Raw genomic sequence first — 49,583 nt, 5'->3', positions numbered from 1 at the left:
GCTCCTATTTTAGGCCGGTGACCGAAGCGCCTATGAATGCAGGGGTGCAAGCGATGGCTACGCTGTTCGGGAACCGGAAGCGCTATCTCAAGGCTCTCCGGATCGTTGCCGCGACAGAGCGTTCAATAGGGCGCTCCGCCACACGGATGGCGTCGTGCTACAGCTTGCTCGAGTTGTCTGAATCCCTGTTGCAGAAACCAGTACGGACGATGTTTGAAACGTCCGCCGTCCCTAAAGGTGAAAGCGGCGCGCCGGCCCTGTTGCCGCCGAAGCCAGGCAAGCGCGGGCCCTATAACAAGCGCGAGAAATCTGATATCGCTTAGCGATGAGGGAAACCCTTCTGGCGATGCTGGAGCAGCATGTGCTTTTGGGCGAGCGACATATTGCACGCCAGCGGGAGATTGTTGCCGACTTCCACCATAAGGGCTTCAGGGCAGACTTGGCCGAGGACCTTTTGACCCTGTTCGAGCAGATGCAGCTTCTGCACATCGCTCACCGGGATCGGCTTTTGAATTCAACGCAAGGCTAGGCGAAGTCTTTGAGTCCCGTTAGCATGAAGGGAATGAAGCACAGCACGATCTATGCCGTCTATCACCCGCCAGCGAGCGGCCTGCCATACCTGGCCGTAGTCATCGCTCCCGATGGAACGGCTACCGCCCGTCTATTCGATACGGCGCAAGAGGCCACTGCGTTCAACAAGCAAATGGCAGCGGCAGGACATCCCGGCAAGGCCAGCCATTGAAGCACTACCCAGCCGCAGGGGAATGGCTACAGGCCCTGTAGCGTTACCTCTGGAGGTAAAAAGCCCCAGCGTTGATGCAGGCGATTCTGGGGCGAAAGCGGGTTTAGTCAAGAGAGTGCTAATATATGCGACCGGCATAGGAACAAACGATCCCCACCCTCGTTGAAAGGGCTGGCCGGATGCCCTTGTGTCCCAATCCCCTCTTCCGGCTAGCCTTGAAGCCAAGCCCGCTGCTGTCCCTCGGCAGCGGGTTTCGCTTTAGCGCAACAGCATGTAGGCGCCCATGCCGGCCACAGGCGGCCGTGCCGACCATATCGCGCTGCCGGCGGGTTTGTCAGAGCGCGCCTTCCATCAAGAAGGCACCCAGCGCGCTCATCAGAGCTTCGGCGCTGTCCCTCTCGAGGTGAAGCTCGATCTCTTCGTCGTCTTCCGTGATCAGCAGCAACTTGCCTACCAGCGGGCTGTGTGAGATGACCACTATATCGTCATCCTGATAATCGGCTTCCCTGGCCATAGATCGATCCTTCCTCTTTGGGTTTTATGGGCGGTGGCTAGACTTCCTTCGAGAGCGCCCGCCGAAACGCTATGCTGGCTTCTGGCGCAAAGTTAATGGTGTTTGCATCCCCGATGACCGACATTCTCACCCTTACCAAGAAACCAGATGGCAAAATCGGCCTGCATGTTGACTTCGCGGCCTTCGAAGCGCCAATGCAGCAATCACTTCGTCGAGCCGCGGTCTTTCTCGGTTATGCCTTTCACACGACTGACTCAGCGCCGCTCGCCTCTGTCACGCTGAAGTCGAACATCGTTTTTGATGTTGGCGTTCCGGACCCCGTCCCAGAAGCGGAGCGAAACAGCTATCAGCTTGAGTTTCGTCATTGGGCAATTGGCCAAGGCCTTATTGAAATCGACCAAGCCTATAACCGGTTTGTCGGCTCAGCGATCGACTTGGTGAATTCGCTACGGGAGTTCGTGGCGTCTGGCGCGATCACCACGAAAAAGCCAAATCTGGCAAACACCTGGACCCTTCACGAGCAATTCTATGATGCTGTTGGAAAAAAGGCTGCTCGTCATGATGAGGAATCACGTTGTTTACGCAGTCTAGGGAACGCACGAAATTGCTTAGCCCACGATAGCGGCCGAGTGACATCGAGAAGATTCACGGAAGATGCGTCTATGCCGGTAAGGTGGCGCGGCCGGGACATGTTTCAAGCTGCAAAATCGGGAGAGCAGCGGCTGATACCCAGAGATAGGGTATTTGTCGCTCAACCAAAGGATATTGGCTCGGAGTTGTCTGTCGTCGAAGTCAGGCGCCAACGCGTGTACCGCGAAGGTGAAGTTGTTCAGTTTGCTGCTTGGGAGCTTTCTGAAATCCTTTTCTTCTATCAGGATATTGCCATCAAGGTTTACGGACAGGCCTGGGATTACTTCAAAGAAGTAGAAGCAGCACAATAAGTCCGAGCGAGTTCATCCTTTCGAACGGGCTTAAATGTTTGCGACGCCAAGGCTTGACGAGTTCAGCGTCCCCAGCCGTTCATCCGCCACTATCTATGCCGCCACCCTTCCTCAACCTCACGCCGGCGCCGCCGCCGTTCTCGGGGATGAACTCGACGCCGGCCGCAGTTAGCGTCTCCTGCAGCCGCGCCAGTGTCGTGGAGTAGGGTGCTCTCTTCCCAGCTTCGAAGTCCGCGATCGTCGCGCGGCCCACTTCAGCCTTCTCGGCAAGATCCTGTTGCGACCATCCGATTAGACCCCGCGCGGCCCTCAACTGCCCTGCTGTAACCACTATTCGCTCCAACTTCATGCAAATTGTATTGACTTAAAGCCCAAGTCATTTATTTTGCATGATGTTACAGCAACCATGCTCTAGGAGCAATATCATGCCGAAACTCACGTTTCCGGCAGCCGGCGAAGCTATGCCCGCTGTTTGGGTAATCATAATCGGCCGCTTTTCCGGCCGCATCCTGCTTATCAAGCGGAGGTCATCATGAGCGACCTCGAATTTACCGTCGACTGCCACAGCCGGCGATCGATCTCCGACTCGATAGAGCGTCTAATCGACATGCTCGACGCCATGTCGCCCGACTGCGACCTCGAGGACAGCGCCGACCTTGAGCCTTCGCTCGGCTGGTCTGCCGACGGTGTGATGGGCTCATGCGTCGACCTAGAGGGACCGCAGGACGATCTAGAGCCCGACAATGACACCGAAGCGAACGGCGACGAGCGGGACGCCTCCGCAACGTCCTCTTGGGCCAAGGGCGGCCATTGGGACGAGAACGTCGAGGACGAAAACGAGCATGGCGGGGATATCCTCGACGAACCCCATGACGACGGCATCTTCAGCGGTTGCGACAATGAGCCGTGGCTCGGCTGGGGCAACGATACGGGGCAACCGGGCACCGACGTTGAGAGCTTGGAAGACGTCCAAGACAGCCCGGATTATGGCTGTGGCGGCTTCACAGGCGAAGGCAAGGACATGGCGCGGCAGATGCTCCGAACCGGCCGTGGCAGGCGTCCTGAGCCGTCTCTGACGATCGTCGGACCTGTCGTCACTGTCCCCGGCTGGACTGGCCCGCTATCGTAATATTATAACGCCTGCGAAACGATATGGCCCGGCTGCTCAGGTGGCCGGGCTGTGCCATTGTAAGGAATCAGAAGGAGGACGCAGACGATGGATAGAGAAGACGCTCAACACGCGAAAATGCTCGAAGACCGGATGCAGGCGATACGCGAGGATTTCATCCGGGCTGGAATGCCGAAGGCCGATATAGATTGGCTTGTCAGCAATATGTGGACGCAGGCCCACACGCCTACCATCCAGACCCTTGAACAGTACCGCCTTGTCGCCAAAACCTACACCGCGCTCGATGCCTCGATCCCCAAGGGCGACACACGTCGCCGGAAGCCGTCCGGCTGGCCGCGATCGGCGGAAGCATGATCGAGTTCGAGGGACGATACAAAGAGGAACACGGCAAACTGCCCTCATAGCGTTTCGCCTGTTTCCCCTGTTTCGGCTTCTATGGGGGAGGCACAGACAACGGCCCGGAGGCTTCGGCTTTTCGGGCCTTTTCATTGTCCCGGCTACCCGCACGGCTACCCACGTCGAGTTTTGTCAGGGTAGCCAGTGGGTTTATAGAAATGGAATTTTTACAACGATTTCAACGTGGTGCGGACGACGGGAATCGAACCCGTACGATCAGAGATCGAGGGATTTTAAGTCCCTTGCGTCTACCAGTTCCGCCACGTCCGCGCGCCGCGATTACAAGCACTTAAGGCGAGACCGGTCTAGTCCTGTGGGTGGATTTGGCACCGTTTGGCACCAAATATCCCTATTGCTGTTCCGCGCCCGCTCTCATCGCAGCTTCGATCGCCGCCGCCGCGCCTTCGTCCGGCTTCCTGAAGAGGTGGCGTAGACCGAAAGCGTGACCGCGGGTGATGCATGCTCTGGCCGGCGGCTAGTTGCAACAACGTCGATGCCACCCGCGATTAGGGCGGAAGCATGGGTGTAACCCCACCCTAATGGCTGGACTGCCAGCGCATGGTCTCGATGTCGTCACGGGAAATCCCGATGTCGCTGAGAATGTCGTCCGGCGACTCGCTCAGTTCGTCCGTTGCCTTCAACTGCGCCTTCTGATCGGCTCGGCGACCGAGCCAATCGACAAGGGGACCAACTACGACAAGAGGAAGGGTTACAAGCATAGGAAGGTTGACAAGCATCGGAGTGCTCCCTTCACCGCTGCAGAAAAACTACGCCGTGCAAGCTAGGCCAATGCGTGAATGCGTCTGTGACAAAATTCACAGAGCGCCGGCCATGTTGGCCGGGCTTTTTCCATGGCGCTCTTCTGAAGTACGCTTTCCTTAGTCACCGGAACTTGGCGCTGGCAGGCGCCTCAGGCCGGTATCGGATATAGTTTCAGGTGCTGGATCAGGATGATCGTCTTGGCATCGACGATGCTACCGTCGGCGATACCGGCGAGCGCCTCGTCGAGCGTCATCTCCAGGACCTCGATGTCCTCGCCCTCTTCCGGCGCGCCGCCGCCGGCCGAGATACGGTCGGCCGGCGAGTAGCGCGCGACGAAGAACCAGAGCCGCTCGGTCACGCTGCCTGGGCTCATGTAGGGCGCGAACAGCCTCTGGACGTCCTTCAGCCGGTAGCCGAGTTCTTCCTCCGCCTCCTTGCGGATGCAGGTTTCCGGGTCGTTTTCGTCGAGCAGGCCCGCGCAGGCCTCGATCAGCGGCTCTTGGTGGCCGGTGGCATAGGCCGGATAGCGGAACTGCCGCACGAGCAGAACGGTCGAGCGCGATGGATCGAAAGGCAGGATCACCGCGCCGTCGCCGCGATCGTAGGTCTGGCGGATCTGCGTCTCCCACTGCCCGTCGCGGCGGCGATAGTCGAAGACCGTCTTCTTCAGGACCGCCCAATCGTCGGAAAGCACCTCTTCCGAGCGGATGCGAATGCGATCTTCCATTATGAACTCCTTGTGCCGGCGCCATGGCGTAGCCGCGAACCGGCGTTCATGCAATCCGGGCGACGATTGGGCCAGACCAAGGTTTCACCGCCTCGTGTCTGGTGCGTGCCGGTGCCCTCGCCTAAATAAGCATCCCCTGCCGGAGTTCTTTTCATGACCTCATCGCTTTTCCAGCCGATCACGCTTGGCGGCCTCACCTTGCCCAACCGCATCGCCGTGGCGCCGATGTGCCAGTATTCGGCTGAGGACGGATCCGCCAGCGACTGGCATCTCTATCATTGGATGAACCTTGCCATGTCCGGCGCCGGCATGGTCACCGTCGAGATGACCGACGTCGAGCGGCGCGGACGCATCTCGCATGGCTGCCTCGGTCTCTTTTCCGACGACAACGAAGCCGCTGCCCGGCGCACGCTGGACGCGGCAAGGCGCGTCGCCGCGCCTGGCACGAAATTCGGCACCCAGCTTGCCCATGCCGGCCGCAAGGCTTCGTGCCAGCGGCCGTGGGAGGGCGGCGGGCCGCTCAAGCCCGACCAGGATCCCTGGCCGATCGTGTCAGCCTCGGCCATCGCCTACGACACAGGCTGGCAGGTGCCGCACGCCCTGGAGGAAGACGAGATCCTGCGCATCATCGAGCGTTTCGCCGATGCGGCGAGGCGCGCCGAACGCGCCGGTTTCGACTTCATCGAACTGCACGCGGCGCACGGCTACCTGATCTTCCAGTTCCTGTCGCCGCTGTCCAACCGGCGCACCGATCGCTGGGGCGGTTCGCTTGAGAACCGCATGCGTTTCGTCATCGAGATCGCCAGGGCGGTGCGGAAAGCCGTCCCCAAGCTGATGCTCGGCGCGCGCCTGTCGGTCAAGGAATGGGTCGATGGCGGCTTCGATGTCGAGGACGCCATCGAGGTGACCAAGGCGCTGAAGGCCGAGGGCATCGCCTATCTCTGCTGCTCGAGCGGCGGCAATTCCCCCTTGCAGCAGCTGCCGTCTGGGCCTGGCTACCAGGTGCATCTGGCGGAAGCGGTGCGAAAAGGCGCCGGCATCCCGACGCGAGCCGTTGGGCTGATCGACGACCCGAAGCAGGCCGAGGCGATCGTTGCCGACGGCCAGGCCGATATGGTGGCGCTGGCGCGCGCCTTCCTCGCCGATCCGCGCTGGGGATGGCGCGCCGCGGCGACCTTCGGCCAGGAGATCCATCCCGCGCCGCAGCTTGCCCGCTCGGTGACGACGATGCGGCACTGGATGAAGGCGGCGAGCTGACCACCTCGCTGAGACGTTTGGGCGCAGCCCGGAAGACACGATTGCAACCAATTTGGCTGCTTTGCGTTTGCGGCCATGATGGACAGCAAACCCTTTGAAAAGCCGGTGGTGGTCGAACTCGGCCATGTCGGCAAATATCGCCAGATCCGCAGCACCAGGGAGGCAGCGGAGTGCCTGATGACGGTTTGGCCGCTCAATCGCGGCCCCCGCCATCGTGATGCAGTCGACACTTGCCTGAAAGTGCTGGAAGGATATCGTTCAACCGCGGATGCGCGCCGGGCCTTGATCGAAGCGGCCAAGGAATCGGAAGTGCTGGTGCCCGACGACCGCTTGCCCGACGATCGGCTGCATTGAGCAAAAAGGGGCCTTTTCAACCGGAGGACTTCATGGCGAAGCTGACTTACAAGATCGTCGAGCACGATGGCGGCTGGGCCTACAAGGTCGGCTCGACCTTCTCGGAGACGTTCCCCACCCACCAGGACGCGCTGCGCGCCGCCGAGATCGCTTCGGCCGAGCAGCAGATCGCCGGCACCACGGACGGCATCCAGTACGAGGACGCCGAAGGCAAGTGGCACGATGAACTGGCCGATGGCAGGGACCGGCCACAAACCGAAGTTTCCGATTAGCATCTATTCCTGGGGCGGCTCTTGCCGGAGCGGGCGCGGATGCCCGCGAGGGCATCCTAGCCAGCCACTTGGAAAGCGCGCGGTCTGCTACTTGCCGCAATAATGATCGTTGACATTCTGCCCGGCATTGGCATCGGGTCCCGGCTAGCCCGCTTCGGCGTTCAGTCGATGGCTGAGAGGCTCTTCGTGGCAAAGGCGCGCGCGGCAATGCGCTTGATGAAGGCGGTGACGCGCTCCGGATCGATGAATTGCGGCATGTGGCCCAAACCGTCGACGGCCTCGAAATCGAGCCCTTTGAGCCTGTCCCGCATCGGTTCGCCATGGATAGGCATGCCAATGACGCGGTCGGCGGTGCCGAACAGAATGCCGGCAGGCATGGCGATCTCGCCATAGCGCAGCTCGATGCGGCCGAGATCCTGTTCCACCGCAACGACGTCGGTCGAGGTCGCATGGAAATGGGCGGGCCGCAGCCCAAGCCAGCCGCCTCCTGCGGTCATATAGTCACCGGGAACGGCCTGCGGCGCGAAGATGAACCTCATTGTCGGCTCCGCGTATTTCAAACTCAAGGGTATCGCCACCGTATTCGCCATGATCCGGCGCAGCAGTCGCGAAGGAACGTAGAGCAGGTCGAATTTCTGGCGCGCCATGGTTTCCAGATGCGTCAGGGGTGCCAGCAAGGCGATGCCAGAAATTGTCCCGGGGTGCTCCACCGCCAGCGTCAGCGCGATCGCGCCGCCCAACGAATGACCAACGACCAGCGGCTTTTCCAGCCCGAGCCTGTCGATGAAGCGCCGCACGATTTCGGCCTGCTCGGGCAGTCGCCCCGTGGCGTCACTAGCCCGCACAGAATAGCCGGAGCCCGGACGGTCGAGCGCGATCAGGCGATAGCCCGGGCCGAAGCGGCCGAACAGCGTGTGGCGGAAATGGTGAAGTTGGGCGCCGAGCCCGTGCAGGAAGACGATCGGCCTGCCCTCGCCTTCCTCGACATAATGGATACGGTTGCCGTCGATCTCGACGAATTTTCCGCGCGCCGGTACCAGCCTCTCGGCCTTGGCGCTGATCCACCATGTCGCCAGCACAAGGCCGACGACTACGGCAACAGCGAGCAGGAGCAGGCCACCGAGCAGCCAGGACAAGATCGACAGCAGCATTTTTCCTCTCACTGGCAACGCAGGCAGCTTACCTGCCGCAGATGTCGCCGCAAGGCGCCGCCGTGGCATAGTGCTGGCGCATTGCCGCCGCTCCGTCGCCGCGCTATCTCAGGCGACCCTGTTTGCCGGAGCCTGTCATGCCTGAAATCGTCACCGCCGCCATGCTCGTCATCGGCGACGAGATCCTGTCGGGTCGGACCAAGGACAGGAACATCGGCCACCTCGCCGACATCATGACGGCCATCGGCATCGACCTCAAGGAAGTCCGCGTCGTTCCCGACGAGGAGGACGAGATCGTCGCCGCGGTCAATGCCGTGCGCGCCCGCTACACCTATGTCTTCACCACCGGCGGCATCGGCCCGACGCACGACGACATCACCGCAGATTCGATCGCCAAGGCATTCGGCGTGCCGTGCGAATATGACACCAAGGCCTATGCGATGCTGGAGGCGAGCTACGCCGCGCGCGGCATCGAATACACCGAGGCCAGGAAGCGCATGGCGCGCATGCCGCGCGGCGCCGACCACATCGACAATCCGGTGTCGATCGCGCCCGGCTTTCGCATCGGCAACGTCCATGTCATGGCCGGCGTGCCGGCGATCTTCCAGGCTATGCTCGACAATGTCGTGCCGACGCTGAAGGCGGGCACCAAAATGCTGTCGGCGACCGTCCATTGCCCGTTCGGCGAAGGCCTCATCGGCGGCCCGCTGGCCGACATCCAGAAGGCGCATCCCGACACCATCATCGGCTCCTATCCGAAATATGGCGACGGCAAGTTCTGGACCGAGCTCGTCGTGCGCGCCCGCGACGAGGAGGCGCTGGAGGCCGCGCGCAAGGATGTTGAAGCCATGGTTGCCGGCTTCGCCGCTGCTGCCGGCTGATCTGGCGATTTCGGTTCCCCGGTCGACCCGGAACCAAGCATGGCACTGTGACGTTTCCTTGGGCGCGCGCCGCATTGCGCCGACACGTTGAGGGACCCAGCATGCGCTTCAAGACCATCGTCGCCATTTTGCAGAACGAGCAGGACGCCGAGCGCGTGCTCGCTTGCGCCATCCCGCTTGCCGACCGCTTCCAGAGCCATCTCGTCGGCATCCATGCCGAAGCGCTGCCCGTTCCCTACACCTCGGCCACCGGCTTTCCGGACACCGAATTCCTGCAGGTGTCGGCCGAGATGAACCGCGAGCGCGCCGACAAGCTGGAGGCCCTGTTCCTGAGGCGTATCGAGGAGTCCGGCCTGTCCTTCGAGTGGCGCAGCCTCGAGAGCTTTTCCGGCGACAGCGCGCTGACCGGCATTTCCACCGTCCGCGCCGCCGACCTGATCATCGCCGCGCAGCGCGACACCGGCGGCGACCCGGGCGCCGACGTCGACACGCTCGTCTATGATGCCGGCCGGCCGGTGCTCGTGGTGCCGCATGAAGGGCCACTCCTTACAACTTTCAAGCGCGTGCTCCTGGCCTGGAACGGCAGCAAGGAAGCGGCACGCGCCGCCTTCGACGCCCTGCCCTTCATCAGCGAGGCCGAGAAGACGGACATATTGATCATCGATCCGCCTGAGTCGCTGGACGAGACCCCGGAAGCCGCCGGCGCCGAAATCGCCGCGGCGCTTTCCAGGCACGGTGCCACCGTCAGCGTGTCGGTGCAGAAGTCGAACGGCGCTTCCGTCGACGACCTCATCCAGACCCGCATCGCCGAGACCGGCGCCGATCTGCTCGTGCTCGGCGCCTACAGCCATTCCTGGCTGCGCCAGCTCTTGTTCGGCGGCGTGACGCGCACGGTGCTGCGCACCGCGCCGGTGGCAGCTTTCCTGTCGCGATAATCCCGACAAGCAAAGCGACGCGGGCTTAAGTCCACAGGCATGGCTTGTTGCGAGCTTGCCAAAGCCGGCATTTTCCCGCTAATTCCGCCTGCATTCCCTTGGATATCGTCACGCGCCTGGTCGCGTGCTGCGGAGTGCGTGAAAAATGTCCCTTCCCGAAAAAGCTTTCCCGGTCTCCTGGGACCAGTTCCACCGCGACGCCCGCGCGCTTGCCTGGCGGCTTGCCGGCGCCAGCAAGGGGCAGTGGAAGGCGATCGTCTGCATCACCCGCGGCGGCCTTGTGCCCGCCGCCATCATCTCGCGCGAGCTCGGCATCCGGGTGATCGAGACGGTCTGCGTCGCCTCCTATCACGACTACACCAGCCAGGGGCAGTTGCAGGTGCTGAAGGAGATCACGCCGGCGCTGCTCGCCGATGATGGTGCCGGCGTGCTGATCATCGACGACCTGACGGACACCGGCAAGACTGCGGGCATCGTGCGCGCCATGATGCCCAAGGCGCATTTCGCCACCGTCTACGCCAAGCCGAAGGGGCGGCCGCTGGTCGACACCTTCGTCACCGAGGTCAGCCAGGACACCTGGATCTATTTCCCCTGGGATATGGGCTTCACCTACCAGAAGCCGATCGCGGACGATCACGCCGGTTGATCGGTCATTTTTTCCACTGAAACGGTTCACGACGCATTTTTTTGCTGCGCATGAAATGCGCGCCGCAAGGCCATTTCACGCAATCGACTTTTCTTGGTGGAATTCAACAAGTTCCTGTGAAGTTTTTTACTTTTGTCGCGTATGATCAGAGGTAAGATTCGTGAGGCAACGAACGAGTTCGAGGGCTGGGGCTAGCTTCTCCGATGCTGACAAGGCCAACGACGCACAACCATCTGGCCGAAAGAGTCCGGCGACTCTTCGGCAGCGCGCCTTGCCGCCTGCAGGTTGCCGCCCTGCCCTGGCGCGAGGCCGAAAATGGTGTCGAGATCATGCTGATCACCAGCCGCGACACCGGCCGCTGGGTGCTGCCCAAGGGCTGGCCGGAGGCCAAGGAGCCGCTTAGCGAGGCGGCCGCGCGCGAGGCCGGCGAGGAAGCCGGATTGCGCGGCACCGTCTCCCATCTCGAAGCCGGCCGGTATTTCTACGCCAAGGTGCTGGCTTCCGGTGAGGAAGTGCCTTGCGAGGTGCTGGTCTACCCGTTGCGGGTCGACCACATCGCCGACCGCTGGAAGGAAAAGCGCGCGCGCACCCGCAAATGGGTGAGCTCCGCCGAAGCCGTGCGCATGGTCAACGAACCGGACCTCTGCCAGATCATCGCCTATTTCTGCGCCGACCCGCACAAATTCGCGTGAGTTGTCCACCAAAAGCCATTGCCGGCGGGCAAGGCTTTGGCGTGGGCATTGCCGTACGCAAGGATGGCCCCTAGATTCGATTCGGCTGCCTTGGCGTTTTGGTGATGACGAATACCGCACGACCCCTCGAGGACAATTCCGACGATCTTCGGCGTAAGCACCGACAGCGTGTGCTCAAGGGCGGCTCGATCATCACCGGCATCCAGAATTCCGAGATCAGCTGCACCTTGCGCAACCAGAATGACGGCGGCGCCGAGCTGAAGGTCGCGCCGGACGCCCACGTTCCCGATCGCTTCCTGCTCTACGTGCCGGTCGACGGCGTCGCCTATCGGTCTGAGGTCCGCTGGCGCCGCAACGACCGCGTCGGCGTCCAATTCTGCGGCACCGAGCCGAAGCCGAAGCTGCACTACGGCTGATCGCCGTCGCCCAGGCCAGGTCTCGCCGGACCGGGGTCGTTCCTCTCCGTATCGAAATAAAGGGCACCCCGGACCGGGAGGGTCCGGAATGCCCTTCGCCTCAGATCACCAGGCCCTTGGTCAGTTCGAGCGCCTGGCGCTCGAACAGGCGGCGGTAGATGCCGCCGTTCAACCGGATCAGCTGGTCGTGCGAGCCCTCCTCGATGATGCGGCCGCGATCGAACACCAGCAGCCTGTCGAGCGCCCTGACCGTCGACAGCCGGTGCGCGATGACCAGCGTCGTGCGGCCGACCATCAGCCGCTCCATTGCCTGCTGGATCAGCACTTCCGATTCCGAATCGAGGCTGGACGTCGCCTCGTCGAGAATCAGGATGCGTGCGTCGGCGAGGAAGGCGCGCGCTATCGCCACCCGCTGCCGCTCGCCGCCCGACAGCTTCACGCCACGCTCGCCCACCAGCGTGCCATAGCCTTTCGGCAGGTCGCAGATGAAGTCATGCGCGCTCGCCAGCCGCGCCGCATGCTCGATCTCGGCCTGCGTGGCGCTGGGCCGGGCATAGGCGATGTTCTCGGCCAGCGACCGATGGAACAGGATCGGCTCCTGCTGGACGATGGCGATCTGCGCGCGCAGCGATGCCTGGGCCACCTCGGAAATATCCTGGCCGTCGATCAGGATCCTGCCGGCGTTCACGTCGTAGAGGCGCTGGATCAGCTTGACGAAGGTCGTCTTGCCCGAACCGGAATGGCCGACCAGTCCGACGCGCTCGCCGGAGGCGATCTCGACCGAGAGATCGCGATAGAGCGGCAGCCGGTGGTTACCATAGTGGAAGGTGACCCTGTCGAACCTGATGCGCCCATCGTTGATGCGGATCGGCCCGGCCGCCGGCCGGTCCTCGATGCCGAGCGGTTCGGCCTGGAAGTCGACCAGTTCCTCCATGTCGTTAATCGAGCGCTGCAGATTGCGGATATGCGTGCCGATGTCGCGCAGATAGCCTTGCAGCACGAAGAACGAAGTCAGCACGAAGGCGACGTCGCCGGCGCTGGCCTGCCCCCACGCCCACAGCATCAGCGCCAGACCGATGACGGCGGTTCTCAGCAGCAGAAGCATCGTGCCCTGCGTGGTGCCGTTGACGGTGCCGCGCACCCAGGTGCGGCCGGTGCGGGCGCGCCATTTGGCGACGACCCTCGCAAGCCGCGCCTCCTCGCGCGTCTCGGCGCCGAAGCCCTTGACCACGGCATTGCAGCTCACCGCATCGGCCAGCGACCCGCCAAGCCGCGTGTCCCAGGTGTTGGCGAGTCGGGCGGCCGGCGCGACATAGCCAAGCGACAGCGTCGCCGTCACCGTGATGAACAGCACCGAGCCCGCGGCGACCACCGCGCCCATAAGCGGCCAGAACCAGCCGAGCAGCAGCGTCGAACCGACGAGCATGACGACCGACGGCAAGAGCGCGATCAGGATCGTGTCGTTGAGCAGGTCGAGCGCCCACATGCCGCGCGTGATCTTGCGCACGGTCGAACCGGCGAAGCTGTTGGCATGCCAGTCGGTGGAAAAGCGCTGGACGCGATGGAAGGCGTCGGCCGCGATATCGGCCATCATCTTCAGCGTCAGCTCGACGATGGCCATGAAGGCGGCGTTGCGCAGCACGACGCCGGTCAGCGCCAGGGCAACCAGCATCCAGAAGGCCGAAATCGCCGCGTTCCAGGCGACGGCATCGGCTGCACTGCCATTGGCGACGGCGTCGACCAGCCGGCCGGAATAGAGCGGCGTCAGCACGTCGGCCAGCGTCGACAGCAGGAAGGCGCCCATGATCAGCGAAAGCCGCCACGGCTGGCGCCGCCAATGGCCGAGCGTGAAGCCGAGCACGCTGCGGAAGGCGTCGGCGCGCAGGTCGATTCGAAAACGAGCCATGATGTCATCCGGGCGCAAATGTGCCCGGTCCCGATAAGATGGAATTGAGAAAAACCGCGTCGGCGCCAATCTGGCGCCCGGAATACGGAGGTTCAGCATAGTGGCGGCTCGCCCATATGCGGGCGGCGACCGGCAGCGGCAAATGCCTGTCCTCGATCGAAGCTTTGTCGCGAAGGCAAGCCTTCGCGAGGCGACGATCAGGACCTAGGCTTCGCGGCCTCGCATAACGATTTCAAATCGTGGCATTCGGTTCCTCCTGGTGGAGAATCGCGGAGACGTTCTTATAGAGACGCTCTTGCGCATCGCCAAGACAGACCGCGGGCGAATGCGCATCTGGTCCAAGCAGTGAGACGATTTTGCAACAACGGCCGGTTGTACCGTGGCTGCTCAGGCTGGGCAGGAAAAAAGCGCTTACCGCCCGTCCCTGAACCGGTTGGTGATCGGGTAGCGGCGATCGCGGCCGAAATTCTTTCGGGTGATCTTCACGCCCGGCGCGGCCTGCCGGCGCTTGTATTCGGCGATGTAGAGCAGGTGCTCGACCCGCGCCACCGTCGCCCGGTCATGGCCGCGCGCGACGATGTCGTCGACGCCCATCTCGTTCTCGACCAGGCACTCCAGAATGTCGTCGAGCACCGGATAGGGCGGCAGCGAGTCCTGGTCGGTCTGGTTTTCGCGCAGCTCCGCCGACGGCGCCTTGTCGATGATGTTCTTCGGGATCACCTCGCCGGAAGGACCGAGCGCGCCCGGCGGCACATGGCTGTTGCGCCAGCGCGACAGCGCGTAGACCTGCATCTTGTAGAGGTCCTTGATCGGGTTGAAGCCGCCATTCATGTCGCCGTAAAGCGTTGCGTAGCCGACCGACATCTCGCTCTTGTTGCCGGTGGTGACGACCATCGAACCGAACTTGTTGGAGATCGCCATCAGGATGGTGCCACGCGCGCGGCTCTGCAGGTTCTCCTCTGTGATGCCTTCCTTGGTGCCTTCGAACATCTGCGTCAGCGTGTGCAGAAAACCTTCGACCGGCTCGAAGATCGGCACGATGTCATAGCGGCAGCCGAGCGCGCGGGCGCAGTCCTCGGCATCCTTAAGCGAATCCTTCGAGGTATAGCGATACGGCATCATCACGGCGCGCAGCCGCTCCTCGCCCAACGCATCGACGGCTAGCGCGGCGCAGATCGCCGAATCGATGCCGCCGGAAAGGCCGAGCACGACGTTCTTGAAGCCGTTCTTGTTGACGTAGTCGCGCAAGCCCAGCATGCAGGCCCGGTAGTCGGCCTCCTCCCGCTCCGGGATCTTCGACATCGGCCCTTCGGAGCAGGCCCAGCCATCCTGCGTGCGCTTCCAGGTGGTGACGTCGACCGCCTCCTCGAACTGGCTCATCTGGAAGGCAAGCGTCTTGTCAGCGCCTATGGCAAAGGAAGCGCCGTCGAAGATCAGTTCGTCCTGGCCGCCGAGCTGGTTGGCGTAGATCATCGGCAGGCCGCATTCGATCACCTGGCGGATGACGACCTGGTGGCGGACGTCGATCTTGGCGCGGTAATAGGGCGAGCCGTTCGGCACCAGCAGGATCTCCGCGCCGCTTTCGGCCAGCGTCTCGCAGACGGCGACCTCGCCCCAGATGTCCTCGCAGATCGGAATGCCGATGCGCACGCCGCGGAAATTGACCGGTCCCTGCAATTCCGGCCCGGCCTGGAAGACGCGCTTCTCGTCGAATTCGCCGTAGTTCGGCAGATCGAGCTTGTAGCGCTCGGCGAGGGTCTTGCCGCCATCGGCGACGATGATCGAATTGTGCGTGCCGCTCTTGCGCTTCAGGGGCGTGCCGATGATGACGCCGGGACCACCATCGGCAGTGTCCTTGGCGAAATCTTCCGCGGCCTGCTCACAAGCCTTCAGGAAAGCCGGCTTCAGCACCAGATCCTCCGGCGGATAGCCGGCGAGGAAGAGCTCGGTGTAGAGCACGATGTCGGCGCCCTGTCGGGCGGCGTCCGCGCGCGCCTCGCGCGCCTTGGCGAGATTGCCGGCGACGTCGCCGACAGTCGGATTGAGCTGGGCGATGGCGATGCGCAGGATGTCGGGCTTCTTGGTCATGCCTGCGGGTTTAGCGCGGCAAATTTCGCCGGGCAATGGCGTTCGCTTGGGCCACTATGCCCAGCGGGCCAATGTCCCGAAATCCTATTCGCTCATATATTCTCGCAAGGCTTCCGGCGAGTGGTTCTCGCCGATCGACATCGAAAGTATTCGGGAAATGTGCCGGCGCGGCAGGCCGGTTTCAGCCGACCATTGATTGATCTGCGCCTGGATCTTGTCGAGGTCCCGCTTCGAGGTCGGGTTCTCGGCGATGTCGATACCGGCATCGCGCAGTGCCGCCGCCATGTCGGTCGAGACGATGAAGGTGTCCCACTCCAGCCAGCGCAGGAAGTACTGGCCGGTGTTGCCGCCAAGCCGGCTGCCATGCTTGCCAAGCCAGGCGGTCAGCCCGACCTGGTCGTCGGCCGGCCAGGCGGCGAGGAATTTGCCGAAGCCGCCATGCTCCTTCGACACGCGCTCGACGAAGGCGGCATTGTCGCGGACGGACCTGATCTTCTGCGGATTGCGCACGATTCGCTTGTCGGAGGCCAGTTCGTGCCAGAAATCGTCGGGCTGGAACAACAGCCGCTTCGGCTCGAAGCCGAGGAACGCCTCCTCGAAACCCGGCCACTTCTGCTCGATGACGCGCCAGACGAAACCGGCTGCGAAAATGCGCTCGGCCATGGTCGACAGGATGCGGTCATCCCCGATCTTCGCCACGGCCTGGTTGTCGGGCATCGGCCCGAGCAACGATTGAAGCGCTGCTTCCCCGCCCTTGCGCTTCGCCGCGCGGGCGCGGATTTTCTGGAAATCGGCCATGGGTATCCTCGCGGGTTCGCGTCAATGTAACACTTCCCGTTCGGGCCGGCAGCCTCTACCTCTATGCAAGCTTTCATGACGGAGGGCGACATGAACAAGACAATCGATGACCTGGCGAACCGCTGGCTCAAACGCCGGCTGGATGGCCTCGGCCAGATCGAGAGCCGGGTGCTGCAAAGCGCGCTCGATCGCACCACCATCTCGAAGGACACAAACAAGGCCGTCGCCTTTCACCAGACGTTCGGCGACCGCGTCGCCGACACCATCGCCCGCATCGGCGGTTCATGGTCGTTCATCCTGACCTTCGTCGCCTTCCTGATCCTGTGGACCTGCGGCAATGTCTGGCTGCTGTCGCGCGCCGCCTTCGACCCCTACCCCTTCATCTTCCTCAACCTCGTGCTGTCGATGATCGCAGCACTGCAGGCGCCGGTGATCATGATGTCGCAGAACCGCCAGACCGAGCGCGACCGCATCGACGCCGCCCACGACTATGAGGTCAACCTCAAGGCCGAGATCGAGATCATGGCGCTGCACGAGAAGCTGGACGAACTGCGCCACAGCGAGCTGATAGGCATGCGCGACGAGATCGTGCGGCTGGCCGAGCAGGTTAGACGCATCGACGAAAAGCTGTCGGCGCGACAAAGCCCCTGATGACCGAGGCGATCCATCATCTCATCGAGCAGTACGGGCTGGTCGCGGTCTTCCTGGGCTGCGTCGCCGAAGGCGAAAGCGCTGCCATCCTCGCCGGCTTCTTTGCCCATCAGCATGTCTTCGTGGCCTGGCAGGCTTTTCTGGCTGCGGCCATCGGCGCCTTCGCCGGTGACACCTTCTTCTTCATCCTCGGCCGCAGCTTCGCCGATCATCCCTATGTGCTCAGGCTGAAGGCACGGCCAGGCTTCAGCCATGCCTTCCGTCTCGTCTCCTCCCATCCCAACATCTTCGTGCTTTCGAACCGCTACATCTACGGCATGCGCCTGGTCGGCGGCGTCGCCGCCGGCTTCGCCAGCATCACAGTGACGCGCTTCGTCGTCCTCAATGCCATCTCGTCGCTGGTCTGGGCGGCGCTGTTTTGCACGGTCGGCTACGTCTTCGGACTGGGCGCCGAACGCATCGTCGGCCAGGCGCTGGCGCGTCACGAACGGCTGCTGACCGCGCTGGCGATCGGCCTTGCCGTCGCCTTCCTCGCCTGGTTCCTCGCCCATAGCGTCGCCAGGAAGGAGCGCGCCAACGACGCAAGGGATGGTCAGAGCGAGGCCAAATAGGCTCAGTCGATGTCGGTCTCGGCGTCGAGCGCGCCGTCGCCACGGTCGAGGATCAGCGGGATGATCAAATCCTCTTCGTCGGCCAGATGCCTTGTGAGCATGGCGATCAGCCGGCTGTTCTCATCGGCATAGGCATCGGCGGCAACGCGCTGTCTGTCCTCGCTCTCCTGCAGCGTTCGGATGAAGGCATTCGCCGCCTCGGCATTGCGCTCCAGCCCCTCGTGGATGGTGTGATGATCGGCATCGAGGATCTCGAAGCCGCGCTTCAACCGGGGCTCGGCCTTGGCGAAAGCCCGGAAAGTACTGATAGTCCTCGACGTTGTGGTGACCGTCGAGATTGCCGAGGAAATGGTTCAGCCGCGGCGCGAACCAGCGCGCGAAGTCCGGTGCTGCCAGCCTGCCCTCGCGATAATTGCCAATGCCGTCGGTGAGCATGCCGCCGAGCTCGCGGAACATGTCGTGCCGCCCAAGCCACATATTGGCGAGGCCATGAATATTGCCGTGGCCCTGCCAGGTCTCGCGCGGATATTTTTGCGTCAGCCAGCGCAGATCGTCCGGCAGGCCGGCTCGCTCGAGCAACGAAAAATCAGCGGCGTCCGACATGACAGTCTCCTTTGGTAACCGTCATGTAGGAAGCGCTATACTAGATCGGTAGTCCCGTGATGCGCTCGATAATGGCGATGCCCCAGACGCCGGCTACGATCACTACCGAGATCAGCACTGCCAGCGAACCGCAATCCTTGGCGAGCTGGATGTCGACATTGAACTCGCGGCTGAAGGCGTCGCAGGCAGCCTCGATGCCGGTGTTGAGCACTTCGACCATGATCAGCAGCAGCACCGCGCCGATCAGCAGCGCGTAGCCGCGCCACGACACCGAGATGAACCAGCCCGCCGGTAGGGCAAGGGTGAGCAGCATCAGCTCCTGCTGGAAGGCCTCTTCGTGGGCAGCCAGCTTGCGGAACGCCCGCACCGAGTTGAAGAAAGCATCGATCAGCCGCTGCATGCCCAAATCCCCTTTCCGAGTGACCGGCAGGGGATATAGCAACGGCTGGATCAATGGAATAAGGCAGTGCCGCCAAAATCACGCGCTCTGCCGCTTTGCTCGCTTGCCGGTCATTCGGCGGCCTCACCGGCGACCTTGACCGAGGGCGACGATTTCTCGAACTGCGGCAGCCCGTCGTCGATCGAATAATAGTCGCCCTTGTCGCCAACGAAGATATGGCTTTCCCCGGCAAGTCCGGACGGCCTGTCGAAGGCGCCGGCCATGATCGAAATCTGGTCCAGCTCGTTGTGCTTCCAGAACAGCAGCGAGCCGCAGATGCGGCAAAATCCGCGTCTGGCGACATCGGACGCGCCATACCAGCTGAGCACCTCGGCTCCCTCTATGTCGACATCGGCATCCTTGGCCGATGTCGCCGCGACGAAATTGCCGTTCTGCCTGCGGCATTGCGAGCAGTGGCAGTAGACGACACCGCGCAGGGCTCCCCTCGTCCTGAAGCGCACCGCTCCGCACAGGCATGCTCCGCTGTGTTTTTCCTCCATCCCGGTCTCCTTCGAATTCCTCTCGCGCTGGTGGCAGGATTCCAGTTTTGCGCCCGCCGGGCACCGGCAAATGCGACATCGGCGGGACGTGTTTCGCCCTGCACCTGCATAAGGGGCTATTACATCCTGAGGTAGAGAAAACCGTGCTGAAATCCGTCCTATTAAGGAAACTTTAGCGCGCTCGCATCTATGGTCGTTATGAGTGAAGGTCGTGAGCGGGGACGCGATACTTCTCGTGTCTGGCATTTCCGGTCGCACTCCCCTCATGGCGACACCGGCACGCGCAGGTCTGCGGTGGTTCTTGAGGAGTGAACAGAACATGCAGCCGGCTTTCGTTCCAAATGACAGGAACACCGACATTGCGAGCACCGTCGTGGCGACGATGCGCCAGCTCGGCGTGCTCGGCCTGCCGCGCAACTACGAGATCTTCTACGAGGCGCTGAGCGGCAGCAATCACGAACTCAGCCTGGCCGTCGTCTCGCTCAGCAACCGGCCGACCCAGGAGGATCTCGACCGCATCGGCCGTACCTTCTTTGCCCAGCATCATGGCCCCGGCATCGTCGAGCACGCGCGCGACGTCATCGCCAAGGAGCTCGAGGACATTGCCTCGCTCTTGCGCAGCGAGCGATCCCACATCGAAAAATACGGCCGCATCCTCGACGAGACGTCGAGCGGGCTCGGCAACCGCAGCATGCTGTCGCAGGACCTGCTGCAGAAGATCGTCACCGCCATGTCGGCGGCCACAAACTCGACGATCGACCATGGCAGGCAAGTGGCGAGCACGCTCAGCGAAAAGACCGCCGAGCTCGAGAGCGTCAAGTCGAAGCTCGAGGAGTACAAGCGGCTCGCCGACACCGATCCCTTGACGCAGGTCTGGAACCGCCGCGCCTTCGACAAGGAAATCACCAGGATCTACAATTCCAACAAGGGCATCCTGTTCAATGCTCTGATCCTCGCCGACATCGACCGCTTCAAGGACATCAACGACCGCTTCGGCCATCCGGTCGGCGACAGGATCATCCAGATCATCGCCGAGATCTTCCAGACCAGCATTCGCGGCGACATGTTCGTTGCTCGCACCGGCGGCGAGGAATTTGCGCTGATCGTCGAGGGCGCCAGCGAGGATACTACCTTCGAGATCGCCGAGCGCATCAGGACGCTTATCGAGCAGACGCCGTTCACCAGCAGCCAGACCGGCACCAATTACGGCACGGTGACCGTGTCGATGGGCATTTGCATGGCGTCCGAGGCCGAAAGCCCCGAGGACCTCTACACCAAGGCCGACCGGGCGCTCTATCGTTCGAAGGTCGGCGGCCGCAACCGCGTGACCAGGCATTCGGCGATGGCCGCCCGCGCCGGCAAGAGCTGGCTGCTCTACAAGAAGGACTGAGTTTTCGTGCCGATCATCGGCCTGCCCGCGAAAAATGTTTCGCGGCAATCCCTTTCCATGTGAATTTTTGTAGCCTATATTTTCCATGGAAAGGAGCACGCCATGCCATCCGTGCAACCTCATATCGCCAGCGGCACGGCCGAAAACGCCGTCGTCACCAAGTCCACGTTGCGCGCCGCCGAACTGCTCGACGTTACAGCAAGGGTGCTGGCGTCGGTCATCGGTGTCTCCGAAGCCACGGTTTCGCGCATGCGCAAGCAGGATTTCCTGCTCGAGCGCGGCACCAAGCCGTTCGAGCTGGCCGTCCTGTTTGTCCGGCTGTTTCGTTCTCTCGACGCCATCGTCGGCGGCGACGAGGGCATCGCCCGGGCCTGGCTGAAGAACGCCAACACGGCTTTCGACGGCGCCCCGATCGAGAAAATCCAGACGATCTCAGGACTTGTCGATGTCATCGCCTATCTGGACTCCCGACGCGCTCTCGTCTGAATCCATCCGGCTCGAAGGCAAATACTGGCGCATGGTCGAGGCGCAGCACCGCGTCTCGACACTGAAGGTCGTCGACACGCTCGACGAGCAGGCCCTGCTGGAAGAGCTGATCGAGGAGACCAAGCCGCAGATCCCGCTCGAATGCCGGCATCTCCATTATCTGCTGGCGACGCCCTTTCGCTACGGCTCGGTCTATCCGCATGGCTCGCGCTTTCGCCGCGCCGGCCGGACCAGGGGCGTCTACTATGCGGCGGAGACCATGTTCACGGCTGTCGCCGAGATGGCGTTCTACCGCTTGCTGTTCTTCGCCGAATCCCCTGACACGCCCTGGCCGCGCGACGCCGCCGACTACACCGCATTCGCCGCCGCCATCAAATGCGCCGCCGCCATCGACCTGACGAGGCCGCCGCTCGATCGTGACGCGGCCGTATGGACGCATCCGACCGACTACGCCGCTTGCCAGGCCATCGCCGATGTCGCGCGCGAGGCCGGGCTGGAGGCGATCCGCTACCGCTCGGCGCGCGACCCGAAAGGCGCCAACATCGCGCTGTTGACGTGCAAGGGTTTTGCAAAAGCAAAGCCGCTGGAGCCGCAGACCTGGCGCATCCGCCTCGGCGCCTTCGGCGTGCAGGCGATCTGCGAGTTTCCGGAGAAGCGGATCGAATTCTCCAGGGCGGCCTTCACCGATCCGCGGCTTGCCGGGCTGCGCTGGGAACGTGGGCGCTAGAGCATGATCCCGAAAACTGGGAACCGGTTTTCGGAAAAGATAATGCTCCAGCAAAGAGTTGGATCGGGATGACGATCCAACGAAACGCCCTCCTGATCTAAGCCAATATGTTCACGGCCCGCGCCGCCACCAGGGCGATTGTCAGCAGCGAGATCAACGCCTCCGCCATCATCAAGAGCTTGGCGCGCTGGCTAAGCGGCAAGGTGTCGGTCGGCGAGAATGCCGTCGCGTTGGTGAACGCCAGGAAGGCATAGTCGACGAAGCCGGGCAGCCAGCCGCGGATCTCGCGGTCGGGCAGCGTCATCTGCGGAAACAGGAAATCGGCCTGCGCGCGCTTGACCAGCCCACAGGTCGGCGGCCCGCCGCGGTCCGTGCTCCAGAACCAGAGCGCGAAGACGATGACGTTGGTGACCCAGATGTTGAGCGCATCGACAAGCAGCGTGCTGCCGGCGCCGGCATGGCCTTCGAGCAGCGCCCTGACCAGGAAGACCAGCGCCCCGCAGTTCATGACGCTGATGACGCCGGTGAGGACCAGCGCGATGCGGCGGATGTAAAGGCGAAACCGGCCGATCGCGTACCAATGCTCGTGGTCGACGGCCTTCCGTGTCGCCATTTGCGTCCACGCCGTCGCGACCGACAGGGGCACCAGCAGCACCGCCTCGATCGCAGGCGCCAGCCAGCGCGGGCCGAACGACAGGTCGTTTATGACCAGAAGCTGCAGGCAGATGATGACGAGGACCGCCGCGCGTGCCGACCAGAAATCAAGCGCGCGGTGGTGGATGACGGCATGCTCGTGACGCATGATGAATGCAGGAACCAGTTGCGGTGGACGATGCAGTTCCACCCAATCTTGGTCTTGCAGTGGTCGCGCCAGAACACATTTTCGTAAGTCTGACGTTACCGGGCTCGGCCCCGAACGAAAAAGGCGCCGGATTTCTCCGGCGCCCTTGACTGGATCCAAAGCAGCAAGCGGTTCAGCCGTTGGCGGCCTGCTTGTGCTGGACTGTATGGCTCTTCTTGAGCAGGTCCGAGACCAGGAAGGCGAGCTCGATCGCCTGGTCGGCGTTGAGGCGCGGGTCGCAATGCGTGTGGTAGCGGTCCTGCAGGTCTTCCGCGGTGATGGCGCGGGCACCGCCGGTGCATTCGGTGACGTTCTTGCCGGTCATCTCGACATGGATGCCGCCGGGATGCGTGCCTTCGGCCCGGTGCACTTCGAAGAAGGTCTGCACCTCCTTCAGGATGCGATCGAACGGCCGCGTCTTGTAGCCGGCGGCCTCGATCGTGTTGCCATGCATCGGGTCCGACGACCACACCACGCTGCGGCCTTCCTTCTGCACTGCCCGCACCAGCTTCGGCAGATGCTCGGCCACCTTGTCGGAACCGAAGCGCGCGATCAGCGTTAGCCGTCCCGGCTCGTTTTCCGGATTGAGCAGGTCGATCAGTTCCAGCAAACCGTCCGGCGTCAGCGACGGGCCGCATTTCAGGCCGAGCGGGTTCTTGATGCCGCGGCAATATTCGACATGGGCATGGTCGGGCTGGCGCGTGCGGTCGCCGATCCAGATCATGTGGCCCGACGTCGCATACCAGTCGCCCGAGGTCGAATCGACGCGCGTCAGCGCTTCCTCGTAGCCCAGCAGCAGCGCCTCGTGGCTGGTGTAGAAATCGGTCTCGCGCAACGCGAAGTTGGTCTCCGAGGTGATGCCGACCGCCTTCATGAAGTCCATCGTCTCGGTGATGCGGTTGGCGAGCGACTCGTATTTTTCGCCCTGCGGGCTGTCGGAGACGAAGCCGAGCATCCAGCGATGCACATTCTCCAGGCTGGCATAGCCGCCCTGGGCAAAGGCGCGCAGCAGGTTGAGCGTCGCCGCCGACTGGCGGTAGGCCATCTCCTGCCGGGCGGGATCGGGGATGCGCGACTTGGCGTCGAATTCGATCCCGTTGATGATGTCGCCGCGATAGCTTGGCAGCGTCACGCCGGCCTTGGTCTCGTTGTCGGACGAGCGCGGCTTGGCAAACTGGCCGGCGACGCGGCCAACTTTCACCACCGGCTGCGCGCCGGCGAAGGTCAGAACGACGGACATCTGCAGGAAGACGCGGAAGAAGTCGCGGATGTTGTCCGCGCCGTGCTCGGCGAAGCTTTCGGCGCAATCGCCACCCTGGAGCAGGAAGGCGTCGCCGGCGGCGACGGCAGCCAACTGCTTCTTCAGCTTGCGCGCCTCACCGGCAAAAACCAGCGGCGGAAAGGTGGCGAGCTGGGCTTCCGTGTTCTTCAGCGCGGCAAGGTCCGGATAGGCGGGAACCTGCTTGATCGGCTTTTCTCTCCACGAATTCGGCGACCATTTCGTCATCGTTGCACCCAAACGCCCTTCAGCGGCAATTCCGGGAAAACTGTGATCTCCGTGCGGAATTGCGTCAAACAAACAGATGAACGGGCACCCTCGCCCGCCATTCCCGCCCCTATATGGGGTGGCGGCTCCATACACGAAGCCGAATTCCTATTCTAGACCGGAATTTCGGTACTGGCGAATGCGCTGGACGGTTATGCTGCCTTGTCGACCAGCCGCGCCAGCTGCGTCATCACCACGGCCGAGCCGGCCAGCCGCTTTTCGGCGTTCGGCCAGTCGCGGATGAAGACGACGCTGTGGTCTGGCCGGATCTTGGCCAGCGAGCCCTGCTCGCCGATGAACTTGACCAGCCCGACCGGATTGGGGAACTCGCGCTTGCGGAAATGGATGACGACGCCCTTGGGACCGGCATCGAGCTTTTCGACATTGGCCCTGCGGCAGAGCGCCTTGATGAACACGATCTTCAACAGATGCGTCACCTCTTCCGGCAGCGGTCCGAAACGGTCGATCAGCTCGGCGCCGAAGGCGTCGATCTCCTCGGTGCTCTCGAGGTCGCCGAGGCGGCGGTAGAGCGCGAGCCTGAGTTGCAGGTCCGGCACATAGCTTTCAGGGATCATCACCGCCGTGCCGACGGCGATCTGCGGCGACCAGCCGCCGTCCTGTACCTCGCCGGAATCCTTCACTTCGGCAACCGCCTCCTCCAGCATCTGCTGGTAGAGCTCGAAGCCGACCTCCTTGATGTGGCCGGACTGCTCTTCGCCCAGCAGATTGCCGGCGCCGCGGATATCGAGGTCGTGGCTGGCGAGCTGGAAGCCGGCGCCGAGCGTGTCGAGCGACTGCAGCACCTTCAGCCGGCGCTCGGCGGTATCGGTCAGCTTGCGGTTGGCCGGCAGCGTGAACAGCGCATAGGCGCGCACCTTGGAGCGACCGACGCGGCCGCGCAGCTGGTAGAGCTGCGACAGGCCGAACATGTCGGCGCGATGGATGATCAGCGTGTTGGCGGTCGGGATGTCGAGACCGGACTCCACGATGGTCGTCGACAGAAGCACGTCGTACTGGCCGTCGTAGAAGGCGTTCATGATGTCGTCGAGCTCGCCCGGCGGCATCTGGCCGTGCGCCACCGCGACTTTCAGCTCCGGCACCGATTGCTTCAGGAAATCATGGATTTCGGCCAAGTCGCTGATGCGCGGCACGACATAGAAGGAGTGGCCGCCGCGATAGCGCTCGCGCAGCAGCGTCTCGCGGATGACCAGCGGATCGAAGGGCGAGATGAAGGTGCGCACCGCCATGCGGTCGACCGGCGGCGTCGCGATCAGCGACAGCTCGCGCACGCCGGTCAGCGCCAGTTGCAGCGTGCGCGGGATCGGCGTCGCCGACAGCGTCAGCACATGCACGTCGCTCTTCAGGTCTTTCAGCCGCTCCTTGTGCTTGACGCCGAAATGCTGCTCCTCGTCGATGATCAGCAGGCCGAGATTCTTGAACGAGATCGCCGACCCCAGCAGCGCATGCGTGCCGACGACGATGTCGACCGTGCCCTCGGCGATGCCCTTCTTGGTTTCGGCCAGTTCCTTGGAGCCGACCAGCCGGGAAGCCTGCGCGACGCGGATCGGCAGGCCGGAGAAGCGCTGCGAGAAGGTCTTGAAGTGCTGGCGCGACAGCAAGGTAGTCGGCACCACCACGGCGACCTGAAAACCTTCCATGGCGGCAATGAAGGCGGCGCGCAGCGCCACTTCGGTCTTGCCGAAGCCGACATCGCCGCAGACCAGCCGGTCCATCGGCTTGCCGGCGCCGAGATCGTCCATGACGGAATCGATCGCGCCCTGCTGGTCGTCGGTCTCCTCATAGGGGAAGCGCGCCGAGAACTCGCCATAGAGGCCTTCGGCGGGGATCATGGCGGGCGCCGAGCGCATCTGCCGCTCTGCGGCAATGCGGATCAACTGCCCGGCCATGTCGAGCAGGCGCCGCTTCAGCCGCGCCTTGCGCGACTGCCAGGCGCCGCCGCCAAGCTTGTCCAGCGTCGCCTCGGCCGAATCCGAGCCGTAGCGCGACAGAAGCTCGATGTTCTCGACCGGCAGGAACAGCCGGTCGTCGCCGGCATAGTGGATTTCCAGGCAGTCGTGCGGTGCGCCGACCGCCTCGATGGTGCGCAGGCCGATGAAGCGGCCGATGCCGTGGTCGGTATGGACGACGATATCGCCAGACGACAGCGACGAGGCTTCGGCAATAAAGTCTGATGCGCGCTTCTTGCGCTTGGAGCGCCGGATCAGCCGGTCGCCGAGGATGTCCTGCTCGGCAACGACAACCAGTCTCTCGGTCTCGAAGCCGGATTCGAGCGGCAGCACGGCAAGGCCCGCCTGCCCCGGCTCGAGCTTTTCCGCCTCGGCAAGCGTCGCCACCGGCTTCAAATTGCCAAGATGATGCTCGGCCAGGATCTGGCCGAGCCGGTCGAGCGAGCCTTCGGTCCAGCCGGCGACGACGACGCGGCGGCGCGCGGCGCGCTCGTCGGCGATGTGCTTCACCACGACATCGAAGACGTTGATGTTGGGATCGGCGCGTTCCTCGGCGAAGCTGCGGCCATGCCGCGCGCCGGCATGGAAGACCTTTTTGCCCCCCACATCGGGCGCATCGAAGACGGTGAAGTCGATGTCTTCGCGCGGGCCGAGAGACGCCTTGAGATTCTCCGGCGAGAGATAAAGCAGGTCCGGCGCCACCGGCTTGTAGGGCACCGCGTCCTTCAGCGCGCCGTCGGCCTGCTTGCGGCGCGCTTCGTAGTGGTCGAGGATCAGCGTGTGGCGTTCGGCCAGCGCCTCATGCGCCAGATGGTCGAAGACCACGGGCACGTCGGGCAGATAGTCGAACACCGTCTCCAGCCGCTCGTAGAAGAACGGCAGCCAGTGCTCCATGCCGGCAAAGCGCCGCCCTTCGCTGACCGCGGCATAGAGCCCGTCGTCGCGCGACGGCGCGCCGAACGCCTCGATATAGGCGCGGCGGAAGCGGCTGATCGTCTCCGGGGTTAGCGCCACTTCGCTCATCGCCTGCAGCGCCATCGACGTGCGCTGGCCGGTGGTGCGCTGCGTGGCGGCGTCGAAGACGCGGATCGATTCCAGCGTGTCGCCGAAGAAATCGAGCCTGAGCGCCTCACTCCAGCCGGGTGCGTAAAGATCGAGGATGCCGCCGCGCACCGCGAACTCGCCGACGCCACGCACCGTCGGCACCCGCTCGAAGCCGGAGGTTTCCAGCCGCGACACCAGCGCATTCATGTCGATCTGGTTGCCGGGCCTGGCGTGGAACGTCTGCGCTTCGATCAGATCGGCGGGCGGAATGCGCTGCAGCAGCGCATTGGCGGTGGTGAGGATGACGGCGCGGTGCGGCTTCCTGGCCAGTGCGATCATGGCGGCGAGCGCGTCGAGCCGGCGCGCGGCCGCGTCCGAGCCGGGCGAAACGCGGTCGTAGGGAAGGCAATCCCAGGCCGGCAGTTCCAGCACCGGTAGGCCCGGCGCGGCAAAAGCCAGCGCCTCGGTGATCGCCGGCAAGCGCTGGCCGTCGCGCGCCACGAACAGCACTGGCTTGTCGGGCGCGATCTCGTGCGCAGTCTGCACCAGCGCGAAGGCTTCGTAGCCGTCGGCGACGCCGTCGACGATGAACTGGCCGGCGCGGCCCTTCGGCAGGCCGATTGTGGGGATCAGGCTCATGAAATCACGTCGTTCAAAATGTCATGGTGTGGCGCGACGCCAGGATCTTTCGCAGCACCGCGCAATCGATATCGGGCGGAACCGGGCGCTCACCGGTGATCAAAGGCAGGAATTCGGTGTCGGGAATGTCGAGGAGCCTCTCATATTGGTCGATTTCCTCGCCGGTCAAGGCGCCGATCTCGGCATCGGCGAAGGAGCCGAGGATAAGGTCCATCTCGCGCATGCCGCGATGCCAGGAGCGGAACAGGAGCTTGCGGCGGCGGGCATCCAGCCCCTCGCTTGATCGTTTCGTTCCGGTCATGGCGCCGCGTCCCTGTCTGAAGCGGCGCATATAGCGTGGATAGAGCGCGGTGTCAGCCTTGCGCAATGGCCGTCGCGACATAAGCTGACATCATGCGTCCCTCCCTCCTCGATCCGCTGTTCGTCCCGATCACCTCGCTTGCCGGCGTCGGGCCGAAGGTTGGCCTGCTGATCGAGAAGGTCGTGGCCGCCGATCTCGGCGACCGCGCCGCGCGCGCCGGCGATCTTCTGTTCGTGCTGCCCCACACCGTGATCGACCGCCGCAACCGACCGGGCATCGCGCTCGCCGCCGAAGGTGCGATCGTCACGCTCGACGTGCGCATCGACCGCCACCAGCCGCCGCCGCGCGGCAACCGGTCGGTGCCGTACCGTGTCTACGCCCACGACGACACCGGCGAGATCGCACTGACCTTCTTCCATGCCCATGCTTCCTATCTCGAAAAATCGATGCCGGTGGGCGAGCACGTCGTCATCTCGGGCCGCATGGAGTGGTTCAACGGCCGCCCGACCATGGTCCACCCCGACCATATCGCGCTCGCCGGCGAGGCCGAAAACCTGCCGCTGGTCGAACCGGTCTATCCGCTCACCGCCGGTCTCTCAGGCAAAGTGCTGCGCCGCGCCATCGGCCAGGCGCTCGGCCGCTTGCCGGAACTGCCGGAATGGCAGGACGACGCCTTCATGCGCCGCCAGACCTTTCCCGCCTTCGCCGACGCGCTCACCCGCATCCATTATCCGGCGGACCCGATCGACGTCGCCATAGAGGGGGCGGCGTGGCGACGCCTCGCCTATGACGAGCTGCTCGCCGGCCAGGTCTCGCTCGCTTTGGTGCGAGCCAGGATCCGCCGCCTGTCCGGCCGGCCGCTGACCGGCGACGGCAGCATCGTCGAAAAGCTGCGCGAAGCGCTCCCCTACTCGCTCACCCCGTCGCAGGAATTTGCGCTCGCCGAAATCCTTGCCGACCTCGCCGACCCCGAGCGCATGCTGCGGCTGCTGCAAGGCGATGTCGGCTCGGGCAAGACGGTCGTAGCACTGCTTGCCATGGCGCGCGCCGTCGAGGCAGGCGGCCAGGCGGCGCTGATGGCGCCGACCGAAATCCTGGCGCGTCAGCATCTGGCGACCATCGCGCCGCTGGCGGAAAAGGCAGGCCTGCGCACCGCCATCCTCACCGGCCGCGAGAAGGGCCGCGAACGCACCGAGACATTGGCTGGGCTGGCCAGCGGCGAGATCGACATCGTCGTCGGCACGCATGCCCTGTTCCAGGAATCGGTGGCGTTCCACGATCTCGTCCTGGCCGTCGTCGACGAGCAGCACCGTTTCGGCGTCCACCAGCGGCTGGCGATCACCGCCAAGGGCGACGCGCCCGACATGCTGGTGATGACGGCAACGCCGATCCCGCGCACGCTGGTGCTGACCGCCTTCGGCGACATGGACGTCTCCAAGCTCACCGAAAAGCCGGCCGGCCGCCAGCCGATCCGCACGGTCACCTTGCCGCTGGAGCGGCTGGACGAGCTGGTCGGCCGCATGCGCGACGCCGTCGCCGATGGCCAGAAGATCTACTGGATCTGCCCGCTGGTCGAGGAATCCGAGGAGATCAAGCTGATGTCGGCGGAGGATCGCTTTGCCTCGCTGAAGCCGCTGTTCGGCGACCGCATCGGGCTGGTTCACGGCCGCATGAAGGGCGCCGAGAAGGACGAGGCGATGCGCGCCTTCAAGCAGGGCGAGACGCGCATCCTGATCGCAACCACCGTCATCGAGGTCGGCGTCGACGTGCCGGACGCCACGATCATGGTCATCGAGCATGCCGAGCGCTTCGGCCTTGCCCAGCTCCACCAGTTGCGCGGCCGGGTCGGGCGTGGCGACAAGCCCTCTTCCTGCGTGCTGCTCTACAAGGATCCGCTCGGCGAGACGGCGAAACGCCGCCTGTCGGTGATGCGCGAGACCGAGGATGGCTTCCGCATCGCCGAGGAGGATCTCAAGCTGCGCGGCGAAGGCGAATTGCTGGGCACCCGCCAGTCCGGCACCCCCGGTTTCCAGGTGGCGCGCATCGAGGCCCATGCCGACCTGCTGGAAGCCGCACGCGACGATGCCCGTCTGATCCTGTCGCGCGATCCGGAACTGCAGTCCGAGCGCGGCGAGGCGCTGCGCCTGCTGCTTTACCTGTTCGGCCGCGACGAGGCGGTGCGTTTGTTGCGCGCTGGTTGAGCGGCCCCAAGCGCCGGATTGGCAAGCGAGCCTTCGATTTGCTCGCCGTTCAACGTCACGAGCTTGGTCTTGACCTCCGGCGCCACCAGACCGGCCGAAACGATCAGCTTGGCGCCGTCTTCGATCGTCATGTCGAGCAGCACGATCTCGGATTTCCGCACATACATCAGGAAACCGGTGGTCGGGTTCGGCGTGCACGGCATGAACACGGCGATCAGCGGGTCGCCTTCATGATTGAGCTTCTGGTTGATCTCGGTTTCCTTCTCGCTGGCGATGAAGACCAGCGACCAGACGCCCTTGCGCGGATATTCGACCAGCCCGACCTGGCGGAACATGTCGCCCTTGTTCGACAGCACCGTCTCGAAGATCTGCTTCAGCGAGCGATAGATGCCGCGCACCAGCGGCATGCGGCCAAGCAGCCGCTCGCCGAAATTGACGATGGCGCGGCCGACGATGTTGGCGGTCATGAAGCCGATCAGCGTGATCAGCACCAGCGCGACGATGAGACCGAAGCCGGGCACCGGAAACGGCAGATAGGTGTCCGGGCTGTAGCGCAGCGGGATATAGGGCTTCACCCAGGAATCGACCCAGCCGATGAAGGACCAGGCGATATAGGCGGTGATCGCCAGCGGCGCGCAAACGATGAAGCCCGTCAGGAAATAGTTCCTGAGCCGGGTCATGCCTGAGGTCTTCGGGGCGTCGGACATGGATCACCGCAGCGCAGGTTGCGCCGCAACATTAGTGAACCACAACGCGGTTTGGAACTGCGAAGTTTTTAAAGAGCGTGCGTTGGCGAGCGCCTATTCCACCGTCACCGATTTCGCCAGATTGCGCGGCTGGTCGACGTCGGTGCCCATGAACACAGCGGTGAAATAGGCGAGCATCTGGATCGGCAGCGCGTAGATGATCGGCGAGATGATTTCCGGCACGTCGGGCAGCACGATCGTCTCCATCGTCTTGATGCTCGCCTGCGCCGCGCCCTTGCTGTCGGTGATCAGGATGATCTTGCCGCCGCGCGCCGCCACCTCCTGCATGTTGGAGACCGTTTTTTCGAAGATGCGGTCGTGCGGCGCGATGACGATCACCGGCATGTTCTCGTCGATCAGCGCGATCGGCCCGTGCTTCAGTTCGCCGGCGGCATAGCCCTCGGCATGGATATAGGAGATTTCCTTGAGCTTGAGCGCGCCTTCCATGGCGAGCGGGAAATTGGTGTCGCGGCCAAGATAAAGCACATCCGAATAGCGGGAGAGCTCGCGCGAGATGCGTTCGATCTGGCCGTCCAGCTTGAGCACCTGGTTGGCGAAGCGGGGCGCCTCGGAGAGCTCGCGCACAAGCGCCTTCTCCTCGTCGCGCGAGATCGTGCCGCGCGCCACGCCCGCCCGCACCGCAAGCGACGCCAGCACCGACAGCTGGCAGGTGAAGGCCTTGGTCGAGGCGACGCCGATCTCGGGCCCGGCCAGCGTCGGCAGCACCACATCGGACTCGCGCGCCATGGTCGATTCGCGCACGTTAACGACCGCGCCGATCTTCATGCCGGCCTTGCGGCAATAACGCAGCGAGGCCAGGGTGTCGGCGGTCTCGCCCGATTGCGAGATGAAGAAGGCCGCGTCGTTCGACGACAGCGGCATCTCGCGATAGCGGAATTCCGAGGCGACATCGATGTCGACCGGCAGCCGCGCATAGCGTTCGAACCAGTATTTGCTGATCAGCCCGGCGAGATAGGCGGTGCCGCAGGCCGAGATCGCCAGCCGGCCGATCTTGGCGAAATCGAACGGCAGTTCCAGCGGCTTCGAGACGCCGGAGACGAAATCCACATAATGCGCCAGCGTGTGCGAGATCACCTCCGGCTGCTCATGGATTTCCTTTTCCATGAAATGGCGCCGGTTGCCCTTGTCGACCATGAAGCCGGTCGACAGCGACTGCTGGCGCTTGCGGTCGACCTTGTTGCCGTCCATGTCGAAGATGGCGACCTCGTTGCGGCGCACCACCGCCCAGTCGCCGTCCTCCAGATAGGTGATCGAGTTGGTGAAGGGCGCCAGCGCGATGGCGTCGGAGCCGAGGAACATCTCGCCATCGCCATGGCCGACGGCGAGCGGCGGGCCGTTGCGAGCGCCGACGATGAGGTCCTCGTCGCCCTTGAACATGATCGCCAGCGCGAACGCACCTGAGAGCCGCTTCAGCGCCTGGTGCGCGGCCTCGACTGGCTTCAGCCCCTTGGCAAGCTCGCGCGCCACCAGATGCGCGACGACCTCGGTATCGGTCTGCGAGGAAAAGTTGTAGCCGTCGCGGGTGAGCTCGTCGCGCAATTCGGCGAAATTCTCGATGATGCCGTTGTGAACGATGGCGACGCCGTCGGAAAAATGCGGGTGCGCGTTGGTCTCGTTCGGCACGCCATGGGTGGCCCAGCGCGTGTGGCCGATGCCGATCGTGCCGTCGAGCGGCTCTTCCTTCAGCCGGCGCTCGAGGTTGACCAGCTTGCCCTCTGCGCGGCGGCGGCCGAGCTCGCCATTCTCGATCGTAGCGACGCCGGCCGAGTCATAGCCGCGATATTCGAGCCGCTTCAGCGCGTCGACGATGAGCGGCGCCACCTGCTGTTGGCCGACAATTCCGACGATGCCGCACATGGCCGTTACCCCCGATTCCCCATGGAAAACCAGCGTTATCTAGGGATTGCCGGCCTGCCGTGAAAGTCACTTTGCGTTTCGTTCCGTGTCACCGGAACGGTCATTTTTACGCATGCACCATGACAGACCGCTCTTGCAATCCGATTACTGCAATCGTTCGCCTTTTCAGGCCACCGGTCTGACGGAATTCACTTTTTCCTCGCCGCCGCGGCCGAAGCAAAACGCTCGCGTATTTCCTTGCCCTTGCCCGGAATTGTCTTCTGGCGGGCGCGGCCGAAGGCCAGCGCATCGTCGGGCACGTTTTCGGTGAGGACGCTGCCGGAGGCGATGTAGCTGCCCTTGCCTATCGTGATTGGCGCCACCAGCGAGGAATTCGAGCCGACAAAGGCGCCCTCGCCGATGTCGGTGAAGAATTTCGAGTAGCCGTCATAATTGCAGGTGATGGTGCCGGCGCCGATATTGGCGGCAGCACCCACGCGCGCATCGCCGATATAGGTCAGGTGGTTGACCTTGGCGCCCTCCTCGACGGTCGCCTGCTTGACCTCGCAGAAATTGCCGACCTTGGCCTTTTTCCTGAGATCTGTCCCCGGCCGCAGCCGCGCGAACGGTCCCACCTCGCAGTTCTCCGCGATTGTGGCGCCCGTCATATGGCTGAAGGCATGGATCGTGGCGCCGGTGGAAATCTTGACGCCCAGGCCGAACCAGACATTGGGCTCGACCACCGTATCGGCGCCGATTTCGGTGTCGTGCGAGAAATAAACCGTTTCGGGCGCGATCAGGGTGACCCCTGAGAGCATAGCCTCGCGCCGCCGGCGCGCCTGCCAGATGCCTTCCGCCTCGGCAAGCTCGGCCCGGTTGTTGATGCCGAGCGCGCTCTCGAAACTGGCTTCCGTCGCCACCACATCGAGGCCTTTGGCACCGGCGATCTCGACGATGTCGGTCAGGTAGAACTCGCCCTTGGCATTGGCATTGCCGACCTTGTCGAGCAGCTCCAGCGCGCTCCTGCCGGCGACGGCCATCATTCCGGCATTGCAGAAACCGATCTTCTTCTCCTCGTCGGAACAGTCCTTCTCCTCGCGGATGGCGACCAGCCGGCCGCCCTTCTCGATCAGCCGGCCATAGCCGGTCGGATTGGGCGGACGGAAGCCGACGACGACGACCGCGGCACCTTCCGCCAGCTTCTGCCGCGCGACGGCAAGCGCTTCCGGATCGATCAGCGGCGTGTCGCCGAACATGACGAGAATATCGTCGTAACCCTTTGATATAGCAGCGCGCGCTGCAAGCACGGCATGCGCGGTGCCGAGACGCTTCTCCTGCACGAAAGTCTCGGCGTTCGGCGCGAATTTCTGCGCCGCCTTGCGCATTTCGTCCGCGCCATGGCCGATCACCAGCGCCAGGTCGCCGCTGCCGGCGGCTTCCGCCGCCTTCACCACATGGGCGACCATCGGCAGCCCGGCGATCGGATGCAGCACCTTGGGCAGCGCGCTCTTCATGCGTGTGCCCTCGCCGGCGGCAAGGATGACGGACAGGCAGGATCTCTGGCTCATGAAAGGGCAACCATATGAACAGGGTCGGGAATCAAGGCATATCTAGCATCAGCGCCCATGCTGCACCAATGCGGTTAAATTCCGGTGAGACGGCGGATCTGCCCACTCGTGATCAGCGCATCTCAAGGCGTGATCCAGCAGACAACATACCGCTACAACAGACCGTATTTGCTGAATTCCGCCTGCTCATCGCCGGCGATCCAACCAAACACTTTCAGGCGGCCGTCGCGTCTTTCTACAAGATAGTTGACCTCGAAATCGATGGTCAGACGATCCTTGTTCTTGCGTTCGTACTCGCCCGACCATTGCACCTTGGCAACGCAATGGTCCTGGTCGATGGGCGTCACCGAGACATCGGCACAAATCATCTTCTTGCTGCCGATCGCCCGATAGGCCTCGAAGCCCTTTTTCATGACGTCCTTCAACTCCGCGCCATTTTCGCCAACGATGACCCCTGCCGGCGTCACGGAGACAAAGCCGGTCGAGTAGATGTCGGCGACGTCGTCCAGATCGACGGTGCCCGCGATCGCGTCGTTGTAGACCTTCTCATACGTCTTGAAGAACTCTTGCAGATCCGCCCTGGATACCATTCTCGCCTCACCGTCGCGCTTGCGCACGAGCCTGCAACGCGGGCTTTCCGGCATCGTTCCGCGTTGCGGACGATAGAGCTACCCCAACTGTCCCAGGCCCGGGAAATTTTCCAGCAGCCAGTAGGACGCGCTCTGCACGCCGCCGGTCAGGAAAAACACGCCGGCGACGACCAGCAGTGCGCCGATCGCCTGTTCGACGCGACCGAGATGGACACGGAATCTGGCGAGGAAGCGCATGAAGGCGCCGGAAAACAGGGCGGCGATCAGGAACGGGATGCCGAGCCCGAGCGAATAGGCGGCGAGCAGCAACGCGCCCTCGCCCACCGTCTCGCGGCCGCCCGCCAATGTCAGGATCGGACCCAGAACCGGTCCGATGCAAGGCGTCCAGCCGAAAGCGAAGGCCAGTCCCATAATGTAGGCGGCGACCAGGCTGGCCGGCTTGCCCTGCGACTGGAAGCGCGCCTCGCGCGACAGAAGCGGAATGCGAAGGATGCCAAGGAAGTTGAGCCCCATCAGGATGATCAGCGCGCCGGCCACCATCGCCAGCGGTTCCTGCCACAGCCGCAGCAGCCGGCCGATCGTCGAAGCGCCGGCGCCGAGCGCCACAAACACGGTGGAGAAACCGAGCACGAAGGCGATGGAGGATGCAATCAGCGCGCCACGCGCGCCGGCCCTGGCGGTGGCGCCGGCATCGCCGCGGAAATCGTCGACCGAAACGCCGGCCATGTAGCAGAGATAGGGCGGCACCAGCGGCAGCACGCAAGGCGACAGGAACGAGATCGCCCCCGCTCCGACCGCGCTGACATAGCCGATATCCAATGCCATTCCTGGTGCTCCAGAACGTTATGGCGCTGATATAGCGAGACAAAGGCGCGTCTGCCAATCACCATCACGTGGCAAGTCGCCGCTCCGCTTTCGAAGAATTGGAAGAAACGGCGCCACGAATGCGTTGACCAGAACGAGGCCGCGATTTCCGCACGCTTCATTTGGATCACGACAGGGAGGTTGTCATGAAGTCGATCATTGCTGGATTGGCCGCGCTTTTACTCGGTGCCACGGCATCCCAGGCCGCCGAGGCATGGAAGGAAGCCGAGGTCGGCGGCACGAAAATCTACACCGACGCCATGGGCATGACGCTCTACACCTACGACAAGGACGAGAAGGGCAAATCGAACTGCTACGACAAATGCGCCACCAACTGGCCGCCCCTGAAGGCCGAGGCCGGTGCCAAGGCGGACGATGAATGGACGATTGTCGACCGCACCGACGGCACCAAGATGTGGGCCTATGACGGCAAGCCGGTCTACACCTTCATCAAGGACAAGAAGGCCGGCGACGCGACGGGCGACGGCGCCTCCGGCGTCTGGCACATCGTCAAGGCCGACTGAATTTCCGCCCCGAGACATCGGCCGGCCGCCGGACAAGGTCTGGATCACCCGGCGGCCGGTTTCCGCCATTGCCGCGCCTTGCGACTCGCTCGAATCGACCGGGTCGTTCCACTGGCTCGATGCTCGAACGGCCCTCCTCGAAATTATGTGGTCCTCTCCATACACTCTAAGAGTGTATTGCCGCGGACGTCTCCGCATTTTGGCCGCCTGCCCTTGACCGATTGCAAAAGCACGGCCATGTGAGCGACGAAAAAGAACGCGTCGCGCGCGGCGGGAATTCTTCCGCTGGCCCATAGCTGATATGAGACCTCATGGACGTCGTCGTCGTCGAATCGCCGGCCAAGGCAAAGACAATCAACAAATATCTCGGCAAGAACTATAAGGTCCTGGCCTCGTTCGGCCACGTCCGGGATCTGCCGGCCAAGGACGGCTCGGTGCGCCCCGACGAGGACTTCGCCATGTCCTGGTCGGTCGACACCGCCTCAGGCAAGCGGCTTGCCGACATCGCCAAGGCGGTCAAGGACGCCGACGGCCTCATCCTCGCCACCGACCCGGACCGCGAGGGCGAGGCGATTTCCTGGCATGTGCTGGAAGTGCTGAAGCAGAAGCGCGCGCTGAAGGACAAGCCGGTCAGCCGCGTCGTCTTCAACGCCATCACCAAGTCTTCGGTGCTGGATGCGATGGCCAATCCGCGCCAGATCGACGCGCCGCTGGTCGATGCCTATCTCGCCCGCCGTGCCCTCGACTATCTGGTCGGCTTCACGCTGTCGCCGGTGCTGTGGCGCAAGCTGCCCGGCGCCCGTTCCGCCGGCCGCGTCCAGTCGGTGGCGCTGCGCCTGGTCTGCGACCGTGAATCCGAGATCGAGCGCTTCATCCGCGAGGAATACTGGCAGATCGCCGCCATCCTCGGCACGCCGCGCAACGAGAATTTCGAGGCGCGGCTGACCGCGTTCGAGCGCAAGAAACTGCAAAAACTCGACATCGCCAACAAGGCGCAGGCCGACGACATCAAGGCGATGCTCGAAGGAGCCACCTTCAAGGCGCTGTCGGTCGAGGCCAAGCCAACCAAGCGCAACCCGGGCCCGCCCTTCACCACCTCGACGCTGCAGCAGGCCGCCTCGTCGGGCCTCGGCTTTTCGGCCACCCGCACGATGCAGGTGGCGCAGCGGCTCTACGAAGGCATGGACATTGGCGGCGAGACCGCCGGCCTGATCACCTATATGCGAACCGACGGCGTGCAAATGGCGCCCGAGGCGATCGACGCCGCCCGCGATGCCATCGTCAGCGAATTCGGCGCAAAATACCTGCCGGAGAAGCCGCGCTTCTATACGACCAAGGCCAAGAACGCCCAGGAAGCGCATGAGGCGATCCGCCCGACCGATTTCAAGCGCACGCCGGCTTCGGTCCGCCAATATCTCGATGCCGACCAGGCCCGCCTCTACGAGCTGATCTGGAAGCGCGCCATCGCCAGCCAGATGCAGCCGGCCGAGATCGAGCGCACCACGGTCGAGATCGAGGCGGTCAACGGCGCCCGCACCGCCGAGCTTCGCGCCGTCGGCTCGGTCGTGCGCTTCGACGGCTTCATCGCCGCCTATACCGACCAGAAGGACGAGGACGCGGAGGACGAGGAAAGCCGCCGCCTGCCCGAGATCCGCGCCGGCGAGCAGCTTGCCCGCCAGGCGATCAACGCCACCCAGCACACCACCGAGCCGCCGCCGCGCTATTCCGAGGCGTCGCTGATCAAGAAGCTGGAAGAGCTGGGCATCGGCCGCCCGTCGACCTACACGGCGATCCTGAAGACGCTGGAGGACCGCGACTACGTCACCATCGACCGCCGCAAGCTGGTGCCGCAGGCCAAGGGCCGCTTGCTGTCAGCCTTCCTCGAGAGCTTCTTCGAGCGCTATGTCGAATATGATTTCACTGCCTCGCTGGAAGAAAAGCTCGACGAGATTTCCGACGGCAAGCTCGCCTGGAAGGACGTGCTGCGCGACTTCTGGAGGGATTTTTCCGGCGCGGTCGACGACATCAAGGAACTGCGCGTCACCGACGTGCTCGATGCGCTCAACGACGAGCTGGCGCCGCTGGTGTTCCCGGCGCGTGAGGACGGTTCGAACCCGCGCATCTGCCCGAAATGCGGCACCGGCAACCTGTCGCTGAAGCTCGGCAAATTCGGCGCCTTCGTCGGCTGCTCGAACTATCCCGAATGCTCCTTCACCCGCCAGCTCGGCGATGCCGCCAATCCCAATGGCGAGAACGGCAATGGCGAGGACGGCACCAGGCTGATCGGCAAGGATCCGTACACGGCGGAAGAGATCACGCTGCGCAGCGGCCGTTTCGGCCCCTATATCCAGCGCGGCGAAGGCAAGGAGGCCAAGCGCTCCAGCCTGCCCAAGGGCTGGGCCGCCGAACAGATCGACCATGAAAAGGCGCTGGCGCTGCTGGCGCTGCCGCGCGACGTCGGCAAGCACCCTGAATCCGGCAAGATGATCTCGGCCGGGCTGGGCCGCTATGGCCCCTTCGTGCTGCATGACGGCACCTACGCCAATCTCGACAGCATCGAGGACGTGTTCTCGATCGGCCTCAATCGCGCCGTCTCGGTGATTGCGGAGAAGCAGTTGAAGGGCAAGGGCGGCCGCAACGGCGCAACGCCCGCGGCGCTCAAGGATCTTGGCGACCACCCCGACGGCGGCGGCAAGATCGTCGTGCGCGACGGCAAATACGGGCCCTACGTCAACTATGGCAAGGTCAATGCGACGCTGCCCAAGGGCAAGGATCCGCAATCGGTGACGGTCGAGGACGCCCTGGCGCTGATCGCCGAGAAGGAAGCCAAGGGCGGTGGCGGCAAGAAGCCGTTCCGCAAGGCGGCAGCGGCCGGCAAGCCGGCCGCCAAGAAATCCCCGGCCAAGAAAAAGGGATAGGGCGTGGCGCGCAGGATCTCCGGACGAAGCCACGGCGATCCGCGCACCGCCGACACGAGGGCCAAGGTCCGGGACGACTACCGCCCGTCGCGCGAAGAGATCCTGCGCTACATCGCCGAAAATCCGGACCGTTCCGGCAAGCGCGAGATCGCCAAGGCGTTCGCGCTGCGCGGCGACGACCGTATCTGGCTGAAGGATCTGTTGCGCGACCTGCAGGACGAGGGCCTGCTGACCAGGGAACGCAAGCGGCTGACCCGCGCCGGCGCCCTGCCCCATGTCGCCGTGCTCGACATTTTCGGCCGCGACGGCGACGGCGTGCTCCTGGCGCATCCGAGCGAATACAGCGGCGCCGGCTCGCCGCCGGTCGTCTCCATCCGCATTTCGCGTGGAAGCAACGGCCCGGCGCCCGGCATCGGCGACCGCGTGCTCGCCAAGACCTTCCCGACCGACGATCCGGCCGGCCCCGCCTATACCGGCCGGGTGATGAAGATCTTCGAGAAACGCAGCGATGCCGTGCTCGGCGTCTTTCGCGTCCTCAAGGACGGCACCTTGCGCATCGAACCGGTGGAGCGGCGCCAGCCCGAACTGATCGTCGACAAGGAGTTCCAGAACGGCGCCAGGAACGGCGACCTGGTCGAGGTCGAGCCCGCGCGGGCGTCCCGCTACGGGTTGCCGCGCGCCAAGGTCCTGGCGGTGCTGGGCTCGCTGACCAGCGAGAAGGCGGTCTCGATGATCGCCATCCACGCGCATGACATCCCGCACATCTTCCCGGCCGACGTCATCGCCGAGGCCGATGCGGTGAAGCCTGCGGCGCTTGCCGGCCGCGAGGACTGGCGCGAGCTGCCGCTGATCACCATCGACCCGGCCGACGCCAAGGACCATGACGACGCGGTCTTCGCGACGCCCGATACCGACGAGAAGAACCCCGGCGGCGTGCTGGTCACCGTTGCGATCGCCGACGTCGCGGCTTACGTCCGCTACGGCACCGCGCTCGACCGCGAGGCCCTGAAGCGTGGCAATTCGGTCTATTTCCCGGATCGCGTGGTGCCGATGCTGCCGGAGCGCATCTCCAACGATCTCTGCTCGCTGCGCGAGGGCCAGGACCGGCCGGCGCTTGCCGTGCGCATGACGTTCGCGGCCGATGGCCGCCAGCTGCGCCATTCCTTCCATCGCGTCATGATGAAGTCGGCGGCCAAGCTCGCCTACCCGCAGGCGCAGGCGGCGATTGATGGTATGCCCGACGACAAGACCGGGCCGATCCTCGATACGGTGCTGAAGCCGCTATGGGATGCGTATGCGGTGCTGAAGCGCGGCCGTGACGGCCGCCAGCCGCTGGAACTCGACCTGCCCGAGCGCAAGATCCTGCTCAAGGAGGACGGCACCGTCGACCGCGTCGTCGTGCCGGAACGCCTCGATGCCCACAAGCTGATCGAGGAGTTCATGATCCAGGCCAACGTCGCGGCCGCCGAAACGCTGGAGGCGAAGCGCCAGGCACTGGTCTACCGCATCCATGACGCGCCCTCGCTCGCCAAGCAGGAATCGCTGCGCGAATTCCTGGCAACGCTCAGCCTGTCGCTGGCGCGCGGCGCGCAGATGCGGCCCGCACAGTTCAACGGCATCCTCGAGCGCGTGCGCGGCGCCGACAATGAGGCGCTGGTCAATGAGGTGGTGCTGCGTTCGCAGAGCCAGGCCGAATACTCGCCGAAGAATATCGGCCATTTCGGCCTCAACCTGAAACGCTACGCGCATTTCACCTCGCCGATCCGCCGCTATGCCGACCTCATCGTGCATCGCGGGCTGATCGCCGCGCTCGGTCTTGGCCCGGGCGGCCTGACGCAGCAGGAAGCCGATCGGCTGGAAGAGGTGTCGGCGCTGATCTCCGCCACCGAGCGCCGCGCCATGGCGGCCGAGCGCGACACGGTCGACCGGCTGGTCGCCGCCCATCTCGCCGAGCATATCGACGACCGTTTCGACGCGCGCATCTCCGGCGTCACCAAGGCGGGACTATTTGTCCAATTGCCGCAGTACGGCGCGGATGGTTTCATCCCCGTGTCAAGCCTTGAAGGCGATTACTATATATACGACGAAACCGCCCGATCGCTTTTCGGAGAACGCACCGGCAAGGGCTACCAGCTTGCCGACCGCGTCGAGGTCCGATTGGTCGAGGTCGCGCCCATGGCCGGCGCGATGCGTTTCGAAATGCTGACCGATCCGAAGCCGCTGCCCGGCTCCAAACGGTCGTTTCACAAGGCCAAGGGCCGCGCCCGCGCGTCGCAATCGCGCCCACGCGGCAGGAGACGGTGATGGCAAGGCAATTGCAGATGGAAGACCAGGTTTTCGGCGGCGAGCATCATTCGGGCCGCGTCGCCCGCCCGCTGTGGACGGCGATGAAGCGCGGCCTGCTCGGCCGCTGCCCGCATTGCGGCGAAGGCAAGCTGTTCCGCGCCTATGTCAAGACCGTCGACAAATGCGAGCATTGCGGCGAGGAACTCTACCATCACCGCGCCGACGACCTGCCCGCCTATCTGGTGGTGGTCATCGTCGGCCATATCGTGCTTGGCGCGTTCATGGGGGTCGAGGCGACCTCCACGCTCTCCACCTGGCAGCACATCCTCATCTGGGTGCCGCTGACCATCCTTCTGGCGGTGGTGCTGCTGCAGCCGGTCAAGGGCGCCGTCATCGGCCTGCAATGGGCGCTCTATATGCACGGCTTCGGCGGCGAAGAGGACGTCATCGAGCATCACCCCGAGGCCTGACGTCGCGGCTGGCGCAATCGGCGATGTCCGAACGCCACTTTCGCATGCGGCAAGTTTCCGCTAAAGCGCCTCGCAAATGAACGGGTTCACGCGACGCGCTTCAGATCTTTGCTTTCATGCATGTCATCGTCCCCCAGACCGCCACGGCGTCTGGGCGACATGCATCAGCTTGGGGACCGAATGAACAAGGCGAACGTCGACAAGCTTGAGCCAAGCGCTGCCGCGCCCGCCGGCAAGCGGTTGCGCCCGCGCGATGCCGCGACGCTGATTCTGCTCGACCGCAAGGGCAGCGAGGTGCTGGTGCTGATGGGCCGGCGCCATGCCGGGCACGCCTTCATGCCCGGCAAATTCGTCTTTCCGGGCGGCCGCACCGATCCGGCCGACGGCCGCATCGCCGTTGCCACGGACCTCCACCCCGAGGAAGAAGCCAACCTGACCGCGGGCCTCGGCCGCACCAGCCAGGCGCGCGCACGCGCCATCGCGCTGTCGGCCATCCGCGAGACCTATGAGGAAGCCGGCCTGCTTATCGGCCGCAAGGGCGCCTTCACCACTGCCAGGCGCGACTGGCAGGGCTTTGCCGAGCATGGCGTCGTGCCCTCGCTGGAAGTGCTGCGCTTCATCGCCCGCGCGATCACGCCGCCGAACCGGGTGCGCCGCTTCGATACCCGCTTCTTCAGCGCCTGGCGCAGCGACGTCGCCATCGAATTGCCGGATGGCGGCCCGACCAACGAGTTGGAGGAACTGGTCTGGCTGCCGCTCGCCAAGGCCCGCGAGGCCGATATACCAGACATCACCCGGATGATCCTCGACGAGCTGGAAAAGCGGCTCGCCGACGATCCGCTGCTGCGCCCCGGCGGCGCGGTGCCGCTCTACCGGCGTGTCCGCAACCACTTCACCCGCGAAATCCTCTAGGCTATTCAGGCATCCCATGACGGTCGATACCCAGCAACAGGGCGACGAGCGCGTACACTGGCTGCCGATGATCGCTGCGATCTCCTCGATCAGCGTCGTCGGCATCGCCATCGGCCTCGGCATGCCGCTGCTCAGCGTCATCCTGGAGACGCGCGGCCATTCGGCTTCGATGATCGGCCTCAACACCGCCATCGCCGGCCTTGCCTCGATCGCCGGCGCGCCGCTTGCAACGCCGCTGGCCATGCGGTTCGGCGTCGCCTGGACGATGCTGATGATGATCGCGGCTGGCGCTCTTGCCTTCGTCGGCTTCCACTTCGCGCCGGATTTCTGGATGTGGTTTCCGCTCCGCGTCGTGCTGCACATCGCGCTGACGGTGCTGTTCATCCTGTCGGAATTCTGGATAAGCACCTCGGCGCCGCCGCACCGGCGGGGCCTGGTGCTCGGCATCTATGCCACGGTGTTGTCGCTCGGCTTCGCCGCCGGACCATGGCTGTTCGCCCATCTCGGCAGCACCGGCTTCCTGCCCTTCGGCGTGACAATCGGCCTGGTGACGCTGGCCGCCATCCCGGTGCTGGCGGCGCGCAACGAAAGCCCGACCATCGTCGCCGACAGCGAGACCAGTCATTTCCTGCGCTACATCTGGCTGGTGCCGACCGCCACCTTCGCGGTGCTGGTGTTCGGCGCGGTCGAGACCGGCGGCTTTGCGCTGTTCCCGGTCTACGGCAGCCGCATCGGCTATTCCGAGGCGGACGCTGCCCTGCTGCTCACCATGATCGGCCTTGGCAACGTGCTGCTGCAGATTCCGATCGGCATGATCAGCGACCGCGTCTCGGATCGCCGCCATCTGCTGCTGGCCTGCGCCACCGTCGGGCTTGCCGGCACGATCTTCATGCCGCACTTCGCCGGGGACTGGCACCTGATGGCGGCGCTGCTGTTCGTCTGGGGCGGCGTCGTCGCGGCGCTCTACACGATCGGCCTTGCCCACCTCGGCTCGCAATTGTCCGGCCATGAGCTCGCCTCCGCCAACGCCGCCTTCGTGCTCTGCTACGGCGTCGGCATGGTGCTCGGCCCACAGGCGATCGGCATCGGCATGGACGTCTTCGGCCCCTCCGGCTTCGGCTGGTCGCTCGCTCTGTTCTTCGCCGCCTATATAGCGCTGGTCGGCGTCAGGCTGATCCGCAAGGTCCTGTAGGCCGACAGGCTGATCGCTCGTCAGCCCACGCTGCTGACATCACCGTGTCAGGAGCACCCCTGCTATACCCACGCTCCACATGCAGGGAGATATCAGATGATCGACAGTGGCTTCGAAACCAAATCCGTGCGGATGCAGTTGCTGCTGCTTGTCAGCTTCCAGGCGCCGGCAGCCGACGTCGATCGCATCATGGACGCCGTGGTCGCCATCACGCCGCTCGGCATGGGCAATTACGACAGCAACGCCTTCCAGTCGGCCGATGGCGTCGAGCGCTACCGGCCGCTCGAGGGTGCCGCCGCCGGCGCCGAGACGCTGCTGCGGCAGCGGCCGGGTACGGTCGAGGTGTCGTTCGAATTGCCCGACGACCAGGGCCTCGCCGCTCAGGTCGTCGAGGCGATCTACCAGGCGCACAGCTATGAGGAGCCGGTGATCCGCATCCAGCCGCTGCTTGCCAGCCGCACCAAGGGCCTTGACGACCGCGCCAACCCCAACCGCTGGTGGAACACGGCCGGAGACTGGAAGAAGGCCGCCTCCCCAGTCAGGGAGGACGCCTGACCGCCTACCTTGCCGCCGCTGGCCGGCTCCGCCATTGCCGGCAGCAGCCGCATCGGGCGTCGCCGAAACCCGCTTGGGGTTGACTTTCCGGACGCGTTCTTTATGTGTCGCGCCAAGTTTCCCGCGTCCGGGTGTTTTCCCCGTGCTCCAGCGGCCAAAACTCCACGAACATTAACGGACGAACATCATGGCCAAAGCCGCAAACATCAAGATCAAGCTTCTGTCGACCGCCGACACCGGTTTCTTCTACGTGACCAGCAAGAACAGCCGCACCAAGACGGACAAGCTGTCGTTCCGCAAGTACGATCCGGTCGCCAAGAAGCACGTCGAGTTCAAGGAAACCAAGATCAAGTAATCCGGTTTCCTCCGAGAATGCCGAAACGCCGCCCTTTGGGCGGCGTTTTTGTTTTTGGCCGGCGATTCGGCCTGACCCGATAGCAGAAGCTTCCGCCGATTGGCGCGAAGTCCTGACGTTCATTTTTTTGGAAAAAGGGGGCCGGTCGGCGTTTGGCAGCGGTACGAGGAGGCCACTATGTGCCAGCGCCGGCCGGCCGACCCCACGGACCCAGGAGATGCGGCGGACCTGAGCATCATGGGGTATTTAACGGAACGATCCGGCGGTCTACCCTCGTGCCGGCCTCGTTTTGTCTATGCTGTACATTTGCGCAAGAGCTTATGAAAATCAACAGTTTCTTAACCAAGCCACCCGAATCGCTTGGATTAAGGTAAATTGCTAACCCTGTCGGATTGACCGGTTAATTGGCGCCCAAGCCTACGCCGCCTTGGCGACCACGCGGTTGCGCCCGCCGCTCTTGGCCTCGTAGAGAGCGAGATCGGCGCGCTTCATCAGGGCGGCCACCGTATCGGCCCCCTTGAGCAGCGACGACACGCCGACGCTGACGGTGACCTCGATCGCCTTGCCCTCATGGCCCATCGCAAACGGCAACTGGGCGATTTCGGCGCGGATGCGTTCCGCGACCTTTTCCGCCACCGCGCCCTCCGTGTCGGGCATCACCACCACGAACTCCTCGCCGCCGAAACGGCAGGCGAGATCGATGCCGCGCACGTTCTTGCGCAACCGCCGCGCGAACTCGCGCAGCACGTCGTCGCCGCCGTCATGGCCATGCGCATCGTTGATGGATTTGAAGCGGTCGAGGTCGGTGATCATCACCGACAGCGGACGCCGCCGCGCCACCGCGCGGTCGAACAGCGTCTGCAGATGGCTGTCGAGGTAGCGGCGGTTGTGCAGCCCGGTCAGCCCGTCGGTCACCGCCATCTCGATGGTCTGGGTGACGCTGGCGCGCAGCTGGTCGTTGTAGCGCTTGCGGCGCACCTGGGTGCGCAGCCTCGCGGTCAGTTCCTGCTGGTCGACCGGCCGCGTCAGATAGTCGTTGATGCCGAGTTCGAGACCGCGGATGATGCGCCCCTCCTCGCCTGCGTCCGCCAAAAGGATGATCGGCAGGAAGCGGGTGCGGTCGAGCGACCGCAGTTGCGAACACAGTCGCAGCGGATCGAAGTCGGCGAAAGCGGTCGAGATCAGCACGCACTCGTAGGCGGTCTCGGCAGCCTGGAAGAAACTGGCATTGGGATCGGTGGCGACGTCGAGCTCGGCGCTGCTTCGCAGCATCTTCTTGATGCGCTCGAAGGACGATTTGCGCTCGTCGATCAGCAGCACCTTCGGCTTCGCATCCTCGGCGGCGAAGTTGCGGCTCAACAGCTCCTCGATGCCGATGTTGCGCGTGGTCGAGGCGCGCAGCCGCAATTCGTCGGTCAGCGACTTCAGCCGGACAAGGCTCTTGACGCGCGTCATCAGCTGCAGGTCGTTGACCGGCTTGGTCAGGAAATCGTCGGCGCCGGCCTCCAGGCCGCGCACCCGGTCGGAGACCTGATCGAGCGCGGTGATCATGACGACCGGGATATGCGATGTCGCCGGGTCGCTCTTCAGCCGCCGGCAGACCTCGAAGCCGTCCATGTCGGGCATCATCACGTCGAGCAGCACGACATCGACCTTGCCGTTCTCGCAGGTCTCGATGGCGTCCGGTCCGTTGGAGGCGGTCAGCACCTCGAAATACTCGGCCAGCAGCCTGACCTCGAGCAGCCTGACATTGGCAGGGATGTCGTCGACGACGAGGATCCGCGCGGTCATCTCACAAGGCTCCGGTCTGGCTGGGCATCAGGCATCGCCCAGATAGGATTTGATGGTTTCGATGAAACGCGGCACCGAGATCGGCTTCGAGATATAGGCCTCGCAGCCACCCTGGCGAATGCGCTCCTCGTCGCCCTTCATGGCGAATGCGGTCACCGCGATGACCGGAATCGAATGGAGGTCGTCATCCTCCTTCAGCCACTTGGTCACCTCCAGCCCGGACACTTCGGGCAGTTGGATGTCCATCAGGATCAGGTCCGGCCGGTGCTTGCGCGCCAGGTCCAGCGCCTCGAGGCCGTTGCGCGTGCGAACCGTGTCGTAGCCGCTGGCTTCGATGAGGTCGCGAAAGAGCTTCATGTTGAGCTCGTTGTCCTCGACGATCATGACCTTCTTAGGCATCGATTTCCCGTCCCGACGGTCCTCGACGCCGAAGACCACCGTCATGCGTCCTTGCCGGATCGCACCCAACCCTCATCCACGCTACGCCAATATGATTGACGAAACGCAAACCGGTGGCCCCAAAAAACTGGCCGGATCCCGTCTCGGGGAGGGCAATGGCTTGCCGCAAGTCGCGCTTGCCGTTACTGCGGAGAGACTCAAATTCCACGCACAAAAGGTAGTCATGACAAACGCGGCGTCAATGCGCGAGGAAGCGGAAGCCCTTGCCATCAGGGCTCTCGGCTTCGTCGCCGCCGATCCTGAGCTCCTGCCGCGCTTCCTGGCGATCACCGGCATCGAGGCGCACTCGATCCGGCGGGCGGCGGGCGAGCCAGGCTTTTTGGCCGGCGTGCTGCAGTTCATCCTCGCCCATGAGCCGACGCTGCTGCGCTTCGCCGAGGAGACCGGCACGCCGCCGGACGCCGTCGGCAAGGCCTTGCGGGCGCTGCCGCTCGGCAACGACGATCACGAGCGCTCGGTATGAGCGACGATCCCGAGACGGCGCGGCAGATCGAAGAGCTTGCCGCGGACGACCGGCCGCTTCTGGTGCTCGACGTCGACGACGTCGTGCTGGAGTTCATCCGGCCGTTCCCGCATTTTCTGCAATCGCGCGGCTTCGCCCTGACGCTGGCCTCCTTCCGCCTCACCGGCAACATTGCCGAGACGGCAAGCGGCCGGTTGATCGAGCAGGCTGAGGTGACGGCGCTTCTCGGCGAGTTCTTCGACGCCCAGGCCGAATGGCAAAGCGTCACCGATGGTGCGGCGCAAGCGCTGTCGACATTCGGCGGCCGTGCCGAGATCGTGCTTTTGACGGCCATGCCGCACAAGCACCGCGCGGCGCGCCGCGCCCACCTCGACGCGCTTGGGCTGAACTATCCGCTGCTGACGACGGAGATGGCGAAAGGACCGGCCGTCGCCAAACTGCGCGGCGCCAACGGTCGGCCGGTCGCCTTCGTCGACGACCAGCCGTACAACCTTCTGTCGGTGCGCCACTCGGTGGCAGACGCGCATCTCTTCCACCTGATGGCAGACAACTCGCTGCGCGCCTTCCTGCCGCCAACGCCCGAAGGCATCGTCTCGGTCGAGGATTGGCACGAGGCGGCGCCGAAGATCGTCAGCGCGCTCGGGCTCTAGAGCAAGTTCGTGGAAAAGTGTGTAACGGTTTTCCGTCCGGAATTGCGTAGAAACAAATAGTTAGAGCGGTTCAGCGATTCCATGAAACGCTGAACCGCTCTAGAACCCGGGGGCGGAAAACCGCTCCGCCCTTTCCCGAAAATGCGTCAGGGCTGCAGCTTCGCGCCCGCCCCGCTATTGCCCTCGCCGGGAACGACATCCTGATCGGTGCCGTCATCCTGATCGGTGCTATCGTCCTCAACGGCATCCGCCGGCTTCAGCATGGCACCATTGACCGTCACCGAACCATCGGGCTTGGCGTTGATCGCCCATTCGATGCGTCCGTCAGGCAGCATCTTGCCGAACCCTTTGACCGCAAGCACCATCGGAAAATACTGCGCGGCTTCCGGGTCGGTCTTGGCCGCGGTCTGCAAGGCTTCGACGATCTTGTCGTAGCCTGCGATATCGACCGTCACGCTCGCATCGGGCTTCTCGCCGGGGAAGGTCATCTCGCCTTCCAGCGCGATCTCGATGTCCTTGTTCTTCAGCGTGCTGTGGCCGATGACGGCCTTGGGCGTCTTGGCCAGGAAATCGGCGGAGATCTGGTCGCCAAAATCTTCCGGCAGCGGCGGATTCTTATTGAGATCAAGCGTTTCGATCGCCTTCTTCGCCATGCTGTCGAGATCGATGTTGGCGCCGCCGAAGTTCAGGTCGATGTCGGTGGGCAGCAACGCCACGCTCCAGCCGGGCAGCATCTGCTGCGGAATCTTCAGGCCAGAGGCCTTGATCGCGTAGTTGATCTTGCCGCTCTGGGAGACGCCGTCCATTCCGAAGGCCGTGCTCAATTGCGT

Annotated in this window: 54 protein-coding genes and 1 tRNA gene (1 of these 55 running past the window's edge); 31 read left to right on the top strand and 24 right to left on the bottom strand. The window is 64.0% G+C overall.

Translation table 11 applies throughout. From position 1 onward, the window contains the following. The 3 genes from EN857_RS22535 to EN857_RS22525 form a co-directional block, all read left to right on the top strand. Window positions 1–323, top strand: a 323-nt coding sequence (locus EN857_RS22535) for a hypothetical protein (protein ID WP_210235146.1), incomplete at its 5' end; no start/stop codon positions are given. A gap of 2 nt (window positions 324–325) precedes the next feature. After that, window positions 326–529 (top strand): hypothetical protein, encoded by a 204-nt coding sequence (locus EN857_RS22530; protein ID WP_135897662.1) that lies wholly within the window; start codon window positions 326–328, stop codon window positions 527–529. 24 nt (window positions 530–553) lie between these two features. Then, window positions 554–742, top strand: coding sequence for a hypothetical protein (locus tag EN857_RS22525; RefSeq protein ID WP_189522821.1), 189 nt, complete (start codon window positions 554–556; stop codon window positions 740–742). Window positions 743–1,076: 334 nt separating this feature from the next. On the opposite strand, the gene EN857_RS22520 is transcribed toward EN857_RS22525, so the two are convergent. Beyond that, entirely contained in the window at window positions 1,077–1,256 is a 180-nt protein-coding gene (locus EN857_RS22520; RefSeq protein ID WP_135897661.1) for a hypothetical protein, read from the bottom strand. A gap of 113 nt (window positions 1,257–1,369) precedes the next feature. Here EN857_RS22520 and EN857_RS22515 point away from each other — a divergent pair, with 113 nt between their 5' ends. Further along, a complete protein-coding gene (locus EN857_RS22515; protein WP_135897660.1) occupies window positions 1,370–2,197 on the top strand; it encodes a hypothetical protein in 828 nt (275 codons plus the stop codon). Between the two features lie 79 nt (window positions 2,198–2,276). Here EN857_RS22515 and EN857_RS22510 read toward each other — a convergent pair whose 3' ends face one another. Next, window positions 2,277–2,546 (bottom strand): helix-turn-helix transcriptional regulator, encoded by a 270-nt coding sequence (locus EN857_RS22510; RefSeq protein WP_245521660.1) that lies wholly within the window; start codon window positions 2,544–2,546, stop codon window positions 2,277–2,279. Window positions 2,547–2,729: 183 nt separating this feature from the next. Between EN857_RS22510 and EN857_RS22505 the strand changes: the two genes are divergently transcribed. Next, window positions 2,730–3,326, top strand: coding sequence for a hypothetical protein (locus EN857_RS22505; RefSeq protein ID WP_135897659.1), 597 nt, complete (start codon window positions 2,730–2,732; stop codon window positions 3,324–3,326). A gap of 87 nt (window positions 3,327–3,413) precedes the next feature. Next, the gene (locus EN857_RS22500) at window positions 3,414–3,680 is read left to right on the top strand and encodes a hypothetical protein (protein WP_135897658.1); all 267 of its coding nucleotides are present in this window, start codon (window positions 3,414–3,416) and stop codon (window positions 3,678–3,680) included. Between the two features lie 226 nt (window positions 3,681–3,906). Here the strand turns inward: EN857_RS22500 and EN857_RS22495 are convergent. The 3 genes from EN857_RS22495 to EN857_RS22485 all read right to left on the bottom strand — a co-directional run bounded on the left by EN857_RS22495 (window position 3,907) and on the right by EN857_RS22485 (window position 5,211). Next, window positions 3,907–3,992 (bottom strand) — tRNA-Leu (locus EN857_RS22495). Window positions 3,993–4,258: 266 nt separating this feature from the next. Then, window positions 4,259–4,459 (bottom strand): DUF1127 domain-containing protein, encoded by a 201-nt coding sequence (locus EN857_RS22490; RefSeq protein WP_127283885.1) that lies wholly within the window; start codon window positions 4,457–4,459, stop codon window positions 4,259–4,261. Window positions 4,460–4,632: 173 nt separating this feature from the next. Beyond that, the gene (locus tag EN857_RS22485) at window positions 4,633–5,211 is read right to left on the bottom strand and encodes an NUDIX domain-containing protein (RefSeq protein ID WP_127394154.1); all 579 of its coding nucleotides are present in this window, start codon (window positions 5,209–5,211) and stop codon (window positions 4,633–4,635) included. 153 nt (window positions 5,212–5,364) lie between these two features. Here EN857_RS22485 and EN857_RS22480 point away from each other — a divergent pair, with 153 nt between their 5' ends. The 3 genes from EN857_RS22480 to EN857_RS22470 all read left to right on the top strand — a co-directional run bounded on the left by EN857_RS22480 (window position 5,365) and on the right by EN857_RS22470 (window position 7,094). After that, window positions 5,365–6,468 (top strand): NADH:flavin oxidoreductase/NADH oxidase, encoded by a 1,104-nt coding sequence (locus tag EN857_RS22480; protein ID WP_127391379.1) that lies wholly within the window; start codon window positions 5,365–5,367, stop codon window positions 6,466–6,468. Between the two features lie 75 nt (window positions 6,469–6,543). Beyond that, window positions 6,544–6,822 carry a DUF982 domain-containing protein gene (locus tag EN857_RS22475; RefSeq protein ID WP_127310126.1) on the top strand — a complete coding sequence of 93 codons (279 nt, stop codon included), beginning with the start codon at window positions 6,544–6,546 and terminating at the stop codon, window positions 6,820–6,822. Window positions 6,823–6,854: 32 nt separating this feature from the next. After that, a complete protein-coding gene (locus EN857_RS22470) occupies window positions 6,855–7,094 on the top strand; it encodes a DUF2188 domain-containing protein (RefSeq protein WP_127283881.1) in 240 nt (79 codons plus the stop codon). Window positions 7,095–7,255: 161 nt separating this feature from the next. Here EN857_RS22470 and EN857_RS22465 read toward each other — a convergent pair whose 3' ends face one another. Further along, window positions 7,256–8,245, bottom strand: a complete 990-nt coding sequence (locus EN857_RS22465; protein WP_127391378.1) for an alpha/beta hydrolase — start codon at window positions 8,243–8,245, stop codon at window positions 7,256–7,258. 137 nt (window positions 8,246–8,382) lie between these two features. Here EN857_RS22465 and EN857_RS22460 point away from each other — a divergent pair, with 137 nt between their 5' ends. The 5 genes from EN857_RS22460 to EN857_RS22440 all read left to right on the top strand — a co-directional run bounded on the left by EN857_RS22460 (window position 8,383) and on the right by EN857_RS22440 (window position 11,815). Beyond that, a complete protein-coding gene (locus tag EN857_RS22460; protein WP_127283879.1) occupies window positions 8,383–9,126 on the top strand; it encodes a competence/damage-inducible protein A in 744 nt (247 codons plus the stop codon). Window positions 9,127–9,227: 101 nt separating this feature from the next. Continuing rightward, complete coding sequence (locus EN857_RS22455; protein WP_127283878.1) at window positions 9,228–10,061, top strand: universal stress protein; 834 nt, start codon at window positions 9,228–9,230, stop codon at window positions 10,059–10,061. 145 nt (window positions 10,062–10,206) lie between these two features. After that, the gene (gpt, locus tag EN857_RS22450; RefSeq protein WP_027145490.1) at window positions 10,207–10,707 is read left to right on the top strand and encodes a xanthine phosphoribosyltransferase; all 501 of its coding nucleotides are present in this window, start codon (window positions 10,207–10,209) and stop codon (window positions 10,705–10,707) included. Window positions 10,708–10,910: 203 nt separating this feature from the next. After that, the gene (locus EN857_RS22445) at window positions 10,911–11,399 is read left to right on the top strand and encodes an NUDIX hydrolase (RefSeq protein WP_127310130.1); all 489 of its coding nucleotides are present in this window, start codon (window positions 10,911–10,913) and stop codon (window positions 11,397–11,399) included. A 104-nt stretch (window positions 11,400–11,503) separates the two neighbouring features. Further along, window positions 11,504–11,815 carry a PilZ domain-containing protein gene (locus EN857_RS22440; protein WP_127391377.1) on the top strand — a complete coding sequence of 104 codons (312 nt, stop codon included), beginning with the start codon at window positions 11,504–11,506 and terminating at the stop codon, window positions 11,813–11,815. A gap of 100 nt (window positions 11,816–11,915) precedes the next feature. On the opposite strand, the gene EN857_RS22435 is transcribed toward EN857_RS22440, so the two are convergent. The 3 genes from EN857_RS22435 to EN857_RS22425 form a co-directional block, all read right to left on the bottom strand. Further along, a complete protein-coding gene (locus EN857_RS22435) occupies window positions 11,916–13,721 on the bottom strand; it encodes an ABC transporter ATP-binding protein (protein WP_127391376.1) in 1,806 nt (601 codons plus the stop codon). Between the two features lie 411 nt (window positions 13,722–14,132). Further along, window positions 14,133–15,809 carry an NAD+ synthase gene (locus EN857_RS22430; RefSeq protein WP_127391375.1) on the bottom strand — a complete coding sequence of 559 codons (1,677 nt, stop codon included), beginning with the start codon at window positions 15,807–15,809 and terminating at the stop codon, window positions 14,133–14,135. Between the two features lie 84 nt (window positions 15,810–15,893). Further along, on the bottom strand, window positions 15,894–16,607 hold the full coding sequence (locus EN857_RS22425; protein ID WP_127391374.1) for a DNA-3-methyladenine glycosylase I: 714 nt from the start codon (window positions 16,605–16,607) through the stop codon (window positions 15,894–15,896). A gap of 90 nt (window positions 16,608–16,697) precedes the next feature. Between EN857_RS22425 and EN857_RS22420 the strand changes: the two genes are divergently transcribed. Both EN857_RS22420 and EN857_RS22415 read left to right on the top strand, forming a co-directional pair. Beyond that, entirely contained in the window at window positions 16,698–17,258 is a 561-nt protein-coding gene (locus EN857_RS22420) for a DUF1003 domain-containing protein (RefSeq protein ID WP_127283872.1), read from the top strand. After that, window positions 17,258–17,869 carry a DedA family protein gene (locus tag EN857_RS22415; RefSeq protein WP_127391373.1) on the top strand — a complete coding sequence of 204 codons (612 nt, stop codon included), beginning with the start codon at window positions 17,258–17,260 and terminating at the stop codon, window positions 17,867–17,869. The genes EN857_RS22420 and EN857_RS22415 overlap by 1 nt, the downstream gene beginning before the upstream one ends. Before the next feature lie 2 nt (window positions 17,870–17,871). Here EN857_RS22415 and EN857_RS36345 read toward each other — a convergent pair whose 3' ends face one another. Beyond that, complete coding sequence (locus EN857_RS36345) at window positions 17,872–18,138, bottom strand: hypothetical protein (protein WP_348630779.1); 267 nt, start codon at window positions 18,136–18,138, stop codon at window positions 17,872–17,874. Window positions 18,139–18,193: 55 nt separating this feature from the next. Between EN857_RS36345 and EN857_RS36340 the strand changes: the two genes are divergently transcribed. After that, window positions 18,194–18,490: a hypothetical protein gene (locus tag EN857_RS36340; protein WP_348630778.1), complete on the top strand. Its 297-nt coding sequence runs from the start codon at window positions 18,194–18,196 to the stop codon at window positions 18,488–18,490. 22 nt (window positions 18,491–18,512) lie between these two features. On the opposite strand, the gene EN857_RS22405 is transcribed toward EN857_RS36340, so the two are convergent. Both EN857_RS22405 and EN857_RS22400 read right to left on the bottom strand, forming a co-directional pair. Beyond that, on the bottom strand, window positions 18,513–18,872 hold the full coding sequence (locus tag EN857_RS22405) for a diacylglycerol kinase (protein ID WP_127391371.1): 360 nt from the start codon (window positions 18,870–18,872) through the stop codon (window positions 18,513–18,515). A gap of 110 nt (window positions 18,873–18,982) precedes the next feature. After that, a complete protein-coding gene (locus EN857_RS22400) occupies window positions 18,983–19,411 on the bottom strand; it encodes a GFA family protein (protein ID WP_135858396.1) in 429 nt (142 codons plus the stop codon). Between the two features lie 319 nt (window positions 19,412–19,730). Between EN857_RS22400 and EN857_RS22395 the strand changes: the two genes are divergently transcribed. The 3 genes from EN857_RS22395 (at window position 19,731) to EN857_RS22385 (ending at window position 22,014) form a co-directional block, all read left to right on the top strand. Next, on the top strand, window positions 19,731–20,801 hold the full coding sequence (locus EN857_RS22395; RefSeq protein ID WP_127283868.1) for a diguanylate cyclase: 1,071 nt from the start codon (window positions 19,731–19,733) through the stop codon (window positions 20,799–20,801). Between the two features lie 102 nt (window positions 20,802–20,903). Further along, a complete protein-coding gene (locus EN857_RS22390; protein ID WP_187331292.1) occupies window positions 20,904–21,287 on the top strand; it encodes an MbcA/ParS/Xre antitoxin family protein in 384 nt (127 codons plus the stop codon). Continuing rightward, entirely contained in the window at window positions 21,247–22,014 is a 768-nt protein-coding gene (locus tag EN857_RS22385; protein ID WP_127391369.1) for an RES family NAD+ phosphorylase, read from the top strand. Before EN857_RS22390 ends, EN857_RS22385 begins: the two co-directional genes overlap by 41 nt. A gap of 97 nt (window positions 22,015–22,111) precedes the next feature. On the opposite strand, the gene EN857_RS22380 is transcribed toward EN857_RS22385, so the two are convergent. From EN857_RS22380 to EN857_RS22365, 4 genes are all read right to left on the bottom strand, one after another. Then, window positions 22,112–22,816 carry a hypothetical protein gene (locus EN857_RS22380; RefSeq protein ID WP_127391368.1) on the bottom strand — a complete coding sequence of 235 codons (705 nt, stop codon included), beginning with the start codon at window positions 22,814–22,816 and terminating at the stop codon, window positions 22,112–22,114. Window positions 22,817–22,988: 172 nt separating this feature from the next. Further along, on the bottom strand, window positions 22,989–24,362 hold the full coding sequence (locus tag EN857_RS22375) for a 3-deoxy-7-phosphoheptulonate synthase class II (protein ID WP_127391367.1): 1,374 nt from the start codon (window positions 24,360–24,362) through the stop codon (window positions 22,989–22,991). A 191-nt stretch (window positions 24,363–24,553) separates the two neighbouring features. Next, window positions 24,554–28,051: a transcription-repair coupling factor gene (mfd, locus tag EN857_RS22370; RefSeq protein WP_135858395.1), complete on the bottom strand. Its 3,498-nt coding sequence runs from the start codon at window positions 28,049–28,051 to the stop codon at window positions 24,554–24,556. A gap of 13 nt (window positions 28,052–28,064) precedes the next feature. Next, window positions 28,065–28,352, bottom strand: coding sequence for a succinate dehydrogenase assembly factor 2 (locus EN857_RS22365; RefSeq protein ID WP_127394212.1), 288 nt, complete (start codon window positions 28,350–28,352; stop codon window positions 28,065–28,067). Window positions 28,353–28,444: 92 nt separating this feature from the next. Here EN857_RS22365 and recG point away from each other — a divergent pair, with 92 nt between their 5' ends. Further along, window positions 28,445–30,553, top strand: coding sequence for an ATP-dependent DNA helicase RecG (gene recG / locus EN857_RS22360; RefSeq protein ID WP_128346888.1), 2,109 nt, complete (start codon window positions 28,445–28,447; stop codon window positions 30,551–30,553). Here recG and EN857_RS22355 read toward each other — a convergent pair. From EN857_RS22355 to EN857_RS22335, 5 genes are all read right to left on the bottom strand, one after another. Beyond that, window positions 30,505–31,260 (bottom strand): DUF502 domain-containing protein, encoded by a 756-nt coding sequence (locus tag EN857_RS22355; RefSeq protein WP_127392441.1) that lies wholly within the window; start codon window positions 31,258–31,260, stop codon window positions 30,505–30,507. The two genes, recG and EN857_RS22355, sit on opposite strands and share 49 nt — an antisense overlap. 93 nt (window positions 31,261–31,353) lie before the next feature. Beyond that, window positions 31,354–33,177, bottom strand: coding sequence for a glutamine--fructose-6-phosphate transaminase (isomerizing) (glmS, locus tag EN857_RS22350; RefSeq protein ID WP_127392442.1), 1,824 nt, complete (start codon window positions 33,175–33,177; stop codon window positions 31,354–31,356). A gap of 188 nt (window positions 33,178–33,365) precedes the next feature. Then, window positions 33,366–34,724, bottom strand: coding sequence for a bifunctional UDP-N-acetylglucosamine diphosphorylase/glucosamine-1-phosphate N-acetyltransferase GlmU (gene glmU, locus EN857_RS22345; RefSeq protein ID WP_127392443.1), 1,359 nt, complete (start codon window positions 34,722–34,724; stop codon window positions 33,366–33,368). A 152-nt stretch (window positions 34,725–34,876) separates the two neighbouring features. Continuing rightward, window positions 34,877–35,368 carry a nuclear transport factor 2 family protein gene (locus tag EN857_RS22340; protein ID WP_245493484.1) on the bottom strand — a complete coding sequence of 164 codons (492 nt, stop codon included), beginning with the start codon at window positions 35,366–35,368 and terminating at the stop codon, window positions 34,877–34,879. Between the two features lie 24 nt (window positions 35,369–35,392). After that, window positions 35,393–36,139 (bottom strand): cytochrome c biogenesis CcdA family protein, encoded by a 747-nt coding sequence (locus tag EN857_RS22335; protein WP_127392444.1) that lies wholly within the window; start codon window positions 36,137–36,139, stop codon window positions 35,393–35,395. Window positions 36,140–36,324: 185 nt separating this feature from the next. Between EN857_RS22335 and EN857_RS22330 the strand changes: the two genes are divergently transcribed. From EN857_RS22330 to rpmG, 8 genes are all read left to right on the top strand, one after another. Beyond that, entirely contained in the window at window positions 36,325–36,702 is a 378-nt protein-coding gene (locus EN857_RS22330) for a hypothetical protein (protein ID WP_127283342.1), read from the top strand. Window positions 36,703–37,013: 311 nt separating this feature from the next. Further along, window positions 37,014–39,620 carry a type I DNA topoisomerase gene (gene topA / locus EN857_RS22325; protein ID WP_127283341.1) on the top strand — a complete coding sequence of 869 codons (2,607 nt, stop codon included), beginning with the start codon at window positions 37,014–37,016 and terminating at the stop codon, window positions 39,618–39,620. 3 nt (window positions 39,621–39,623) lie between these two features. Continuing rightward, complete coding sequence (gene rnr / locus EN857_RS22320; protein WP_135858393.1) at window positions 39,624–41,924, top strand: ribonuclease R; 2,301 nt, start codon at window positions 39,624–39,626, stop codon at window positions 41,922–41,924. After that, window positions 41,924–42,376 carry a DUF983 domain-containing protein gene (locus EN857_RS22315; protein ID WP_128347116.1) on the top strand — a complete coding sequence of 151 codons (453 nt, stop codon included), beginning with the start codon at window positions 41,924–41,926 and terminating at the stop codon, window positions 42,374–42,376. Before rnr ends, EN857_RS22315 begins: the two co-directional genes overlap by 1 nt. Window positions 42,377–42,556: 180 nt before the next feature. Beyond that, complete coding sequence (locus EN857_RS22310; protein ID WP_245511281.1) at window positions 42,557–43,288, top strand: NUDIX hydrolase; 732 nt, start codon at window positions 42,557–42,559, stop codon at window positions 43,286–43,288. A gap of 16 nt (window positions 43,289–43,304) precedes the next feature. After that, window positions 43,305–44,480 carry an MFS transporter gene (locus tag EN857_RS22305; protein ID WP_127393310.1) on the top strand — a complete coding sequence of 392 codons (1,176 nt, stop codon included), beginning with the start codon at window positions 43,305–43,307 and terminating at the stop codon, window positions 44,478–44,480. 96 nt (window positions 44,481–44,576) lie between these two features. After that, window positions 44,577–45,035: a hypothetical protein gene (locus EN857_RS22300; protein ID WP_127393311.1), complete on the top strand. Its 459-nt coding sequence runs from the start codon at window positions 44,577–44,579 to the stop codon at window positions 45,033–45,035. A gap of 187 nt (window positions 45,036–45,222) precedes the next feature. Beyond that, window positions 45,223–45,390 carry a 50S ribosomal protein L33 gene (rpmG, locus tag EN857_RS22295; protein WP_006201775.1) on the top strand — a complete coding sequence of 56 codons (168 nt, stop codon included), beginning with the start codon at window positions 45,223–45,225 and terminating at the stop codon, window positions 45,388–45,390. 417 nt (window positions 45,391–45,807) lie between these two features. On the opposite strand, the gene EN857_RS22285 is transcribed toward rpmG, so the two are convergent. After that, window positions 45,808–47,181, bottom strand: coding sequence for a PleD family two-component system response regulator (locus EN857_RS22285; RefSeq protein ID WP_127393643.1), 1,374 nt, complete (start codon window positions 47,179–47,181; stop codon window positions 45,808–45,810). A gap of 27 nt (window positions 47,182–47,208) precedes the next feature. After that, window positions 47,209–47,580, bottom strand: coding sequence for a response regulator (locus EN857_RS22280; protein WP_127283351.1), 372 nt, complete (start codon window positions 47,578–47,580; stop codon window positions 47,209–47,211). A gap of 223 nt (window positions 47,581–47,803) precedes the next feature. On the opposite strand from EN857_RS22280, the gene EN857_RS22275 reads away from it, so the two are divergent. Both EN857_RS22275 and EN857_RS22270 read left to right on the top strand, forming a co-directional pair. Next, window positions 47,804–48,103 carry a DUF3572 domain-containing protein gene (locus EN857_RS22275; protein ID WP_127283334.1) on the top strand — a complete coding sequence of 100 codons (300 nt, stop codon included), beginning with the start codon at window positions 47,804–47,806 and terminating at the stop codon, window positions 48,101–48,103. Then, complete coding sequence (locus EN857_RS22270; RefSeq protein ID WP_127393644.1) at window positions 48,100–48,753, top strand: hypothetical protein; 654 nt, start codon at window positions 48,100–48,102, stop codon at window positions 48,751–48,753. The genes EN857_RS22275 and EN857_RS22270 overlap by 4 nt, the downstream gene beginning before the upstream one ends. Before the next feature lie 146 nt (window positions 48,754–48,899). Here the strand turns inward: EN857_RS22270 and EN857_RS22265 are convergent, their stop codons facing one another. After that, window positions 48,900–49,583, bottom strand: partial view of a hypothetical protein gene (locus tag EN857_RS22265; RefSeq protein WP_128346567.1) — the 3' portion only. 858 nt of this gene lie beyond the right edge of the window; the window shows 684 of its 1,542 coding nt (coding positions 859–1,542); its start codon lies beyond the right edge, outside the window — the gene reads right to left on this strand; the stop codon is at window positions 48,900–48,902.

The organism is Mesorhizobium sp. M4B.F.Ca.ET.214.01.1.1 (assembly GCF_004791545.1).
GTDB classification, from domain to species: domain Bacteria; phylum Pseudomonadota; class Alphaproteobacteria; order Rhizobiales; family Rhizobiaceae; genus Mesorhizobium; species Mesorhizobium abyssinicae.
Note: the sequence above shows the minus strand (reverse complement) of the source record. Positions and strands in the feature narration are given on the sequence as shown.

Excerpts from the sequence above, each read along its gene's own strand:
- EN857_RS22530 (WP_135897662.1), top strand. The coding sequence starts at position 326 with ATGAGGGAAACCCTTCTGGCGATGCTGGAGCAGCATGTGCTTTTGGGC.
- EN857_RS22525 (WP_189522821.1), top strand. The coding sequence starts at position 554 with ATGAAGGGAATGAAGCACAGCACGATCTATGCCGTCTATCACCCGCCA.
- EN857_RS22520 (WP_135897661.1), bottom strand. The coding sequence starts at position 1,256 with ATGGCCAGGGAAGCCGATTATCAGGATGACGATATAGTGGTCATCTCA.
- EN857_RS22515 (WP_135897660.1), top strand. The coding sequence starts at position 1,370 with ATGACCGACATTCTCACCCTTACCAAGAAACCAGATGGCAAAATCGGC.
- EN857_RS22510 (WP_245521660.1), bottom strand. The coding sequence starts at position 2,546 with ATGAAGTTGGAGCGAATAGTGGTTACAGCAGGGCAGTTGAGGGCCGCG.
- EN857_RS22505 (WP_135897659.1), top strand. The coding sequence starts at position 2,730 with ATGAGCGACCTCGAATTTACCGTCGACTGCCACAGCCGGCGATCGATC.
- EN857_RS22500 (WP_135897658.1), top strand. The coding sequence starts at position 3,414 with ATGGATAGAGAAGACGCTCAACACGCGAAAATGCTCGAAGACCGGATG.
- EN857_RS22490 (WP_127283885.1), bottom strand. The coding sequence starts at position 4,459 with ATGCTTGTCAACCTTCCTATGCTTGTAACCCTTCCTCTTGTCGTAGTT.
- EN857_RS22485 (WP_127394154.1), bottom strand. The coding sequence starts at position 5,211 with ATGGAAGATCGCATTCGCATCCGCTCGGAAGAGGTGCTTTCCGACGAT.
- EN857_RS22480 (WP_127391379.1), top strand. The coding sequence starts at position 5,365 with ATGACCTCATCGCTTTTCCAGCCGATCACGCTTGGCGGCCTCACCTTG.
- EN857_RS22475 (WP_127310126.1), top strand. The coding sequence starts at position 6,544 with ATGATGGACAGCAAACCCTTTGAAAAGCCGGTGGTGGTCGAACTCGGC.
- EN857_RS22470 (WP_127283881.1), top strand. The coding sequence starts at position 6,855 with ATGGCGAAGCTGACTTACAAGATCGTCGAGCACGATGGCGGCTGGGCC.
- EN857_RS22465 (WP_127391378.1), bottom strand. The coding sequence starts at position 8,245 with ATGCTGCTGTCGATCTTGTCCTGGCTGCTCGGTGGCCTGCTCCTGCTC.
- EN857_RS22460 (WP_127283879.1), top strand. The coding sequence starts at position 8,383 with ATGCCTGAAATCGTCACCGCCGCCATGCTCGTCATCGGCGACGAGATC.
- EN857_RS22455 (WP_127283878.1), top strand. The coding sequence starts at position 9,228 with ATGCGCTTCAAGACCATCGTCGCCATTTTGCAGAACGAGCAGGACGCC.
- gpt (WP_027145490.1), top strand. The coding sequence starts at position 10,207 with ATGTCCCTTCCCGAAAAAGCTTTCCCGGTCTCCTGGGACCAGTTCCAC.
- EN857_RS22445 (WP_127310130.1), top strand. The coding sequence starts at position 10,911 with ATGCTGACAAGGCCAACGACGCACAACCATCTGGCCGAAAGAGTCCGG.
- EN857_RS22440 (WP_127391377.1), top strand. The coding sequence starts at position 11,504 with ATGACGAATACCGCACGACCCCTCGAGGACAATTCCGACGATCTTCGG.
- EN857_RS22435 (WP_127391376.1), bottom strand. The coding sequence starts at position 13,721 with ATGGCTCGTTTTCGAATCGACCTGCGCGCCGACGCCTTCCGCAGCGTG.
- EN857_RS22430 (WP_127391375.1), bottom strand. The coding sequence starts at position 15,809 with ATGACCAAGAAGCCCGACATCCTGCGCATCGCCATCGCCCAGCTCAAT.
- EN857_RS22425 (WP_127391374.1), bottom strand. The coding sequence starts at position 16,607 with ATGGCCGATTTCCAGAAAATCCGCGCCCGCGCGGCGAAGCGCAAGGGC.
- EN857_RS22420 (WP_127283872.1), top strand. The coding sequence starts at position 16,698 with ATGAACAAGACAATCGATGACCTGGCGAACCGCTGGCTCAAACGCCGG.
- EN857_RS22415 (WP_127391373.1), top strand. The coding sequence starts at position 17,258 with ATGACCGAGGCGATCCATCATCTCATCGAGCAGTACGGGCTGGTCGCG.
- EN857_RS22405 (WP_127391371.1), bottom strand. The coding sequence starts at position 18,872 with ATGCAGCGGCTGATCGATGCTTTCTTCAACTCGGTGCGGGCGTTCCGC.
- EN857_RS22400 (WP_135858396.1), bottom strand. The coding sequence starts at position 19,411 with ATGGAGGAAAAACACAGCGGAGCATGCCTGTGCGGAGCGGTGCGCTTC.
- EN857_RS22395 (WP_127283868.1), top strand. The coding sequence starts at position 19,731 with ATGCAGCCGGCTTTCGTTCCAAATGACAGGAACACCGACATTGCGAGC.
- EN857_RS22390 (WP_187331292.1), top strand. The coding sequence starts at position 20,904 with ATGCCATCCGTGCAACCTCATATCGCCAGCGGCACGGCCGAAAACGCC.
- EN857_RS22385 (WP_127391369.1), top strand. The coding sequence starts at position 21,247 with ATGTCATCGCCTATCTGGACTCCCGACGCGCTCTCGTCTGAATCCATC.
- EN857_RS22380 (WP_127391368.1), bottom strand. The coding sequence starts at position 22,816 with ATGCGTCACGAGCATGCCGTCATCCACCACCGCGCGCTTGATTTCTGG.
- EN857_RS22375 (WP_127391367.1), bottom strand. The coding sequence starts at position 24,362 with ATGACGAAATGGTCGCCGAATTCGTGGAGAGAAAAGCCGATCAAGCAG.
- mfd (WP_135858395.1), bottom strand. The coding sequence starts at position 28,051 with ATGAGCCTGATCCCCACAATCGGCCTGCCGAAGGGCCGCGCCGGCCAG.
- EN857_RS22365 (WP_127394212.1), bottom strand. The coding sequence starts at position 28,352 with ATGACCGGAACGAAACGATCAAGCGAGGGGCTGGATGCCCGCCGCCGC.
- recG (WP_128346888.1), top strand. The coding sequence starts at position 28,445 with ATGCGTCCCTCCCTCCTCGATCCGCTGTTCGTCCCGATCACCTCGCTT.
- EN857_RS22355 (WP_127392441.1), bottom strand. The coding sequence starts at position 31,260 with ATGTCCGACGCCCCGAAGACCTCAGGCATGACCCGGCTCAGGAACTAT.
- glmS (WP_127392442.1), bottom strand. The coding sequence starts at position 33,177 with ATGTGCGGCATCGTCGGAATTGTCGGCCAACAGCAGGTGGCGCCGCTC.
- glmU (WP_127392443.1), bottom strand. The coding sequence starts at position 34,724 with ATGAGCCAGAGATCCTGCCTGTCCGTCATCCTTGCCGCCGGCGAGGGC.
- EN857_RS22340 (WP_245493484.1), bottom strand. The coding sequence starts at position 35,368 with ATGCCGGAAAGCCCGCGTTGCAGGCTCGTGCGCAAGCGCGACGGTGAG.
- EN857_RS22335 (WP_127392444.1), bottom strand. The coding sequence starts at position 36,139 with ATGGCATTGGATATCGGCTATGTCAGCGCGGTCGGAGCGGGGGCGATC.
- EN857_RS22330 (WP_127283342.1), top strand. The coding sequence starts at position 36,325 with ATGAAGTCGATCATTGCTGGATTGGCCGCGCTTTTACTCGGTGCCACG.
- topA (WP_127283341.1), top strand. The coding sequence starts at position 37,014 with ATGGACGTCGTCGTCGTCGAATCGCCGGCCAAGGCAAAGACAATCAAC.
- EN857_RS22315 (WP_128347116.1), top strand. The coding sequence starts at position 41,924 with ATGGCAAGGCAATTGCAGATGGAAGACCAGGTTTTCGGCGGCGAGCAT.
- EN857_RS22310 (WP_245511281.1), top strand. The coding sequence starts at position 42,557 with ATGAACAAGGCGAACGTCGACAAGCTTGAGCCAAGCGCTGCCGCGCCC.
- EN857_RS22305 (WP_127393310.1), top strand. The coding sequence starts at position 43,305 with ATGACGGTCGATACCCAGCAACAGGGCGACGAGCGCGTACACTGGCTG.
- EN857_RS22300 (WP_127393311.1), top strand. The coding sequence starts at position 44,577 with ATGATCGACAGTGGCTTCGAAACCAAATCCGTGCGGATGCAGTTGCTG.
- rpmG (WP_006201775.1), top strand. The coding sequence starts at position 45,223 with ATGGCCAAAGCCGCAAACATCAAGATCAAGCTTCTGTCGACCGCCGAC.
- EN857_RS22285 (WP_127393643.1), bottom strand. The coding sequence starts at position 47,181 with ATGACCGCGCGGATCCTCGTCGTCGACGACATCCCTGCCAATGTCAGG.
- EN857_RS22280 (WP_127283351.1), bottom strand. The coding sequence starts at position 47,580 with ATGCCTAAGAAGGTCATGATCGTCGAGGACAACGAGCTCAACATGAAG.
- EN857_RS22275 (WP_127283334.1), top strand. The coding sequence starts at position 47,804 with ATGACAAACGCGGCGTCAATGCGCGAGGAAGCGGAAGCCCTTGCCATC.
- EN857_RS22270 (WP_127393644.1), top strand. The coding sequence starts at position 48,100 with ATGAGCGACGATCCCGAGACGGCGCGGCAGATCGAAGAGCTTGCCGCG.